Annotated in this window: 54 protein-coding genes (1 of these 54 running past the window's edge); 32 read left to right on the top strand and 22 right to left on the bottom strand. The window is 39.3% G+C overall.

All coding sequences use genetic code 11. The annotated features are described in order from the left end of the window. Together B3H30_RS18065 and lat are read left to right on the top strand one after the other, a co-directional pair. A protein-coding gene (locus tag B3H30_RS18065; protein ID WP_070562035.1) for an aldehyde dehydrogenase family protein crosses the window boundary here: on the top strand, window positions 1–225 show its final stretch. It extends 1,305 nt beyond the left edge of the window; only the last 225 of its 1,530 coding nucleotides appear in the window; the start codon falls outside the window, past its left edge; the stop codon is at window positions 223–225. A gap of 19 nt (window positions 226–244) precedes the next feature. Then, entirely contained in the window at window positions 245–1,534 is a 1,290-nt protein-coding gene (gene lat / locus B3H30_RS18060; RefSeq protein WP_070562033.1) for an L-lysine 6-transaminase, read from the top strand. Between the two features lie 59 nt (window positions 1,535–1,593). Here the strand turns inward: lat and B3H30_RS18055 are convergent, their stop codons facing one another. The 3 genes from B3H30_RS18055 to B3H30_RS18045 form a co-directional block, all read right to left on the bottom strand. After that, entirely contained in the window at window positions 1,594–2,361 is a 768-nt protein-coding gene (locus tag B3H30_RS18055) for a suppressor of fused domain protein (RefSeq protein ID WP_070562050.1), read from the bottom strand. A 77-nt stretch (window positions 2,362–2,438) separates the two neighbouring features. Further along, on the bottom strand, window positions 2,439–2,888 hold the full coding sequence (locus B3H30_RS18050) for an energy transducer TonB (RefSeq protein WP_083295803.1): 450 nt from the start codon (window positions 2,886–2,888) through the stop codon (window positions 2,439–2,441). Window positions 2,889–2,957: 69 nt separating this feature from the next. Further along, a complete protein-coding gene (locus tag B3H30_RS18045; protein ID WP_286727373.1) occupies window positions 2,958–3,941 on the bottom strand; it encodes a hypothetical protein in 984 nt (327 codons plus the stop codon). 224 nt (window positions 3,942–4,165) lie between these two features. Here B3H30_RS18045 and B3H30_RS18040 point away from each other — a divergent pair, with 224 nt between their 5' ends. Both B3H30_RS18040 and B3H30_RS18035 read left to right on the top strand, forming a co-directional pair. Continuing rightward, window positions 4,166–4,672, top strand: a complete 507-nt coding sequence (locus B3H30_RS18040; protein WP_070562025.1) for a GbsR/MarR family transcriptional regulator — start codon at window positions 4,166–4,168, stop codon at window positions 4,670–4,672. Window positions 4,673–4,676: 4 nt separating this feature from the next. After that, a complete protein-coding gene (locus B3H30_RS18035) occupies window positions 4,677–5,594 on the top strand; it encodes a TIGR01777 family oxidoreductase (RefSeq protein ID WP_254667651.1) in 918 nt (305 codons plus the stop codon). Between the two features lie 10 nt (window positions 5,595–5,604). On the opposite strand, the gene B3H30_RS18030 is transcribed toward B3H30_RS18035, so the two are convergent. Together B3H30_RS18030 and B3H30_RS18025 are read right to left on the bottom strand one after the other, a co-directional pair. After that, window positions 5,605–7,668 carry a DNA topoisomerase gene (locus B3H30_RS18030; RefSeq protein ID WP_422663719.1) on the bottom strand — a complete coding sequence of 688 codons (2,064 nt, stop codon included), beginning with the start codon at window positions 7,666–7,668 and terminating at the stop codon, window positions 5,605–5,607. Window positions 7,669–7,833: 165 nt separating this feature from the next. Then, the gene (locus B3H30_RS18025) at window positions 7,834–9,192 is read right to left on the bottom strand and encodes a deoxyguanosinetriphosphate triphosphohydrolase (protein ID WP_070562021.1); all 1,359 of its coding nucleotides are present in this window, start codon (window positions 9,190–9,192) and stop codon (window positions 7,834–7,836) included. A 250-nt stretch (window positions 9,193–9,442) separates the two neighbouring features. Between B3H30_RS18025 and B3H30_RS18020 the strand changes: the two genes are divergently transcribed. Then, on the top strand, window positions 9,443–10,501 hold the full coding sequence (locus B3H30_RS18020; RefSeq protein WP_286775312.1) for an aldose epimerase family protein: 1,059 nt from the start codon (window positions 9,443–9,445) through the stop codon (window positions 10,499–10,501). 84 nt (window positions 10,502–10,585) lie between these two features. On the opposite strand, the gene argH is transcribed toward B3H30_RS18020, so the two are convergent. Further along, a complete protein-coding gene (argH, locus tag B3H30_RS18015; RefSeq protein ID WP_070562017.1) occupies window positions 10,586–11,917 on the bottom strand; it encodes an argininosuccinate lyase in 1,332 nt (443 codons plus the stop codon). Window positions 11,918–12,500: 583 nt separating this feature from the next. On the opposite strand from argH, the gene rbfA reads away from it, so the two are divergent. The 4 genes from rbfA to B3H30_RS17995 are packed head-to-tail and all read left to right on the top strand — an operon-like array spanning window position 12,501 to window position 15,283. Further along, entirely contained in the window at window positions 12,501–12,872 is a 372-nt protein-coding gene (rbfA, locus tag B3H30_RS18010) for a 30S ribosome-binding factor RbfA (protein WP_070562015.1), read from the top strand. A 29-nt stretch (window positions 12,873–12,901) separates the two neighbouring features. After that, window positions 12,902–13,549 carry a leucyl/phenylalanyl-tRNA--protein transferase gene (gene aat / locus B3H30_RS18005; protein WP_286727370.1) on the top strand — a complete coding sequence of 216 codons (648 nt, stop codon included), beginning with the start codon at window positions 12,902–12,904 and terminating at the stop codon, window positions 13,547–13,549. After that, window positions 13,542–14,630, top strand: coding sequence for an aminotransferase class V-fold PLP-dependent enzyme (locus B3H30_RS18000; RefSeq protein WP_286775311.1), 1,089 nt, complete (start codon window positions 13,542–13,544; stop codon window positions 14,628–14,630). The genes aat and B3H30_RS18000 overlap by 8 nt, the downstream gene beginning before the upstream one ends. 2 nt (window positions 14,631–14,632) lie before the next feature. Further along, window positions 14,633–15,283 carry a hypothetical protein gene (locus B3H30_RS17995; RefSeq protein ID WP_070562009.1) on the top strand — a complete coding sequence of 217 codons (651 nt, stop codon included), beginning with the start codon at window positions 14,633–14,635 and terminating at the stop codon, window positions 15,281–15,283. A gap of 50 nt (window positions 15,284–15,333) precedes the next feature. Here B3H30_RS17995 and B3H30_RS17990 read toward each other — a convergent pair whose 3' ends face one another. Further along, window positions 15,334–15,732, bottom strand: a complete 399-nt coding sequence (locus tag B3H30_RS17990) for a hypothetical protein (RefSeq protein ID WP_070562007.1) — start codon at window positions 15,730–15,732, stop codon at window positions 15,334–15,336. 221 nt (window positions 15,733–15,953) lie between these two features. Between B3H30_RS17990 and B3H30_RS17985 the strand changes: the two genes are divergently transcribed. The 6 genes from B3H30_RS17985 to hemL all read left to right on the top strand — a co-directional run bounded on the left by B3H30_RS17985 (window position 15,954) and on the right by hemL (window position 23,184). Continuing rightward, complete coding sequence (locus B3H30_RS17985) at window positions 15,954–16,793, top strand: hypothetical protein (RefSeq protein WP_286767314.1); 840 nt, start codon at window positions 15,954–15,956, stop codon at window positions 16,791–16,793. 219 nt (window positions 16,794–17,012) lie between these two features. Beyond that, window positions 17,013–18,254, top strand: coding sequence for a glutamyl-tRNA reductase (gene hemA, locus B3H30_RS17980; RefSeq protein ID WP_070562003.1), 1,242 nt, complete (start codon window positions 17,013–17,015; stop codon window positions 18,252–18,254). A gap of 352 nt (window positions 18,255–18,606) precedes the next feature. Beyond that, window positions 18,607–20,193 carry a hydroxymethylbilane synthase gene (hemC, locus tag B3H30_RS17975; RefSeq protein ID WP_070562001.1) on the top strand — a complete coding sequence of 529 codons (1,587 nt, stop codon included), beginning with the start codon at window positions 18,607–18,609 and terminating at the stop codon, window positions 20,191–20,193. Between the two features lie 90 nt (window positions 20,194–20,283). Continuing rightward, on the top strand, window positions 20,284–21,252 hold the full coding sequence (gene hemB, locus B3H30_RS17970) for a porphobilinogen synthase (protein ID WP_286775310.1): 969 nt from the start codon (window positions 20,284–20,286) through the stop codon (window positions 21,250–21,252). Window positions 21,253–21,393: 141 nt separating this feature from the next. Beyond that, window positions 21,394–21,786, top strand: a complete 393-nt coding sequence (locus B3H30_RS17965) for a hypothetical protein (RefSeq protein WP_139144909.1) — start codon at window positions 21,394–21,396, stop codon at window positions 21,784–21,786. An 87-nt stretch (window positions 21,787–21,873) separates the two neighbouring features. Then, window positions 21,874–23,184: a glutamate-1-semialdehyde 2,1-aminomutase gene (gene hemL, locus B3H30_RS17960; protein WP_046674928.1), complete on the top strand. Its 1,311-nt coding sequence runs from the start codon at window positions 21,874–21,876 to the stop codon at window positions 23,182–23,184. 91 nt (window positions 23,185–23,275) lie between these two features. Here the strand turns inward: hemL and B3H30_RS17955 are convergent, their stop codons facing one another. Genes B3H30_RS17955 through B3H30_RS17940 form a run of 4 tightly spaced genes read right to left on the bottom strand, consistent with a single transcriptional unit; the run spans window position 23,276 to window position 25,602 of the window. Continuing rightward, window positions 23,276–23,821, bottom strand: coding sequence for a DUF4252 domain-containing protein (locus tag B3H30_RS17955; protein WP_083295802.1), 546 nt, complete (start codon window positions 23,819–23,821; stop codon window positions 23,276–23,278). A 6-nt stretch (window positions 23,822–23,827) separates the two neighbouring features. After that, a complete protein-coding gene (locus B3H30_RS17950; protein WP_046674926.1) occupies window positions 23,828–24,349 on the bottom strand; it encodes a DUF4252 domain-containing protein in 522 nt (173 codons plus the stop codon). A 6-nt stretch (window positions 24,350–24,355) separates the two neighbouring features. Beyond that, window positions 24,356–25,045 carry a hypothetical protein gene (locus tag B3H30_RS17945; RefSeq protein WP_286710086.1) on the bottom strand — a complete coding sequence of 230 codons (690 nt, stop codon included), beginning with the start codon at window positions 25,043–25,045 and terminating at the stop codon, window positions 24,356–24,358. A gap of 41 nt (window positions 25,046–25,086) precedes the next feature. Next, on the bottom strand, window positions 25,087–25,602 hold the full coding sequence (locus B3H30_RS17940) for an RNA polymerase sigma factor (RefSeq protein ID WP_286710087.1): 516 nt from the start codon (window positions 25,600–25,602) through the stop codon (window positions 25,087–25,089). A 273-nt stretch (window positions 25,603–25,875) separates the two neighbouring features. Between B3H30_RS17940 and B3H30_RS17935 the strand changes: the two genes are divergently transcribed. Then, a complete protein-coding gene (locus tag B3H30_RS17935; protein ID WP_286710088.1) occupies window positions 25,876–26,712 on the top strand; it encodes a hypothetical protein in 837 nt (278 codons plus the stop codon). A 105-nt stretch (window positions 26,713–26,817) separates the two neighbouring features. On the opposite strand, the gene B3H30_RS17930 is transcribed toward B3H30_RS17935, so the two are convergent. Further along, window positions 26,818–28,110, bottom strand: coding sequence for a DUF3472 domain-containing protein (locus B3H30_RS17930; RefSeq protein ID WP_070561991.1), 1,293 nt, complete (start codon window positions 28,108–28,110; stop codon window positions 26,818–26,820). A 428-nt stretch (window positions 28,111–28,538) separates the two neighbouring features. Between B3H30_RS17930 and B3H30_RS17925 the strand changes: the two genes are divergently transcribed. From B3H30_RS17925 to B3H30_RS17910, 4 genes are all read left to right on the top strand, one after another. Beyond that, window positions 28,539–29,693 (top strand): sensor histidine kinase, encoded by a 1,155-nt coding sequence (locus B3H30_RS17925; protein ID WP_070561990.1) that lies wholly within the window; start codon window positions 28,539–28,541, stop codon window positions 29,691–29,693. Between the two features lie 62 nt (window positions 29,694–29,755). Continuing rightward, window positions 29,756–30,445, top strand: coding sequence for a LytR/AlgR family response regulator transcription factor (locus tag B3H30_RS17920; protein ID WP_070561988.1), 690 nt, complete (start codon window positions 29,756–29,758; stop codon window positions 30,443–30,445). 75 nt (window positions 30,446–30,520) lie between these two features. After that, entirely contained in the window at window positions 30,521–31,243 is a 723-nt protein-coding gene (locus tag B3H30_RS17915) for an intradiol ring-cleavage dioxygenase (protein ID WP_070561986.1), read from the top strand. Between the two features lie 10 nt (window positions 31,244–31,253). Further along, complete coding sequence (locus B3H30_RS17910; RefSeq protein ID WP_139144908.1) at window positions 31,254–31,940, top strand: hypothetical protein; 687 nt, start codon at window positions 31,254–31,256, stop codon at window positions 31,938–31,940. A gap of 272 nt (window positions 31,941–32,212) precedes the next feature. Here the strand turns inward: B3H30_RS17910 and argC are convergent, their stop codons facing one another. The 3 genes from argC to B3H30_RS17895 form a co-directional block, all read right to left on the bottom strand. After that, window positions 32,213–33,226 carry an N-acetyl-gamma-glutamyl-phosphate reductase gene (gene argC / locus B3H30_RS17905; protein ID WP_139144907.1) on the bottom strand — a complete coding sequence of 338 codons (1,014 nt, stop codon included), beginning with the start codon at window positions 33,224–33,226 and terminating at the stop codon, window positions 32,213–32,215. Window positions 33,227–33,328: 102 nt separating this feature from the next. Next, window positions 33,329–34,513: an argininosuccinate synthase gene (gene argG / locus B3H30_RS17900; RefSeq protein ID WP_070561980.1), complete on the bottom strand. Its 1,185-nt coding sequence runs from the start codon at window positions 34,511–34,513 to the stop codon at window positions 33,329–33,331. Between the two features lie 161 nt (window positions 34,514–34,674). After that, window positions 34,675–35,391 carry a GNAT family N-acetyltransferase gene (locus B3H30_RS17895; RefSeq protein WP_070561978.1) on the bottom strand — a complete coding sequence of 239 codons (717 nt, stop codon included), beginning with the start codon at window positions 35,389–35,391 and terminating at the stop codon, window positions 34,675–34,677. Window positions 35,392–35,966: 575 nt separating this feature from the next. Between B3H30_RS17895 and B3H30_RS17890 the strand changes: the two genes are divergently transcribed. Next, window positions 35,967–36,230 (top strand): hypothetical protein, encoded by a 264-nt coding sequence (locus B3H30_RS17890; RefSeq protein ID WP_046674987.1) that lies wholly within the window; start codon window positions 35,967–35,969, stop codon window positions 36,228–36,230. A 43-nt stretch (window positions 36,231–36,273) separates the two neighbouring features. On the opposite strand, the gene B3H30_RS17885 is transcribed toward B3H30_RS17890, so the two are convergent. Continuing rightward, window positions 36,274–38,316: a S9 family peptidase gene (locus B3H30_RS17885; RefSeq protein ID WP_254667650.1), complete on the bottom strand. Its 2,043-nt coding sequence runs from the start codon at window positions 38,314–38,316 to the stop codon at window positions 36,274–36,276. A gap of 368 nt (window positions 38,317–38,684) precedes the next feature. Here B3H30_RS17885 and B3H30_RS17880 point away from each other — a divergent pair, with 368 nt between their 5' ends. The 6 genes from B3H30_RS17880 to B3H30_RS17855 all read left to right on the top strand — a co-directional run bounded on the left by B3H30_RS17880 (window position 38,685) and on the right by B3H30_RS17855 (window position 44,680). Then, window positions 38,685–40,310: a S8 family serine peptidase gene (locus B3H30_RS17880; protein ID WP_070561974.1), complete on the top strand. Its 1,626-nt coding sequence runs from the start codon at window positions 38,685–38,687 to the stop codon at window positions 40,308–40,310. Window positions 40,311–40,390: 80 nt separating this feature from the next. After that, window positions 40,391–40,582 (top strand): hypothetical protein, encoded by a 192-nt coding sequence (locus tag B3H30_RS17875; protein WP_139144906.1) that lies wholly within the window; start codon window positions 40,391–40,393, stop codon window positions 40,580–40,582. Between the two features lie 167 nt (window positions 40,583–40,749). Then, on the top strand, window positions 40,750–41,427 hold the full coding sequence (gene nth, locus B3H30_RS17870) for an endonuclease III (RefSeq protein WP_070562044.1): 678 nt from the start codon (window positions 40,750–40,752) through the stop codon (window positions 41,425–41,427). A gap of 67 nt (window positions 41,428–41,494) precedes the next feature. Beyond that, window positions 41,495–42,520, top strand: a complete 1,026-nt coding sequence (gene recA, locus B3H30_RS17865; protein WP_070561972.1) for a recombinase RecA — start codon at window positions 41,495–41,497, stop codon at window positions 42,518–42,520. Between the two features lie 191 nt (window positions 42,521–42,711). After that, a complete protein-coding gene (locus tag B3H30_RS17860) occupies window positions 42,712–43,479 on the top strand; it encodes an endonuclease/exonuclease/phosphatase family protein (protein ID WP_070561970.1) in 768 nt (255 codons plus the stop codon). Between the two features lie 19 nt (window positions 43,480–43,498). Then, window positions 43,499–44,680 (top strand): metallophosphoesterase family protein, encoded by a 1,182-nt coding sequence (locus tag B3H30_RS17855; protein ID WP_070561968.1) that lies wholly within the window; start codon window positions 43,499–43,501, stop codon window positions 44,678–44,680. 57 nt (window positions 44,681–44,737) lie between these two features. Here B3H30_RS17855 and pruA read toward each other — a convergent pair whose 3' ends face one another. The 6 genes from pruA to B3H30_RS17825 all read right to left on the bottom strand — a co-directional run bounded on the left by pruA (window position 44,738) and on the right by B3H30_RS17825 (window position 49,076). Continuing rightward, window positions 44,738–46,375 carry an L-glutamate gamma-semialdehyde dehydrogenase gene (pruA, locus tag B3H30_RS17850; RefSeq protein ID WP_286834748.1) on the bottom strand — a complete coding sequence of 546 codons (1,638 nt, stop codon included), beginning with the start codon at window positions 46,373–46,375 and terminating at the stop codon, window positions 44,738–44,740. A 168-nt stretch (window positions 46,376–46,543) separates the two neighbouring features. After that, window positions 46,544–47,191: a peptide-methionine (S)-S-oxide reductase MsrA gene (msrA, locus tag B3H30_RS17845; protein ID WP_070561964.1), complete on the bottom strand. Its 648-nt coding sequence runs from the start codon at window positions 47,189–47,191 to the stop codon at window positions 46,544–46,546. Window positions 47,192–47,341: 150 nt separating this feature from the next. After that, window positions 47,342–47,950: a superoxide dismutase gene (locus B3H30_RS17840; RefSeq protein ID WP_070561962.1), complete on the bottom strand. Its 609-nt coding sequence runs from the start codon at window positions 47,948–47,950 to the stop codon at window positions 47,342–47,344. A gap of 101 nt (window positions 47,951–48,051) precedes the next feature. Further along, window positions 48,052–48,519, bottom strand: a complete 468-nt coding sequence (locus B3H30_RS17835; protein ID WP_286754821.1) for a nucleoside deaminase — start codon at window positions 48,517–48,519, stop codon at window positions 48,052–48,054. 9 nt (window positions 48,520–48,528) lie between these two features. After that, window positions 48,529–48,870 (bottom strand): tRNA-binding protein, encoded by a 342-nt coding sequence (locus B3H30_RS17830; RefSeq protein WP_112373905.1) that lies wholly within the window; start codon window positions 48,868–48,870, stop codon window positions 48,529–48,531. Then, complete coding sequence (locus B3H30_RS17825) at window positions 48,867–49,076, bottom strand: hypothetical protein (RefSeq protein ID WP_112373906.1); 210 nt, start codon at window positions 49,074–49,076, stop codon at window positions 48,867–48,869. The genes B3H30_RS17830 and B3H30_RS17825 overlap by 4 nt, the downstream gene beginning before the upstream one ends. Window positions 49,077–49,163: 87 nt before the next feature. Between B3H30_RS17825 and B3H30_RS17820 the strand changes: the two genes are divergently transcribed. The 5 genes from B3H30_RS17820 (at window position 49,164) to B3H30_RS17800 (ending at window position 57,399) form a co-directional block, all read left to right on the top strand. Further along, window positions 49,164–49,760 (top strand): porin family protein, encoded by a 597-nt coding sequence (locus B3H30_RS17820; protein WP_046674910.1) that lies wholly within the window; start codon window positions 49,164–49,166, stop codon window positions 49,758–49,760. Window positions 49,761–49,931: 171 nt separating this feature from the next. Further along, window positions 49,932–50,702, top strand: coding sequence for a succinate dehydrogenase cytochrome b subunit (locus B3H30_RS17815; RefSeq protein ID WP_070561952.1), 771 nt, complete (start codon window positions 49,932–49,934; stop codon window positions 50,700–50,702). A 57-nt stretch (window positions 50,703–50,759) separates the two neighbouring features. Continuing rightward, window positions 50,760–52,694 carry a fumarate reductase/succinate dehydrogenase flavoprotein subunit gene (locus B3H30_RS17810; RefSeq protein WP_070561950.1) on the top strand — a complete coding sequence of 645 codons (1,935 nt, stop codon included), beginning with the start codon at window positions 50,760–50,762 and terminating at the stop codon, window positions 52,692–52,694. 14 nt (window positions 52,695–52,708) lie between these two features. After that, window positions 52,709–53,482, top strand: coding sequence for a succinate dehydrogenase/fumarate reductase iron-sulfur subunit (locus B3H30_RS17805; RefSeq protein WP_175441957.1), 774 nt, complete (start codon window positions 52,709–52,711; stop codon window positions 53,480–53,482). 170 nt (window positions 53,483–53,652) lie between these two features. Then, window positions 53,653–57,399, top strand: coding sequence for a HAMP domain-containing sensor histidine kinase (locus B3H30_RS17800; protein ID WP_083295801.1), 3,747 nt, complete (start codon window positions 53,653–53,655; stop codon window positions 57,397–57,399). Window positions 57,400–57,671: the final 272 nt, after the last annotated feature.

The following is a 57,671-nucleotide window of genomic DNA, read 5'->3' as shown; positions in this document are numbered from 1 at the left end:
GCCGAGCTATTTCTCAGTCCTGCTGGCTCTGATTGTGGTATTGCCAACGTCAATATCGGCACATCGGGCGCCGAAATCGGAGGTGCTTTTGGGGGCGAAAAGGAGACTGGCGGAGGCCGGGAGTCTGGATCAGATGCCTGGAAAGCTTATATGCGCCGCCAGACAAATACCATCAATTATACAACTGACCTTCCCTTGGCACAAGGTATCAAATTTGATTTATAAACCATTTACACACAAAACTATGAGCAGCGTACATGAAAGATTAAGCAAACATATATTAGCCGATGGATTCCCTTTGGTTATGGATATGGAGAAATCCCATGGTTCTTATGTCGTGGATGAAAATGGGGATGAATACCTCGATATGTTCAGTATGTTTGCCTCCATGGCCGTGGGTTACAATCATCCACATTTGGTCAAACAACGTGACTTCCTGGGTAAAATGGCCGTCAATAAGCCAGCCATGTCAGATATTTACCCCAAAGAGTTTGCTGATTTTGTCGACACTTTTGATCGCGTAGCCATACCGAAAGAACTCCCCTATGCCTTTTTCATCTCGGGGGGAACACTCGCCGTGGAAAATGCATTAAAAGCTGCCTTCGACTGGAAGACAAGGCTTAATTTTTCACAGGGAATACAAAAGGAAGCCAGCCAGGTCATTCACTTTAGACAGGCTTTTCATGGTAGATCGGGCTATACCTTGTCATTAACGAATACACAAGACCCCAGAAAATACCTTTATTTTCCAAAGTTCAACTGGCCACGCATTACCAATCCTAAATTGAGCTATCCTTTAACAAACGAACATATCGGCCAGACGATTGCTTTGGAGGAAAAAGCTGTCTCAGAAATACGTCAGGCGATCACGGCTAACCCCAACGATATTGCCTGCATTATTATTGAACCGATACAGGGTGAAGGTGGCGACAACCATTTTCGAAAAGAATTTTTCGTACAGCTTCGTCAAATATGTGATGAAAATCAGATCCTCTTAATTTTTGACGAGGTACAGACGGGATTGGGTATTACGGGAAAAATGTGGGCTTACCAACATTATAACGTCATTCCCGATATCATTGCCTTCGGCAAAAAAGCACAAGTCTGCGGTATACTGGCGAGCAAGGAAAAATTTGATCAGGTGGAACATCATGTCTTTCAAGAATCCAGTCGTATCAATTCGACATTTGGTGGCGATTTTATGGATATGCTCCGCTTTAAATTAATTCTTGAAGTCATAGAGCAAGAAAACCTGATTCAAAATGCGGCAGAAAAAGGGCGCTATCTACAAGATAAGCTCCAGGAACTGCTAGCGAAAAAACCGCAGCTGTCCAATTTACGGGGTGAGGGTTTATTCGTTGCAGTGGATTTCGAATCGGAAGCTGCACGGAATGAATTTATCAAGAAAGCCTACGCCAATAAACTGATTATGTTAGGCTGTGGAGAGAAAAGTATCCGTTTTAGACCGCACCTCAATGTGAGCTATGCGGATATCGATAAAACGATAGCAATTATAGAAAAAAGTATTTCCTAAAAAGATATGCAATGCTAAAAGCTCTAAAATAGCCCATCGCATTGCATATTTTTTATAAACTATCTATCTTTACAGACATTGGGACGGTCGATATCGACCAGCTCGGAAATTCCATATTCATCAAACAAGTCTAAGAGTGCATCTGTGCCCTCTTCCAGTTTGTAATCCATCTCTTCTTTATACACGGGAATCATTGCATAAAAATTGATCAGATTACCATCTTTGGTCTTTAACTCCAAAAATTCCTCATCAAAACTTAACATAGGCGGAAGCAGCAACATACAACCGAAACCTGTATTTGCAATATCTTCGGCTTCCATGCCATTGGGAATGGTATGCCCATAGCCCAGCCAGGTTTTGTACTCATGTGGAAACCGCGCTAATCTTTTCAAAAAGTAGACCGGCCAATAATTATTGTCATCCTGAAATTCCTCTTCTCCGATCTTCCAATCAGCGGGCAGCACAACCATTAGCTCTGCGCGCTCATAAGACTCTTTGTTTTCCACTTCATCTGGAACATGCATAGCCAGGTCACTCATGCCCGAAGTAACCAAGATATGGTATGGATAATTTGCACTTGGTTTAATCCAATGAACATCGATATGAACAAGCTCAGAGATTATCTCATGGAACACCATATCGGGTTCGGCAATATATTTGGTCAAATGCTCCTCGATTTCATCCAGATAAACACATTGTACCTCCGGAAATAAGTTTTTTGGATCCTTATCATCAGATTGATCTTCATAACGGTAGACCGTAGAACCTCCGGCAGTAATTTCTGTATCTTTTTTATCAGGCGAAGATTCCTCCGCTCCGCTACTCATAATCTTTTTGACTTTATCCCAAAATGACATATTATCTTATAAATGGTGAAAATTTAAGCTATTCTTTTCTTATCAATTTATTCGATCACAGCAACGACAGGTTGCCTGAATCTTGTTTTAACCGGTTTTCCCTTGACCTGACCAGGCATCCATTGTGGCGACCGGCGCATAGCAGACAACACAGCCTTTGCAAACTCGGGGCTTATCTTATCGGGATTCTCGATTTCAATATTGCAGATCGCCCCATCCTCGCAAACAATAAATTTCAGAATTGCCGTTTGCCGAGATCCGTATTTTGCATAGGCCACACTGTCCATTGCCCGGACTGTTCCGGACAGATCCAGATTATTTTGTATAAATTTGGACCAGGCCACCACCCCGCCCTTGAAATAGGGAAAATCATCAACATGCTGTGCGATACTGTCTGCAGGGATATCCCGCTTAGCAATCACTTGTGCACTTGCGGAAGTACACCATACCATAAAAAGTAAAACTGAAAAAAGAGTCTTGAATCCTGTTAAATACATACCCTATCCTATCCATAACCGTACCATTTAACGCTTATTAAGATAATTTATTACTTTAATTCTTTTGGACTAATTGAGCGGCCTAGCAATATCAGTAACAAACTCTCCTGCTTCGTCAACAAGAAAACTAATCGGATGCTCTGGATTTTTAATAATCTCGAACAAGGTCAAACCCCAAGGTTTCCAAAAATTTTCCAAAACTTGGCCATAGGTCTTGTTTTGCCAATGATCAAAGATAGGTTTCATCGACATATCTGCTAATGGCATCGGTTCAACATAGACTTTTTGCGGGGTATTTAAATAGGTATAATCTGGTAAACGATTAAATAAGTAGGCTGAATAAAAATAGCGTGCACACAATTCTTCAAACTGAATGGGATGCAATGTTTTGCCCGCAATAACCTTGAGGATATCTTCGTGATAAATATTGTTTGTGGCATTATCTTGAAGACAGGCGATTACAGCAAAGTCCTTCATGCGGATAGAAAAGATCAAGGTATTGATTTCATCACGATACATAAATGTATCGGGTGCATTCTTAACCGGTACAACAACCAATGAAAATGGGAAGGTATTTTCAAACTCCATCGGTACAACCAGCGACTGCAACATCGCATGGAGATTTGTAAAACGCTGTGCAAGCGCCTGAGAAAAGTTCATATCTTCGCCAGAAGCTTTTTGCTGCCGAATTCCCGCAAGAATTTCATTAAAGACCACCCCATAGATGATTTTTGTCATCCATTGAAACAATAATAAGGGATCCAACTGTTTGACGGCTTCATAACCTTGTTCAAACGACTGTTCTACCACACGTTCCATTTGTTCGATCGCTTCAGCTGCAGTTATGGAACAGGGGAGCTTCAACGATTTATAAGTCACCAGATTCTCATCCAGCATTTTAAAAGGTTTATCTTCCAATTGAAAAGATTTCATCATCCATACAGGAAACACCTGAATGGATTCTTCTTCCGATTGGAGTTTATTTCCTGTTAAAAAACAAATATCTGAATCAAACTGAAATTGTTTGAATGGATTATACAAAGTTGCCGCCATAATGCAGGCAAAGTTAAAACAAATCGAAAAGTCCGCAAGAAAAGCAAATTCTTATTACGATATGGTGACTTGTCTATTTAAACTTATTTTATTTTCAGAAATTTTTGAAAGTTCAAAAACTTTAAATAACTTTAATATAGGCAATCATAAAAAAAGGACGAGAAAGCCGATCGGTTCAATAGTCCGATAAAAACAAATTGAGGTATTGGCAAAATAAAAGCACGATGGAATTACAAGAAGCAAAACAGCAATTTATAGACACCTGGGGGGCATTAGGTTCTGAATGGGGAATCAACAAGTCCGTTGCGCAAGTTCATGCCTTACTCCTCTCGGCAAGCAATCCCATGTCTACAGACGAGATTATGGAAAAGTTGGTGATCTCGCGCGGCAATGCCAATATGAGTATCCGACAATTGATCGATTATGGCATCGTCTACAAAAAGCATATTGCCGGCGACAGAAAAGAATATTTTGTTGCCGAGAAAGAAGTCTTAAAATGGGCCATGAAAATTGCGGTAATGCGTAAGCAAAAAGAACTTGACCCCGTTATGGATATTCTAAAGGATATCAGCCGAAATACAGAGAAGGATCAGACGGCAGAAGGTGAGGAATTCCATAAAACGGTCAAGGACATCCAAAATCTGACGGATCAACTCGAAACTATTGCCAACAAGATTTTCAATACTAGCGGTGGAGATTTATTAATTAAATTGATCAAATTAATGATGTAGCATCATGAACTGGACTGTAAACACACTTGCCATGCGTAAAATAGTCATCGCTGGAGGAACAGGTTTTGTTGGACAATATCTTTCCGAGAGATTTCAAACATTGGGTTACCAGGTTATCGTCATTGGCCGTCGGCCGGGCAATATCCTTTGGACCGATCGATCCGGCATTTCCGATGCACTGGAAAATGCGGAGATGCTAATCAATCTAGCCGGAAAGTCTGTCAACTGTCGATATAACGAAAAAAATAAGGCCGAAATATTTTCTTCAAGAACAAAGACCACAACGATTCTTGGTGAGCTGATCGCAGGCTGTACCAATCCACCAAAATTGTGGCTCAACTCCAGTACAGCAACCATTTATAGGCACGCCGAAGATCGTCCGATGACCGAAAGTTCGGGGGAGATCGGAACAGGTTTTTCTGTTGATGTTGCCAAATTATGGGAAAAGACTTTTTTCGACTTCAAATTGGAAAAGACAAGACAGGTGGCACTTCGGATGGCGATTGTTTTGGGTGCGGATGGAGGTGTTATCCTGCCTTTTAAAAATCTTGTCCGGGCTGGACTAGGGGGCATACAAGGAAATGGCCAGCAATATTTTAGCTGGATCCATATTGAAGATCTTTTTCAAATTATTTTGTTCTTAAAAGATCATGCGGATATGGATGGTGTCGTCAATTGTGCGGCCCCCCACCCCGTTACGAATAAAACTTTTATGGTGACTTTTCGACAAGTAATGAACTGTAAAATTGGTCTACCATCTCCCAAATGGCTGCTGGAAATAGGTGCTGCTTTTATTGGCACGGAGACAGAGCTGCTTTTAAAAAGCCGTTGGGTATTACCTGAAAAGCTGGAGAATAGTGGATTTACGTTCAGGTTTCCATCGATTTCAAGTGCTTTACAGGATATTCTGCAGCGGGAATAAAATTTTAAGGTTAACGTGGNNCCACGTTAACCTTAAAATTTTCAAATACAAGCGCCGCAGTGACAATAGCACCCTCATTATTTTTTACCCCTTTAAACTCGGAGGTTTTTCCTTTCTCCAACAGGTTCTTCATCTCTTTTTCGTCGAGAAAGATACCATTCAATGTCCGCCAGATCTTAAAATCACATCCACGGGCATAATGGTCGCATTGGGCTACTTTATCGTAGAGCAAAATCAATCCCTGCTCACATTTCGGACATTTTATCTTTCCTTTTTGTTGAGGTTTAACTTCCTCTTGCGCGAGAGAAATCCGCAGCGTCAACAGTTCTTTTGTAATTTTGGCCGTATAATCCTTAATATGTTTCATAAAAACATCATAGGACACTTTATTGGCTCGCATTTCCTCCAGCTTCTGCTCCCATTTACCGGTCAAGGTTACCTTGGCAATGGAACGATCTTTTACAAGATTGTATACCGCAAGTCCTTTTTCCGTTGGGATCAGTTTTTTCTTGTCGCGCTTAATATAATCCCGCTGGAAAAGTGTTTCGATAGTTGCGGCTCGTGTAGCAGGTGTACCAAGTCCACAGTCCTTCATAGCCTGCCGCATTTCATCGTCTTCAATTTCCTTTCCCGAAGTTTCCATGGCCTTCAATAAGGAGGCTTCGGTATGTATGGGTCTTGCTTTGGTAAAACGTTCGGCAAGTTCGAGGGTCAGAATCTGCAATAATTCCTCAGCTAACAGCTTCGGTAACTGCGCATTTTCATTATCCTGATCGTCATTGTTTTTATCTTCATCGGGCGCTTCGATCTGCTCCGCGGAAAGACGCCAGCCGTATTGCTTGATTACAGTACCTTTGGCGATAAGTTCAACCCCCTGCGCATCAATTGTCACGGTGGTAATATCTTTTATACATACTTCCGAGAAACTTTCCACCATGCGCTTGGCGATCATATTGTAAACATTCTGTTGCTCTTTGAGCATGGGACCCGGCTTTTCATCCGTCACCAATAGGGCGTGGTGATCGGTTACCTTTTTGTCATCGACAGAACGTTTGTTCAATTTTGCACCGATCAGATTTTTTGCGATCGACGAGATGGATTCATCTGCGGTATCCGACAAATGTTGAAAAAGTGCGCCAATTTCTTCAAAAACATCCTCACCGATGTAACGGGAACCCGTACGCGGATAAGTGATGACCTTCTTTTCGTAAAGTGTTTGCGCAATACTCAGTGTCTGATCGGCCGAATAACCATACTTCTTATTTGCATCCTGTTGCAGCGATGTCAAATCAAATAGCAAGGGCGGTTGCTCTTTTGTTTCTTTGGCTTCCACCTTTGCCACGCGGGCATTGGAACCAACGGTCAATCGCGCAATGGTTTGCTCGGCGACATCCTTTTTATCGATCTTATTGGAGGTTGCCTTAAAACTGATATTATCTTTTTCAAAACCGGCCTGAATTTTATAGAATGCCTGGGGTTTAAAGTCTTTATTTTCCAGATAGCGCGAACAGATCATGGCCAAGGTTGGCGTCTGAACGCGGCCCAAAGAAAGTAATCCTTTATTCCCGGCCGCCAAGGTGATGGCCTGCGTCGCATTGATACCGATTAGCCAGTCCGATTCCGAACGTGAACGGGCAGACATGTACAGGCTATCGTATTCCGTACCTGCTTTCAAATTGGCAAAACCTTCTTTAATGGCTTTATCCGTTTGGCTCGATATCCAAAGGCGTTTAAAAGGTACTTTAGAACCTAAAAAATAGTATATATTACGAAAGATCAATTCACCCTCCCGTCCCGCATCGGTAGCCACAATGATTTCTTCGGCCTGTTCCAACAGGGATTTTATGGTGTTGAGTTGCTTAACTGCTCCGGTATCATCCATCTGCTTGCCATCACGCTTCACTTTCTTCGATTCTAGCTTAAATGTGGATGGAATGATCGGCAAATTTGAAATTGTCCACGAATTGTATCCGTAAGCCTGTGGCGTACAGAGTTGAACCAAATGGCCAAAAGCATACGTAAAAGCATAGCCATTGCCGGCGATATAACCGTCTTTGACTTCCTTCGCCCCCATCACTCGAGCCAGATCACGCGCCACGGAGGGCTTTTCAGCAATTACAACCTTCATTTTAGATATGAGATGTTAGATTTTCGATCCGAGACTTTAGGATAATACCCTCAGGTATTACAGCGAGTCTCAATTTAATATTGATATTTTACCCCTTTACCTGAAACGTCCCTATTCTATGGATGGTATTGTTATTCCCTTGATTTTACGGTACAGCTCTATGGCATAAACGTCAGTCATACCTGAAACAAAATCCAATACACAACGGATTTTGGAATACGAATCTTGTTTATCCGTATAAAATTGTTCAGGAATTAATGCAACGAGCTTTTTATCGTAATTGTTCTTGTTCTTCTTTAGGTATGCCGGAACAAACTCTTTTAATAGGGCATCCATCACCCGGTAACCAGCAATCTCAATTTGCACAACCGTGGGCGCATTATAGATTTTTGCAATGGAAATCTTCGAGATTTTTTTCATTTGTGTAACAATGTCCTCATCTAAAGCATCCATTAACGCTGATCCGAAAGTTCCTGACAGAAATTTGTCCTGCTGACGTACAAAGACATCAACACATCCTTTAATCAAGGTATTGATCGCTTTAGCACGCAACAATGCTACACGGCTTGGGGTATCCAGCAATCCATCGAGCCTGTCGCGAAGATTTTCTTTGCCACAGAGCGGCAATAGTAATTCTTCCACTTCTTGATAGGACAATATCTTAAGATGATGTGCATCTTCCAAGTCAATAATATTGTAACAAATATCATCCGCAGCCTCCACGAGATAAACCAAAGGATGTCTTAGGTAGCCCTTTGAATTGGAAGGATCTTTTAATAATCCCAATTCATTAGCAACCTTCTCAAATGCTTTTTGTTCTTCCGTAAAAAAGCCATATTTCTTGCGATGATGGCTTTTCTTGAGGTGGCCATCAATTGCCAGACAGGGGTATTTTACAATGGAAGCCAGGGAAGTATAGGTCAATGCAAAACCTTTGGGATCCTTTCCTTGAAAGGCATGTGTCAGAATCCGTAGCGCATTGGCATTTCCTTCAAAGTGGGTCAGATCGGCCCATTCTTCGGCTGTTACCTGCTCTTGGTATTTACGTCCATCGCCATCTGTGAAATATGTGGAAATAGCGGATTCACCAGAGTGACCAAAGGCCGGGTTGCCAAGGTCATGTGACAAACATGCCGCAGAGATAATATTTCCTACTTCTTGCAAAAAAGGGTAATCATTATCCAGGTTTGGATTTTCCTCTTTCAACTGTGCATAAAACATACGTCCCAAAGAGCGTCCTACACTGGCAACTTCTAAACTATGTGTCAACCTATTGTGCACGAATACAGCGCCAGGAAGTGGAAAAACCTGCGTTTTATTCTGTAATCTCCGAAATGGGGATGAAAAGATCAAACGATCATAATCCCGTTGAAATTCCGATCGGGCCACCAGGTAACTATCTACGCTCCGATCTTCGTAACCCCAGCGCTTTGCAGAGAGCAAATCTTTCCAATTCATTTTTTCAGACATAGCGCAAACTTAGATAAATTTGCCTTTAAATACAATTATAATCATAGGAGACCGGCTCAGAAATTCCCCGAATGACTGTGCACATATCCCTATATTTTACTGCTGTTATTTACCTGTTCAGGAGTCATTTTTGCAACAGTATCCTGGATTGCATTTTAAAATGACAAATTTTACAAACAGCTGTTGTCAAAGTCATTTTTATACTGGTTATATTCTGTATCTTTAACCTAAATACCAATAGGGATTCATCATGACGAAATATCAAACACTTATTCCAAAACATTTTGAAGGTACAATTGACGGCAAAAACACGCATTTGCTCTTATTAAAAAACGAAGGGGGCATGCAAGTACTCTTAACGGACTACGGTGCGCGTATTGTCAGCATTTTGGTACCTGATAACAAGGGAAATTTGGTGGATGTTGCACTGGGCTTCGATTCCATTCAGGCCTACCTGGATTCTGATGAGAAATACCATGGCTGCACAGCGGGGCGTTTCGCCAATCGCATTGCTGAAGGCAAATTTGAAATAAACGGAAAACACTATACGCTTCCGCAAAACAATGGCAATAATTGTCTTCATGGTGGTATTTCGGGCTTTCATGATAAGGTTTGGGACAGAAGGGTCACTTATCAATCGCACGTCGAATTTTATTATGTTTCCCAAGATGGTGAAGAAGGATTTCCAGGGAATCTAAAAGTTATGGTTTCTTATACCCTAACCAGAAATAACGAGATTATTATCAAATATCATGCGCAATCGGATGCCGATACGCACGTCAACCTGACCAATCATACGTACTTCAATCTGGATGGGGAAGGCAGTGGCGACGTATTGCAGCAGATCCTTCAGATCAATTCAGATAAAGTCTTATTTGTAGACGACAACCAGATACCGAATGCAATAGTACCTGCGGAGGGCACCGCCTTCGACTTCCGCATACCCAAACCTATTGTGCAAGATATTACTGCAAATAACGAACAATTGATCGCTGCCAAAGGATATGATCATTGTTATGTCAACAACCAGCCTATTTCGCAGCCTTGTGCAACAGTCTATTCTAAAAACACGGGCATTCAGCTGGATGTCTTTACAACGGAGCCGGGCGTACAACTCTATACAGCAAACTGGATGACCGGAAATGATTTTGGCAAAAGAGGTTACAAGTATCTTCCTTATGCCGGATTCTGTCTGGAAACTCAGCATTTTCCGGATACACCCAATCAAGCGGAATTTCCTTCAACTTTGTTAAAAGCAGGCGAATCATTCGACTCCGAGACACATTTTAAGTTCTCCATAAAAAAATAAGAGCATAAAACGGCCGATAAGCACATGCTTACCGGCCGTTTTATGTTGATGTGCTATTTCCTCTGTAGGGCTACAGCATATTTTTTATTTTAAAAGGTCATCCAATGCTGATTCGACTTTTTCAAAACCAAAAGTTGCTTTGACCTCACCGAACATCCGTTGAATCTGATCATTGCAGAGATTTCCAATACTTCCTTCATGGGTATGATTTACCTCTTTTGATGGCTTGAAGCGCCCTTCATCAATATCAATCCCGATAGTCCTGTAAGCCTCGCGGAAAGGAACTCCTTTCAGAACTTCATTGTTCACGACTTCAACAGAGAACAAATAATCGTATTTTGGATCGTCCAGGATATTGTCTTTAACAGAAATGTTTTCCAACATGAAAGTTGCGATTTCAAGACATTCATTGAGCGATTTAAACGCCGGGAATAAATTTTCCTTTAACAACTGAAGATCTCTATGGTAACCCGATGGCAGGTTGGTCGTCATCAGCGCAATTTCATTTGGCAAGGCCTGTATCTTATTACAACGTGAACGGATCAACTCAAAGACATCGGGATTTTTCTTGTGTGGCATGATGCTCGATCCCGTAGTCAAATGTGCCGGAAAAGAGATAAAGCCAAAATTTTGGTTGATATATAGACATACATCCATTGCAAACTTGGCCAACGTCGCCGCGATGGAACTCATGCCCTGTGCCAAGATACGTTCGGTTTTACCTCTACCCATCTGAGCATAAACCACATTGTAATTGAGGTCTTCAAATCCTAACAATTGCGTCGTCATCGTTCTATTCAATGGAAAGGATGATCCATACCCTGCAGCAGATCCTAAAGGATTCTTATTACAAACCTTCCATGCTGCACGCATCATCTCCAGATCATCCACAAGACTTTCGGCGTAAGCACCAAACCATAATCCAAACGATGAAGGCATGGCAATCTGCAAGTGCGTGTATCCAGGGATCAGAATATGCTTATACCGCTCGCTGAGTTGGATCAATTCATTAAAAAGAGCCTCCGTATTCTGGATGATATGCTGAATCTCTGAGCGGAAGTATAATTTTAGATCGACCAAAACCTGGTCGTTACGGGATCTGCCGGAGTGAATTTTTTTACCAGCCTCTCCAATACGCTGTGTAAGCAACATTTCAACCTGCGAATGCACATCTTCTACCGAGTCTTCAATACGAAAGTCACCGGCTAAAATTTCTTTATAGATATTTTTCAGTTCTTTTTGTACAAGCGCTAGATCCTCATCGGTCATCAGGTTTATGCTATTCAACATGCGTGTATGGGCCAATGAACCCAAAACATCCGCAGCAGCAAGTTGCAGGTCCATTACGCGGTCATTGCCCACTGTAAACGATTCTACAAAAGAATCGACATCTATATTTTTTTGCCAGATTTTCATTCGTATAATTTCTTTTTGATCCTGTTATTTTCAAAAGCCTTTGGTCGGTTTAGTGTTGATTGAAGCTTCTGATAATTCTATCACATACAATTTTTACAAAAATACCAATTGCAAATGGTTATATCAATGCAAAGATTGCATACATTTTGCTCAGAAAATTGGATTAAAAACAAAAAATCAGGTGGAAAAAAAAGACTGTTACAAAAAAAATAAAATGTTAAAAGTTTGTTAAATCGCGATAAACACACATTATAAGTAACCACTCACTTTATTTTTAAAAGTTATTTTGTCAGTTTTTTAAGTATTCCTATGTTTGTAGTGTAAGGGAGATGAAAAAATAGAAGATGGTAAGGTTAGTAAATACTTACCGCTTTAAATACACCGAAATTTCAAACCAAATATGATAGACCCCAAAGTCTTAAAACTTGAAAGAAATTACCTAACCAATTGTGAATCGAAATTTAAAGGCACGTCAAACCAAGATGTGCCTTTTTTCTTATGTCGAGTCAAGTTTCTCTTTTAATTGAAATTTTGGCTATTTTTGTTTAACATAATTGAGAATATTCAACATAAAACGTATACGATGGGAACAGAAAGCAAGAGACAGCAACGTTTTGCTGGGGTGATTCAACAGGATTTAGCAGCATTATTTCAACGCGAAGGTAATTCATGGGCTCCTGGAGCGTTTATCACGGTTACACGGGTTCGTGTTACACCTGATTTGGCAATTGCCCGTGTTTACATAAGCTTTTTGAACACAAAAACGGCACAGGAAAATATGAAGTCCATTCGTTCCAAAACATCTGAAATACGCTACAAACTGGGAGCAAAAATTAAGAACCAGGTAAAGATTGTTCCTCAATTGGAGTTCTTCCTCGATGATACCAACGAATATGTTGAACACATGGACAAACTATTTGACGAGATCGGCAAAGAACCGCGTCAGCCAGAATAATGCTATCTATCGCAGCCTGTTAAACAACCATGGTATTTGAACTGGATACGAACAGACTGGAGTTTCCACACCCAAGTTATGCAGAAGAAGATGGTTTACTCGCCGTAGGTGGAGATCTTTCGCCAGATCGTTTGCTACTGGCCTATAGTAACGGAATTTTCCCCTGGTTCAGTGATGACAGCCCTATACTTTGGTATGCCCCAGACCCCAGATTTGTGATCGATCCCTCCAAGGTCAAGATCAGCAAAAGCATGGCGAGTGTACTCCGGAAAAAAACATTTTCCTTATCGATAGACCGCAGCTTTAAAGAAGTCATTCAGCTTTGCGCGACTATCAATAGAAAAGATCAGGCTGGAACCTGGATAACCCAGGGCATGATCCAAGCATATAGTAAACTTGCGGAGCTAGGTTATGCACATTCGGTGGAAGTATGGCAAGGTGGTATACTCGTTGGCGGGCTTTATGGCGTGTTAATCAATGGTGTCTTTTGTGGAGAAAGCATGTTTTCAAAAGTCCCCAACGCTTCGAAAGCGGCCCTGATTTATCTCGCCCAAGAAATTGAACTACGTTTAATTGATTGCCAATTTCACACGGATCATTTGGAAAGCATGGGCGGTGAATACCTTTCCTTGACAGATTATTTAGCAATACTAACAAAAGACCAAAGACATGAGTAGTCCCTATCGTAAACATTTTGACATCGCTTCAGCCGTAACTTACCTCACGACACCAGGATCCGGCTTACTTTCACGTGAAACAAAGGCTTGGCGCTCCAAAAGAGACCAAGATTTCTTTGACGCGAACAGTGCCTTACGCGAACAGCAAGGTGCAACTTTAGATGCCTGTCGGGATACGCTCGGTAAATTCTTTAATTGCCCTTCCCAAAATGTGTTCTTATCAAGTTGTTTTTCCTTTGCCTTCAATGCGCTATTGGCAGGTTTACCGAAACAATCGAAAGTGCTGCTATTGGACAATGATTATCCTTCGGTTAATTTTCCTACAATTATAAGCGGTTTTGAACATCAATTTGTCAGGATGGACGAACAGCTGGAAACGAATTTATTGGACACAATAGCAACATTTAAACCAGATGTCCTTATTCTTTCCATTGTTCAATATATTTCGGGATTAAAAATAGACCTATCTTTCATACAGGAACTGAAGCATCAGCATCCCGACTTGTTGATTGTAGGCGACGGCACCCAGTTCTTGGGAACAGATCTTTTTGATTTTACGCTTTCGGGCTTTGACGCCGTATTATCCAGTGGATACAAATGGCTTATGGCTGGCTTCGGCAATGGTTTTGTTCTCTTAAGTGACAGACTCAAAGCGATACTTTATGCGGATATCCAAAAAAATTACAGCTTCCTCAACAACCAATGGATGAATAAATCTGTGGTACAACTTTGTTTTGAACCAGGGCATCTGGACACCCTGTCGCACGGAACGCTACAGCAGTCCCTTCTTCAATTGGAGGAATGGGGATTTTCCGAAACAGTGGCCTATACCCAAAAGTTAATTGCAGATGCCCGCGCTGAACTTGCCGACCGGAAACTGTTATTGGACAGCATCATCAATAGACGTCCACAGAGCAATATTTTCAATATTCAGATCAACCCCGAAAATTATCAGACTCTCCTGGATGAGGGCATAAAATGCTTTCCCCGAGGATCGGGGATCCGTGTTGGATTTCATTTATACAATGATCACTCGGATCTTGAGAAGCTATTATATATTATCGACACAAAAGTAAAGTAAACATGAAATTTAGAATAGGCGACTTAGTACGGTTTGTCGATGAGCCCATTGAGGGGCATATCACATCCATGCAGCCCAACGATATTGTAGGCGTTACAGATGACACTGGTTTTGAGATTCCGGTGCCAATGGATAAAATCACTCTTGTCTTCGGTAATATGCGTCGAGCAGATGATGAACTTGACCAGCATGCGACACCACTGACACCACATCGATTTATCGAAAAAGGAATACTTTTGGCAATTTCGGGAGACCACAAAGATGGACTTGCCAAATTACATATCATCAATGAAACGAGTTTTGAGCTCCTAGTGTCCGTAGCTGAAGCTACAGCGAATAAAGTAAAAGGTATTTTCAGCAATAAAATACCGCCACACGATTCGATGCAGTTTTATACAGGCAACTTTGCAAATGTTGGGAAATGGCCTACCTTCCGTTTTCAGATCATACGGCATAGTGCTAGTTTGCAGGAACTGACATCACCAATCAACAGAGAACAGCGTGTACGTCCTGTAGATCTAACTAATCCAAAAGTCCTGAACGAAATTTTGGATGAAAAAATATGGTCCTACGAACTGGATAAGATTGAAGAGGATTTAGGACTGGACAAGTTGAAAAATCATTTCATACCACATCGTCCAAATAAAAAATAAGCTAGATGAATTTCATCTAGCTTATTTTTTATATACCAAACGGCTTTATTTTATTCAGCTGTCGCAGAAACCTTCTTGGTGCTCAACAATAATAGTACGATGCCAACCAAATAGACAATCCAGCCCCAGCGCATGTGCAGGGATTTAGAAAGCAATTTATCGGCAAATCCCCAGCCGAAATAATTATTGATCTTAAACCAGACCGCTGTTATACTCAACAGATACCAACAGGCGGCCACTCGGGTCATCCACTGATAAGCTCGAACCGCACGGACAAAAAACAAGAGGGCAGTCACCCCGAGTATAAGTAATGTAATAAAGAACAAGTAGGCATCTACCTGATATAAGTTCCAATTTCCCTTAATAGGCACTTTTAAGAATGGTGTCATGCTGGACAAAAAAGAAATGACTAGTCCAACAATGGCAAAGTATTTTTTGATAATAATCATGGTTCAAATTCCTTTAAAACTGCTACGAATATAAGTTGAATATTGACACATATATAACTTGTATTTCACTTTTTGAAAAATTATTCTATTTTTAAGCGCAATTAACGCTTAGAACAAATAAAAAACAAGACTAATCCAAAGATCATCAATCATTTAAATCTGGTTTTCACTTGTTTAAAAGAGATGAATATAATTTTTAGCATTTAAGCCGAATAATAAACATGAAAAGAGAAGTTGAAGAAATCGCAGCAGAACAACCTGCACAGCCTAATAAAAAGAAAAAGATCTATATCATTATTGGCGTCGTGCTATTGGTTGTCCTAGCGGGTGGCGGATATTACAACTATAGCCATCGACAAGCTATCGACGGCCTGCAGGTGGATAGTACCGCGACAGCTGTTGTAGGGTTTGACAATGCAGATCCCAAAGATCTGGAAGATGCTGATGGTTGGAGTTCACTGGAAGACTATCAACACTGGAACAATGCAATCTTCACGATTCCCGAATACGATAATATCCCGTTACGCTATAGAAGGGGTATTACAAAGATATTCATGGGTAATAACTACCTTGAACCTGTAGATGATAAACCTATATACAAGTTTACACGCATAAAAGATCGTGCTAAATCTGTTTTCTGTTATGGTAACTTTACCGATCGCAACGATTCAGACAGTTGGAATAAAGAAATGGCTTTTTTGGTAGAAAAGAACGACTACCAGAGCAGTGCCATCTGGATCATTTCAGCAAAAGGCGATATTTTATTCTGGAAGGAATATTCAAGCGAACTGCCACTCATCAACAGCTTCAAAAAGGGACAAAAAATTTTTATGGATGAGATGAAGTTAGTACCTGCTCCTGCTGATGGAATTATTGTCAAGAATAAAAATTCCAAGTACGCATTAATTTACAATAAAAGCAGCAAGACCTTCGACAGCTATTACCAATACAGTGATAGTGAAATTCAGGAAGCTACCACTTCTGAAGAGGAGCCTTATGTGGAAGAATTGCAAGATGTCACCATCGACTCTGCAACTACAAATACAGGTATTAAAGAGTAGTTTATCGTATTTTATCGCTTAAAATTTTCGTCACGACAGATCGTGACGAAAATCATTCGATATTGATACGCAAAACAAACACCTGAATTACAGACATATAACCATCAAAATCAGCTATTTAAAATCTTTCTAAATTAATCCCTTTGACAGATTTTTGACACAAGCACAAAGCTTTTAAGCTACATTTGTACCGTTAAATATAAGCGAGGGATTAGAGCTTTGAAAAATCTTAAAGTATTAGCGTTTACTCATAAACATGTCGAACTAAAAGATCTAGGTAATCTAGTGATCTGCAATGAGGATTTAGAAAGTCGCCTCATCAATCTAAAGCATAGCCTAGACATTCCAGAGATCTTTTATATTGGTACTTGTAACCGAGTAGAGTTTGTATTTTATGGTGCTCACGAATTGACCCATGAATTCATTGCTGATTTTATGGGAAAATTGAACTTCTGTGTTCCTCAGGAGAGACTACAATGTTATTTAGGACAGGTCAACAAATACGAGGGTATGGATGCTTTAAACCACCTGCTTCGGATGTCATGTTCACTTGAAAGTCTTGTTGTTGGTGAAAAAGAAATTTTGGCACAGGTACGTCGGGCCTATGATCGTTGTAGAGAAGCTGGTTTTACTGGAGATTTTCTACGTCTGATGATGGATCGTCTCGTAAAAACGGCTAAAGAAGTATACACCTATACTAAAATTTCCAGAAACCCAATTTCCGTTGTCTCGCTTGCCTATCGCAAATTGCGCGAACTAAAACTGGTTGAAAACCCTAGAATCGTCATTATCGGTTCTGGAGAAACCAATCAGAACTTAGCGAAATATTTCCAAAAGAACCAAAAAGCTAAGTTCGTTATTTTCAACCGCACAATAGAGAACGCAAAGGCCTTAGCCGAAGAATTAAATGCTGAAGCTTATCCCCTAGCTGATATTGATCAGTACAAAGAAGGCTTTGATATTTTAATTACTTGCACAGGTGCTCCGACCTCCATTATTGACAACACACTTTATCAATCCTTATTAAACGGAGAAACGGATAAGAAAATAATCATTGACTTAGCCGTTCCGAATGATATTGATGCTGAAGTTCTCCAAAACAATCCGATTCATTATATCGAAGTAAGCAGCTTACAAGCTATTGCGGAGAAAAACATCCAAGAGCGTTATAACGAATTGGAGAGTGCCGAAAAGATTATACAGGACAATATCCAAGAATTTTTACCTTTAATCAAACAGCGACGTGTAGAGGTTGCTATGCGTGAGGTTCCTGAAAAGATTAAAGAAATTAAATCATTTGCGCTAAATGAGGTTTTTGCTCAAGAGGTTCAAGCCCTAACCCCTGAAGCGAGAGAAGTATTGGAAAAAGTCATCAACTACATGGAAAAGAAATACATCAAGGTTCCAATGGTTATGGCGAAAGAAATTTTGGTTAAAACTCCAGAAACGGAAAAAAACTAATACTAAGCTTCCTCTTCGAACAGCGTTATATTCTATTACTTTTTGTTGCTTCCCTAGGTTTTGTACCAATGCCTATTAGCGGAATGAATCTGTGCCCGTCACCCGGAGCTATCCTTTGACTGTTTCTTTAAATTTCGGTTTGTCAATTATTTCCTGACATATAATGACAGTAACGTGTCAACATATTCCTTCTATTTATTTATTTTTGCTCTGATTAATGGTATTAAACACATTTTTCCGAAATTGTTTATTTCCGGGGCTCAATTGAATTAAAACACATGCTGTGCTAGTTGAATACGTCGCTACTGGGGGAACATTTTGTGATTGTTTTAATAGGTAAAGTAAAATTAACGTGAATAGAAAACTAATTATTGGTACCCGGGGAAGTGTTCTTGCCATGTGGCAGGCAAATTTTGTAAAAGATCGATTGGCAGAAATCGGAATTGAAGCAGAATTAAAAGTCATTAAAACACAAGGGGATATCATTCAACACCTTCGTTTGGATAAATTAGAAGGCAAAGGATTTTTCACCAAAGAGCTTGAAGAGGAGCTTTTAAGCGGGACCATTGATTTAGCTGTACACTCACACAAAGATTTACCTACGGTCAACCCTCCGGGATTGATCATTGCAGCGGTTTCTGAGCGTGAAGATCCCGCTGAATTATTGATTATCCACAAAGATTGTGTGGATATCAAAAAACGTCTTTCATTAAAACACAATGCGACTGTTGGGACATCATCCAACCGTAGAAAAGCGCAGATCTCGGCGCTACGTCCGGATCTAGAATTTGACGATCTCCGTGGTAATTTACAGACAAGAATCCAGAAGCTACGTGATGAGCAATACGATGCTATCGTACTTGCAAAGGCAGGTATTAGCCGTATTGAAATGGATATTACAGATTTTCATGTGGAAGAGATTCCTCCTGTTGAAATTATCCCGGCACCGGCGCAAGGAGTACTTGCTATTCAGATCCGTGAAGTTGACAAGGAACTTTTTGACGCTTTACAGCCCTTAAACAATGAAGAAGTAGCAAAAACAATCTCCGTAGAACGTTTGGTATTAAATAAATTTGACGCGGGATGTCATGCGCCATTAGGCTGTTATTGCCGTAAAAGCGGTGATGAATACGAAGCTTGGGCCTCTATTGCTGACACAAGCGAAGATTTTCCTGACCGTGTTTACCTTAGAGATACCGATGCGACGCGGTTAGCGGAGCGTATTTTCAGCAAATATGCAAAGGATAGAAAATTGCCACAATCTGTATTTATTTCCCGGGAGGTAGACGAAAATTCCTATTTCGCAAGAGCAATGGCCAAGCACAATATTACTATTGAGGGCCGCTCTTTGATCAAAATATTCCCCATCATCAACAAATTGGATCCTTTTATCCTAAAACACGTGGATTGGATTATATTTTCAAGCAAGAATGGTATTGAGCACTTTTTCAATTTAGAGCCACGTTTGAGCAAAAAGACCAAGATTGGTGTCATTGGCCGTGGCTCGGAAGAGATTTTGCGCAAATATGACCGCGTTGCTGATTTCTCTGGCGACAGTGAGGGCATCAATATGGAGGAAATTGCGAAGAAATTTGCTGAATTGGCCAATGGTGGTACCGTGCTTATACCACGTGCGAAGGAATCTTTGGAGACGATCCAAAAAGCATTAAGCCCGGAGACAAAAATTATCAATATACCGGTATATGAAACGGTCTTAGAAGAAAATGTAGATCCATCCAATGCGGAGGTATTGGTCTTTACCAGTCCGAGCAATGTGGAAGCATATTTTGCAGACAACCTACTGGAACCAGGCCAAAAAGTAATCTGTATTGGCCGCTCTACCGGTGCAAAGTTTGATGAGATGAATGTCCCTTATGCACTTCCTTATTCTCCAGATGAAATAGGTCTTTCTGAAGCCGTTTTTGGATTGGAGTATTAGAATCGTATAAAGTAGTTTGTATTTCAACGTCGGTAAACGATTCCACTGACTTTGAAATAAACAACATAGATCATAAATAATCTTAATATAATGTTACAACGTCCGAGAAGAAATCGTAAATCTGCCGTGATTCGCGACATGATTCAAGAGACACGTTTAGACGCGTCAAATTTGATTTTCCCACTTTTTATCGTCGATGGGCAAAATCAAAAAACTGAGGTTAAATCGATGCCAGGCATCTATCGCTATTCAATAGACAATCTATTGAAGGAAGTGGAAAGTTGCCTGAAGTTGGGCTTACGTTCATTTGATCTTTTCCCTAACATTGAAGAGTCATTAAAAGACAAATATGCTACAGAAAGCTACCGTGATGGAAGTTTATACTTACGTGCAATTGCTGCGGTAAAGAAAAATTTTCCGGAGGCTTGTATCGTAACGGATGTTGCCATGGACCCTTACAGCAGTGACGGGCACGATGGAATTGTCGAAAACGGTGAGATCCTAAACGATGAGACATTAGAGGTATTGGGCAAAATGGCCTTGGCACATGCACAATCAGGTGCAGATATCATTGCACCATCAGATATGATGGATGGCCGCATCGGTTACATCCGTGAGCTATTGGACCATAATAGTTTTACTAACGTTTCTTTGATGTCGTATACGGCAAAATATGCTTCGGCCTATTATGGTCCTTTTAGAGATGCCTTAGGCTCGGCACCCAAGCATGGCGATAAAAAGACCTACCAGATGAATCCTGCCAATGCAAAAGAGGCGCTTATTGAAGCACAGCTCGACGCACAGGAAGGAGCGGATTTTCTGATGGTGAAACCAGGACTTCCCTACTTAGATATCGTTAAACTTCTTGCAGACAACTTCGATCTACCAATTGCAGTATATAATGTCAGTGGAGAATATGCGATGTTAAAGGCGGCAATTCAAAACGGCTGGTTAGACGAACGTGTCATCCTAGAAACGTTATTGAGCTTCAGACGTGCTGGCGCTACAGCAATCTTATCCTACCACTCCAAAGAAGTATTGGAGAAAGGTTTTATTTAACAACTTTCAGATTATCTTCGATAATCGGAATTTAACTAACAAAAGCTCGGGAATTCATTTTCGAGCTTCTGTTTTTTTAAAATATTATTTAAACCTTTTTACGACATTGCGGTCAAACAGAAAATTATAATGCGCCTTATTATGTTAAAAAGTATCATAATCAGCAGTTTCCTTTTATTGGCTCCCTCCATACATGAAACTACCTTTTACTTCTTTTTGGAAGGCAATTGGATTGCGGACAACGCTAAGCTGAAATCAATCACATTTAATAAGAATGGTGACGCCTTATTTACCTTTTCAAATTCAAACCCTCAGGGTCCCCAGACCTCAATTCATCAGAAAGTAGATAGCATTGCTATATTAAATCGCAGAAAATTTAGTGGCTACTTTTTTAGTCCAAATCTTTTTGGAAAATATAGTGATAACAAGACGGCTTTTGAGATTGAAATTAAGTCAGCAAATGAGATTATCCTGTTTGTCAATAAACAGGAAATAAAATTGCTAAAAAAAGAAGCTGTTACTCAATTTAAATAGCTAATATCAGGCTATTATGGATTCCTTACGTTTCTATGAGACTTATCTTCTTAAAAAAAGATAACTTCGCATTCAAATACATAGACTATGCAAGCACCTGATATTTCAAGAGCAAAATCTGCTGAGCTATTTGAAAAAGCAAAACAATATTTCCCTGGAGGCGTAAACTCTCCTGTTAGGGCTTTCAAATCCGTATATGGTACCCCATTATTTATTGAGCGTGGCGATAAAGCACACCTGTGGGATGCTGACGGAAATGAATTCATCGATTTTTGTTGTTCATGGGGCCCCTTAATTTTAGGGCACAATAATGATCAAGTTCGTGAAGCTGTAGCGGCACAACTCGGGAAAGGCTTAAGTTTTGGCGCTCCCACTGCGTTGGAGAACCAACTGGCTGAGTTGATTATCGAAAACAATAGGTTTATTGAGAAAATTCGCTTTGTCAGTTCCGGAACTGAGGCCGTAATGTCTGCAATCCGTTTGGCTAGAGGCTACACGAAACGTGATAAGATCATCAAATTTGATGGCTGTTATCATGGCCACTCCGATTCTCTTTTGGTTAAAGCGGGTTCTGGTTTGGTCACTTTTGGTGAGACATCATCGGCTGGTGTACCTAAAGCATTTGCAGACGAAACCATTGTTATCGAATTAAACGATAAGCAAGCTTTAGAAGCTGCTTTTGCAGAATTTAAAGATCAGATTGCCGCAGTTATTATTGAGGGTATACCTGCAAACAATGGCTTATTGTTGCAATCTAAGGAATATGTTCACTTCTTACGTAATATCACCAAAGAACATGGTGCAATGTTGATTATGGATGAAGTGATCACGGGATTCCGTATTGGTTTTGAAGGTGCTTCGGCTTACTATGACGTACAACCAGATATTATTACCTACGGCAAAATTATTGGTGGCGGAATGCCTGTTGGTGCCTATGGAGCCTCAAAAGAATTGATGGCCTGTATATCTCCTGATGGTGCAGTTTACCAAGCCGGAACTTTATCCGGAAATCCAGTTGCTATGGCTGCCGGCATTGCCGCATTAGGTATCTTGGCACAAAAGGATTTCTACACAAATTTAAATGCCAAAACAGAAGCTTTCGTCAATGATATGCGTACTTATATTGCGGAGAAAGGATATAAAGTTCAACTTTTCCATGTGGCTTCTATTTTTTGGTTTGCCTTCACAGAACAGCACGAAATTAAAAAAGCGAGTGAAATCGATCCTAAATCGATGGAATCTTATAAAATTATGCACCGCGAATTGTTAAATCGTGGCGTATATTTTGGTCCTTCAGGCTATGAAGTAGGCTTTGTTTCTGATGCACATACAGCAGCGGATCTTGACCAGGCAAAAAAACATATTTTCGATGCTTTAGACATTGTCTTTAGTGCATAAAATCAAACTACTATAAAAAAGCCCTCCAGTATATTACTAGAGGGCTTTTTTTATAGGTTAGTGGAAGTATAGGCTCGAATCAACGTGCTTATTAGAGTTTGTTTGCCAGCTTCTTATCTTTAGATTTCATCTTATTTAGTCCGGCAATAAGTTCATCCAATGAAAACTTACCTTTGATATCCATAAAAACACTTTCATCTTCGTTATCATGAACGAGTAGAGAAACCCGCTGAATAACATTATTCTTATCAATACGCGCATTCAGCGAAATCTCCTGTCCATCCGTGTTAATAACCAGTAATTCCTCAAATTTGTTCTTCTTCAAAAACTTATGGTAATCGTCCAAAATCCGTGCATTCTTCGTTTTGTCATTATTTGAAAGTGTCAGCATTCTGAACTTCTTTAATTTCTTTACAATTTCAGCCATTGCACGAGACTCTTCATCATTATCGTCCTTTAAGGCTTTTTTCATAAAGGGTTTTGTTAACCACATCGGTAAATTAATGGCAACAATCTCAGCGTCGTCCGATACATTAGACCGGCTGACGAAATCCATATTGGAGGCTTTTTTTATCATGCATGACTGCATGGAGAAAAGAACGCCAACTAGGCACAACAAGGTTAGTAATCTTTTCATAATCTTCTACTTTTTGTTGTTATCACCTTTATTCTTACTCACTTTATTGTTCCCTTCGTTGACCAAGCTAGTCACGTCTTTCAACGGTATAGCCCCGTCAAGGATCATAAATAGATTTTGCCCATCTCCGTTGATCGTTAGTAACAGATTGTTTAAGATGTCGGCATTTGCAGACATATTTTCGACCATGAACCGGATATCCTGACCTTCATTATTGAGCGACATGAGTTCTTCATACTTTAAATTTGAAACTGCCCCTTGAATAATACCTGTTAAGGCTTTATCCTCCCCATCTTCAACAATCAGCATCCGCAACGATTTAACATTCTTAAGTAGTGGTGTAATTGTCTGCATATCCTCATCGTCTATTTTCAAATTACCCAATAGCTTGAACATCGGCGCCCCGATTTTTAGTGTTGTCACACCTTTCTTTCCTTGATATTGTTCAAAAAGTTTATCCAATTTTGAAATTTGTGCATTTGCCATACTTGCTACAAGTAGAAGGCAAGCTATTAAAAAACCTTTCATTTTATTTTAGTTAATCGTTATTGACATTTGTTTTATATTCATTGCTTTATCTACACCATTTTCCAGATTATTTGCCAGTAAGCCTAAAGATTTTAGGGTCAGTTCAACAGCTTCCTGTTCGTTCGCGACAGGTTTCCCATTCAAAACCACATAATCTGCCTGATAGGGTTCACTTTCGACTGATTGCAGACTTTCAGCAACTATTTTCTTCTTTTCAGTCCATGCCTTCGCTCGTTTTTTAACTTTAGAATGTTTGAGCGTTTCTGCGATCTGTAACGTCTTACCGCTTTCCACCGAAGGGGTCCCATCATTAGCATTGGAAACTACCGTTTCTTCATTTTGTTGTTCGATCAGCTTCTTGTCCGCGGATTTTAGCTCTTTCATTTCCTTTTCGGCAAGTACAGGTACTCGCGTTGTTGGTTCCTGATTTAGGAATAGTGCAATTCCAATAGCCATTAACAACATGGCTGCTGCTGCATATTTTATCCAGCTATTATTCCACCAGATAATACGTTTCTTATCATCATTGATCTCACTTTGGAAGTCCTCAAAGGACCAATCCATTGTCCTATTCTTTTCCTGATTCAATGATTGAAAAAAAGCATCATCCGAGCTTTTCAATGCTCTTTCTTCCTCTAATGACGACTGGCCATTAAAGTACTTCTCTTCCAATTCTTTTAATTTCTTATCTTTCATCACTGTTCATCTTATTTTCAAAGACGATGAAACAATCGTGTTTATTTCTTATCAGAATAAATCCTCATGGTTTCATAATCGAATAATTTTGTCAATTGTTCTTTTACCTTCTGTCTAGCACGCATCAGATTAACTCTTACCGCAGACTCGCCCATCTCCAATACTTCACCGATTTCATCGATGTCATAATCCTCAACATCGCGCAGATGCATAACAAGCCGTTGTTTTTCGGGAAGGGAATTGATCATTTCAAGGATAATTTCTTTCGTATTCCCAACAGTATGTTCCGTCATGGTAACAACCTGATGCTGCTCAACAAAGTCTGCCCTGACCTTATCTTTTTTTAGACGATTGAGCGCTTCATTTTTAACACTCTGCATGCAGAAGGCTTCCATATTTTTATATTGAAGCAGCTGATCTTTTAATTGCCACAACCGCATCATCACATTTTGTACCGCATCAAAAGCCTCATCATCATCAACCAAGATCCGTTTCGCAAAGCGAAATAGCTTATCCTTATGGATGAAAACGGTATTTTTAAATTGCTCTTGGTTCATGTTATCGTCAATATTGAGACTTACGCTATTTTAATCTTCTAATCGGCTTTTGCCCCATCTCCGTATCACCTGTGCCTTTTATATTATCAAGACATTTCAGCTTATCGATTTATTACATCTAATATGACTATTTTTTTAAAAATATTTAATTCACTGTGTATTAAACTTCAATGAGTAGCCCAAACGGCCTATTTTTAACCTTATTACAAACAAAATAGGAACATAGACTGTTACTTAAGATGCTGAATGATTAAAAAATTAAACAAAAAAATTATGAAGTATTACAGAATTATCGGTATTACTGCTGCAGTAGCGCTCATGGTAGGCGCTATCGGGTGTAACAACTCATCTACGAAAAGTACAGGTGGAGCTGACTCAAGCAGCAGTATGGACACAAATACTGCACAGAAAATGGACTCAATCACCGTTAGTCCTATTGCAGACTCGAAAGAATTTCCTGGAGCTGATCTGCAGATCGCCTCGATCACTGCAGAAAAGGTAGGAACAGACTCCGCAAAAGTAACTGTAAAATATGCGATTAAGAATTTCAAATTAACGGAGATGACCGATGATGCCCATGCTGCCCATATGGCAAATTCGCATGATGGGCAACATATTCATTTTATTTTAGACAATAAACCTTACACGGCTCTCTACAAGCCCGAGAACTCTGTAACAGTACCGTTAAATTCGGAACATTACCTGCTCTCATTTTTATCAAGATCCTATCATGAATCCATAAAAACCACTGAAGCTTCTAAATTGGTAAAATTTAAGATTGATGCAACGGGTAAATTGACGACGGATGCAACACCAAAGGAATCATCACTTTTCTATTCTCGACCTAAAGGTGAGTATAAAGGAGATGAAACAAAAAATCTCCTGTTAGATTTTTACGTAATCAATACCAAACTTGCTCCAGATGGCAACAAGGTAATTGCAGATATCAATGGCCAGACATTTACATTGGACAAATGGGGCCCATATGAGATAAAAGGCCTGCCAATGGGCAACAATAAAGTAAAATTGACTCTAGTAGATAAGGATGGTAATGCTGTTACCGGAGATAATGTTTCGGTAGAACGTGATATCAAACTGTCTGAAAAATAAATCCAGAGCTGTACAAAACAAAAAAGAGTCGCATTGAAATGCGACTCTTTTTTGTTTAGGATAAACTTTGAGCAACAATAAGGCATCGTCTTTATTCCTTTTTGATTAAGGTAGTTTGTCAAAATCAATTTCTGGTGCATTATTTTTATTCCGGAATTCAAACTTACTTCCTTGCTTAACAACGTCACTAAAGAAACCACCATTTCTAAGAAAGTATCCGTTTTTGTTGATGCCGCCGATTGCATCAATGCGCTGATTTGCACGATAGGTATTATCCACACTGAAAGAAGCCGCTTGTACAGCTTTCCATTGCCCATCATAGACCCATTGATTGCCAAACTCAACCTTTCTACCCAGGTAGCCTTGATTCGGACTAAAGTTCTCCAAGAAACTATGGAATCGTTTCAGGTAGGTATTTGTCTGCGGACGTTTGAAGCTTGCGATCACATTCCATGCATTCTCTTCAGGTACAAAAAACCAGGCGGTATAGTCGGTATTTCCTCTTCCATCGGGCACACCTTTCAAGAGAAACTTATAGGTTATACCTGCTTTCCAAAAGTACTTGCGGTAACTCTGCCCGCCTGACCCTTCATTTCCAAACTCGCCCGAATGCACATCCTTTCCTTTTTTTAGTAGATGGATTTTTTGCTCATCTGGAATACTTTTCGGATCATCTGTATGGAATGGACTCCATACGGAAAATAAGATACGTCGCTCGGTTTCTGAATTAACCTGTATACCAAAGTAGCCTTCGCCAAAACCATTCGCCATAAAATAGGAACCAACTTTATCTTCGCCTTGAGGGACGGTAACTTCATTATAATAGTAACTCACGTTGCCCTCCGTAGGAACGGTATAATTAAGATGACAGGAAGGTCCTCTTCGGGACCAGTAGTAATAGTCGGGGTTATCAGAATAGATAAGTCCTTCTGACGCGGCTTCACCGCTAACAAGTAGTTCTGTCACATTAGCAAAATTACTGCCCGATTTACTGACTCCTTTTAGGTCGACCCGAACATAACCGGGAGCCTTTATTTCAATGGACAGCGGAGCTGTTTCGGCAAGTTCATTTCCTTCAACATCTACAACGGCTTTTTTCCCTAGTGCGTCAATTTCTATTTTAGATTTCCCAGCATCATTTTTCGCTTTCAGCTTTAATGTCAATTTCCCTGCTTTCTGAGCCCGAAAATAAACCGATGCCACTTCCTGATTGCTTGACCATTTTACGAGGCCATTACGACCGGAAATTTCCGCATCACCGGCTTGCCCTGCGGTGATGAAAGCGTTCCCGGCTAGAGGAACGGCATACGTCTTCCCTGCTGTCTGTGCGATACCGCTTATCGAAAGACAGGATAAAGCTCCCAGAAAGAGATACTGGATAAAGTGTTTTCTTTTCATACTTTATTTTTTTTATCAATTTATATATCAACCTTAAGCTAGTTATACTACCTGCGGTTATTCATATTCGTCATAAACTCGAGATGCTATTACATTCTAATACTTCGCGAAACCGACTACTTTATTAGTTCCGAAATTCAATTTATCAGCTACCTTTATGCTGCACTTTACTATTGAATAAAGATGGTATCGGTTTGTGAAACTGGATTATTTGATGAAGATAAGGCTTAGATTTACAGAAAAAGAAAGGAAATGTATATCAATCGATTGTGTAAAAAAACGGCAATAATTGACCACCATTCCTTTCCATTTAAATGAACTATTATAAAATGAGATGTATATTTTAACATTTTAAAAATACGATCTAATCTTTTTGTGTATTTTTAGGATCAGAGTCCCCTTTTATAAAAGCTAAAATAGCAAGCTCCATGGACAAATCTGCTTATAGCACATCAAAACGTATCTTAGGACAAAAACAAATCTCCATATTGATCCATGGACTCGCCTGGCTTATTTTCTTATCCTTTCCAGTACTATTTTTTAACAACGGTCAATTGGAAATTAAGGAAATACTTTTTGCACCGGCATTTTGGATTTTCACAGGCTGTTTTTTAATCCTATTTTATGTCAATGCCTATGTACTGATTCCATACAGCATAAAGCATCGAAAATTTATCAGTTACGGAATCTCCATTATTTTGACAGGTTTGTTACTAGCTTGCTATCTTCAGCCCTTTGACCGGCTGATGCGTATTGGACGTCAACAATTACCGACCCCTGGGGACAGAGAATTTTCACCTAGGCATCATCCTGATTTTCCACCGCCACCATCTGCTAGGCATTTCCCATACCGAGGTCCAGGGCAATCCCCGGGACAACGGCCACAACCTATCGATATCGCTTCTGTGTATATTTTCCTGTTAACTATTAGCCTTGCCGCGCTCTATAGAATCGTAACCTATTGGATGGAAACGCAGCAAAAAATGCAATTGGTCGAACAAGACCGTATGAAGGCCGAACTTTCCTTTTTAAAAGCGCAAGTCCACCCCCACTTCTTGTTTAATACCTTAAATAATATTTACGCATTGGCACTGACCAATGATGATGCCGTCGCAAGTAGTATTCATCGTCTTTCGCAATTAATGCGTTATTACATGGATGAACGGCACAGTGATACGATTGACATCAAGATCGAAATCCAGGCTATACAAGATTTTATCAATCTCCAAAAGCTACGCATTGGCCCGAATTGTTCGATCAGTGAACACTATACGGGGCTCGAACACCCTAAAACGATACACGCATTTGTGCTGCTTCCTTTTGTTGAAAATGCGTTCAAATATGGATTAAGCACCATAGAGCCCTGCCAATTAAGTTTTGAGGTCATTCTAACGCCAACATCCTGCACATTAAATGTAAAGAATAGCATTGCTACACAGTCAACCGAACAACACCGCACAGGAACAGGCCTTAAAAATGTTCAACGTCTATTGGAACATTTTTATGCCGACAGGCACCGCCTGACGATCCAACAGGAGGATCATTCTTTTTTTGTTCAGCTTATCCTCTATATTTCTCCATAAATTGTTTTTATATTAGGCTATACGATTATGTATACATAAAGCAGTCTATCTTAATTTAATCGATGTTAACTTGCATAGCTCTTGACGATGAACCATTGGCTCTTCGTGTTATTTCTACGTTCACAGCAAAGCATCCCGCTATACAGCTTGCTGGAACCTTCAATAACCCCCATGAAGCGAAGTTGTATCTCGCCAATAACAGTGTTGATTTGATTTTTTTGGATATTGATATGCTCGAAATCAACGGTATTGATTTTGCAAAAAACTTAAATCCAAGACCCTTATTGATTTTCACTACGGCACATAAAGAATATGCGATAGATGGATTTGAACTTGATTCAGTAGACTATCTTCTCAAACCATTTGACTTCACTCGTTTTGAACGGGCTATCGATAAGGCAATGACACGTTCAGCTTCACAGAGCCATCGCCCTTTCTTAATCGTTAATGTGGAATATCAACGCATCAAAATCTACCTTGATGAAATTGAGTGTTTGGAAAGCATGCAAGATTATATCAAAATTCATCTCATACAAGGAAAAACAATATTGACTTTGTCGACGATGAAAGCCATGTTGGATCGTTTACCGCCAAATCAGTTTATCCGCATTCATCGCAGTTTTGTTATCGCGGTCAAACACATCATTACGTTTTCACAACGTAAAATACAATTACCCAACTTCACATTGAAAGTCGGCGATGGGTACTATAATGAAGTGATCAAATGTTTACGTGATTCGTCGATGCAATAAGCCTCTTTATCGACACTTAACATTATTTTACATCTCCGTCCACTACCTTGCTTCCATTCATAAAAAAGAAGAGATATGGAACGCAAAAATTTTATAAAAACCTTATCATTGCTGGCATTTACAGGTCCAATGGTCTGGGCAGCCTGCAAGAAAGACGATACCGCATCAACCACGGACGAGGGCACTGACGTCAATGTCGATTCAAGCTGTAGTGTGACACCATCTGAAACCGAAGGGCCCTTTCCGACAAAAACACCTTCAAGTTATGTCCGCTCAGATATACGCAAAGGTGATGGTATTGGGGCTAATATGCTCGGTTTAATTACTATTGTCAATACAAATAATAACTGTGCGGCACTAGAAGGTGCCTTAGTGGATATATGGCATTGTGATGTGGAAGGTAATTACTCGCAATATGGTGGAACACAAATGCAATCCAGCAACTATCAGTCTGTCAATTGGTATCGTGGTAGACAAGTTACCAATGCCAATGGACTTGTTTCTTTCCAAACCATCTTTCCGGGCTGGTATCAAGGCCGAGCAACACATATTCACGTCCATGTATATGATGCTACCGGTAAATCGCTATTAGTGACACAAATCGCTTTTCAAGATAGCCTGTGTCTTGAAGTCAATAATACAGGTTCATCTTATGGTTACAAAAAAGGTGTTTCAGGATATACCTATAATGCCAATGACAACGTATTCAGCGATGGTGTTACCAAAGAAATGTCTACGGTCACAGGATCCTTATCTGAAGGTTTCCAAATGAAAATGACGATTCATGTTAATGCTTAACAGCCTGATCATGCAGGATATTAGAATCTATATCGCGGAACAGCGAGGGGAAACATCTACCGGAACACATTTAGTCAGGAGCACCCTCAATTATGGCTCCTTTGCTGCTCCTCACCGGGAAGCTATTGGTCGACTTCAACAGGTCAATAACTGGGAAGTTGCGCCTCAAGGCACTTTGGATCTCCCGACCAATAAAGGTACGGTCTCGCTTTTGATTCCTTTGATTGGGGATCTACTTGTAACAATGAATGGCCAAACCTACACGGTACCCGTTGGGACAATCTTAATATGCAATCCTGGAAATAGTACGGCAATTCATATAAGGGCATCGTCCGAAACTGAAGGCCCAGTGACCTTTCAAGAATTTGGACTTAATTCGACAATACACACTCCTACACTACCTCATATCGTGGATCTTCCATTTACATCTTCATTTGAGAAAAACAAGATGTATCCTGTAGGCACCGATTTAGCTACTGATTTTCAGTTCTACTTCGGTGCATTTGCTGGAAAACATGATTTTGAATTACAAACTGGCCCAGACCACAAAAACGTATTTGCATTTACGTTAGATGGTAATTTTGAAATTGAAGAACGCATCCTTTATCCATTTGATGGTCTTTATCTACCATATTCAAACAATTTGGACATCGAATTTTTATCAGCAACTGGCCTTTTGGTAGTTTTGAGTTTCTAAAAATAATATCCATCATCAAAGTCCAACCTATCAATTCACTCTGATTCAATAGGCTGTCGACATAAGAGTCCGTTTTTTTGAAAAACGACATATCATTGTTCATAACTGGATAATGTACGTTTCGAAAGACCGATTCATAAAAAAGTGAAGGGGCTACCCTTCACTTTTCCACACGATATTAATAAAATGTTGAAAACCTTATTTCGCTTTCAGGACGAACTCCCAAGTTATTCACAACTTGTTAATATTGCTGTTTAATATCCTAAAAAGGGTTAAAAACCAACGCTTTTCAAGTTTAATCCTGTACGCTCGTCTAAACCGAACATTAAGTTCATATTTTGTACAGCTTGACCGGATGCTCCTTTAAGCAAATTATCAGTCGCATTTAAAATAAGGAGCTTATTTCCGTGCTTTTCGAGGTGGATAATACTTTTATTTGTATTGACAACCTGCTTAAGGTCGATATTTTTTTTGCTGATATGCGTAAAAGGGTGAGCGGCATAATAGCTCTCATACAATGCGTAGGCCTGCTCTTCAGACAAATCGGTGTCTACATAAATAGCCGAGAAAATTCCCCGGGCAAAATCTCCACGTTGTGGAACAAAATTAATTTTTGCTGCAGCACGTTCCAACAACGATCCTGCTGACACCGGTAAAAATCCCGCTTGCAGCTGATCCAAAGATTCTGAAATTTCCTGTAAATGCTGGTGTTCAAAAGATTTGTAAGCAGAAAGATTATTGTTACGCCAGGAAAAATGCGTGGTTGCACCCGGTTTTTGCCCCGCTCCTGTTGATCCAGTCGTTGCATTAACATGGATTTGATCCGGTAATAAGCCTTTACTCGCTAATGGCAATAAAGCCAATTGTATGTTTGTAGCAAAGCATCCTGGGTTTGCAATATACTGCGCTGTTTTGATTGCTTCTTTGTTTAGTTCTGGAAGCCCATACACAAATTGGTGCCCTTGGAAAGCTGTATTCGCACGAAGACGATAATCTTGTGAAAGATCAATAATCTTCACGGATGCATCGATCGGATTTGCATCTAAAAATTTGCGTGCATCTCCATGGCCCACACATAAAAACAAGACATCAATCGCGGAGTGATAGTCGGAAGAGAAGGTCAATTCAGTATCGCCAAATAAATCATTGTGAACTTCATATAACTTATTTCCTGCATTGGAAGCACTATTAGCAAATACGATTTCCACCTCAGGATGATAAATCAATACACGTAATAATTCACCACCAGTATATCCTGCCGAACCAATTATTCCTACTCTTATCATTTTTTTGAATTTAGAATTTAGGGATGTGTTGTCCCCCATTATGCCCTGTATTTTTTCTTATCAATTTTACGTTAAGAAAAAATACAGGGCACAAAACACGGTTTATTTTTTATTCACTTTGTGCCAAATGATGGTTTGATTTCCAAAAATTTTGGAGAAACCTTTCACATCGTCACCTGTATAGCCCTTATTCATCTCACCATAGCTACCGAATTTATTGGACATCAAATCGTGTTCAGACTCGACACCAATGACGACAAAACGGTATGGGTGAAGTTCAACAATCACTCGGCCAGTCACTGTTTCTTGTGAAGATTGCAAGAATGCTTCAATATCACGCATAACGGGATCGTGCATTTGGCCTTCGTGCATATAATTTCCATAGAAAGCAGCGATTTGGTCTTTCCAAGACAATTGCCATTTGGTCAAGGTATGTTTTTCTAAGGCATGGTGTGCCTTAATTAAAATGACAGAAGCAGCAGCTTCAAAACCCACACGACCTTTGATACCAATGATGGTATCACCCACGTGGATATCACGGCCAATACCGTATGGTTGAGCGATTGCCTGTAATTCTTGAATCACTTTAACAGAAGCCATTTTCTCACCATTTAAGGCCACAGGCTCTCCTTTTTCAAAATCGATTGTAATTTGTTGTGGCTCTGAAGAAGTCACTGGAGTAGGCCATGCCGATTCAGGCAAATATTGGTTGGATGTCAATGTTTCTGCTCCACCAACAGAAGTACCCCAAAGTCCTTTATTGATGGAGTATTTTGCTTTTTCAGCAGAATACTCTACACCATGCTTATTCAAATACTCAATTTCGGCTTCACGCGACAATTGCAGATCACGGATTGGGGTGATAATTTCCACTCCTGGAATCAGGGTCTGGAAAATCATATCGAAACGTACTTGGTCGTTTCCTGCACCGGTAGATCCATGAGCAACACATTCAGCACCAATTTTCTTTGCGTAGTTTGCAATTGCGGTTGCTTGGCATACACGCTCAGCAGATACTGACAATGGATAAGTCGCATTTTTTAACACATTGCCAAAAATCAAAAATTTAATAGTTTCGCGGTAATAGTCTGCCGTTTCGTCTATAGCTGTATGTGATTTCACACCTAAAGCATAAGCACGTTCTTCAATATTTTTTAATTCTTCATCCGAAAAACCACCTGTATTTACAACTACGGAATGAACTTCTAAACCTAAATCTTGTGTAAGATAAATACAACAGAATGAAGTATCTAATCCGCCACTAAATGCTAAAACTACTTTTTTCATTAGAATGTTATTTTATGAGTGTTTGTTTTCAACGGCTGACTTAAGCTCGTTTCACTCGGTTTTTTATTATTATGTTGAGAGAACCTTGAACTGATCTTGTTATTATGAACGTCTTCAGTTACCTGTTACATCAATTTTCAATATAATCGATCAGCTTTAGCTTAATATCCTTTTGCTACTTTGTTATGCTTCGGAAAATTGACGGCAATAAATTTATTGGCCGATTTCCAAAACTTCGCCTGTATACGCTTTAGCAGAGACTGTTTTTGTGTAATTCTTTCCAAGCGTTCTTTCGCTTCATGCTTGCGCTGGATCTTCTCTCGCAATTCACGTTCTTTCTCTTCGGGGTCCCAAAGCATGGCTGTACACATACAGTTTTTACGGTCTTTGCTCATCAGAATTTCATAATTCACGCAACTTTGACAACCCTTCCAAAATTCATCATCGGAGGTCAATTCGGAATATGGAACCGGTTCATAGCCTAGTTCTGAGTTGATTTTCATCACGGCAAACCCGGTTGTCAAACCAAAGATCTTCGCTTTAGGGTATTTCTCACGGGAAAGTTCGAAGACTCTTTTTTTGATCGCTTTTGCCAAACCGACTTTTCTGAATTCGGGATTGACAATCAAACCTGAGTTCGCAACATAATCACCATGCCCCCAAGTTTCTATATAACAAAAACCTGCCCATCGGCCATCTCTATGTAAAGCAATCACTGCTTTACCTTCATTCATCTTGTTGGCAACGTATTCTGGTTTACGACGCGCAATACCAGTACCACGAGCCTTTGCAGACTCGAACATTTCGTCGCAAATAACCTCTGCATAATGTGCATGCTCAGGTTTAGCCGGGATAATTAAAAAATCTGATATAGTCATTGACTTACGACCCTAATAATAAAACAACAACTACTGTCGTGTTTTGTTACTAAATAAATTAAAATAATGGATTCAAAACCATCGGACAATCATGGTCTTGCTTGGAAAGATTCACTACCTCAAATCAAGCCCGAGGTAGTATAGGTCGTCGGAGGCGTAAAACAGGTATTTCTACAAAAATGAAAGCACAGAAGACCTTCCTCATAAACTTCTCAAAAGCTTGAGTATAAGAATAATCGTTCTTTTTGTTCTGTTTCATTTTTTAATGCGCTGTCAATTGTTTCTGACGATGCAAATGTATAAAAATATTTTTTTCTTTTCCACAATATTCTAATTGATTTTTTGCAAAAATCAAAAATTTACAATCTACCATCAAAACCGCGTTGTAAGCTTCATTTTCAAGCAATTAATCCGCAATAAGCCGGCAATAGACCGCGCACATTAGCGATATTAATTTGACAACAAAACGTATAAAGGTTTAAGGCTTTATCAATTGAAATTGTTGTTTTTCCTATCGGTTCGTTATTTTTAGTCAAAAACAATACTTTTGTAGGGATCATTTAATGGAGAATAGTATGTCACCGAGTTTAATTTTCTATCTTATTTTTGCTGTCCCTTACATTATCTTTATGTATTGGCTCGTCAAACAGGACAAACATAAATATGCCTGGGGAATAGCAATCATTACTATTGTTGCCCTATTAGCGATTTACGTATCGCAGAAAGCCAGTAAAGTGGCCATGGACAATTATCAACAGCATCAGATCGACTCGAGAGAGATCGAGCGGGAAGAGCGTTTACAAAAACAACAGGATAGCATTAATCATGCTCAACAATAAAAAAGCGGCGAATGCCGCTTTTTTATTGTTCGTTTGTATAATTTCAAATAAGACCTTCTAATTTAAAGAGAAAAGCATATTCCAATGCAATTTCCTTTAAGTAGTCAAATCGACCAGATGCCCCACCGTGGCCATAATCCATATCTGTCTTTAAAAGTAAAACCGTACCTCCGGTTTTAGTTGCCCTAAGTTTAGCCACCCATTTTGCTGGTTCAAAATACTGCACCTGACTGTCGTGAAGCCCAGTTGTGACCAATAAATTGGGGTATTCTTTTGCTTCAATGTTTTCATATGGAGAATAGGCCTTCATATAACTATAAGCTTCCTTTTCATTGGGATTGCCCCATTCATCATATTCATTTGTAGTCAACGGTATAGTATCGTCCAACATGGTATTCACTACATCCACAAACGGTACCTGAGCTATTATGCCATGATATAGCTCGGGCGCAATATTAGCGACTACGCCCATCAGCAAACCTCCTGCACTTCCCCCCTGTGCATAAAGATGTTCGGGTGTACAATAATGTCGATCAATCAGGTATTTACCACAATCCACAAAATCATAAAAGGTATTCATCTTATGCATCATTTTCCCATCTTCATACCACTGCCGCCCCATTTCCTCTCCACCTCTGATATGTGCCAAAGCGTAGATAAATCCACGATCCAACAAACTCAGTCGATTGCTCGAAAAAGTGGGGTCCATCGATGCCCCGTAAGATCCATAGGCATATTGCAACAATGGAGCTGAACCATCAAGTTTGGTTCCTTTTTTATAAACAATAGAGATCGGCACCTGAATACCATCTCTTGCCGTTGCAAAAACACGCTCGCTGATATATGCAGCTTGGTCATATCCACCCAAAATCTCCTGTTGCTTTAACAATACTTTCTCCTGCTTAGCCATGTCATATTCATAGACTGAGCTTGGTGTCACTAAAGAAGTATAGCCATATCGCAACTTATCGCTGTTGTATTCAACATTAATAGCCGGATATACCGTGTAGGTAACTTCTCCAAAATCCAAATAGTGCTGTTGCTGACTATTTAAATTATAAATTGCCAATTGAGTCAATCCGTTTTTTCGTTCAGCAATAGCTAGAAAACCCTTAAACTCTTTAATATCGCTGACCAATACATCCGGTCGATGATCGATGAATGTCTGCCAGTTACCGCGCTCTGTACGATCTAAGGGACATTGCATGATTTGAAAATTGATGGCCTCATCATTGGTCAGAATTAAAAAGCGATCGTCCAATGCAATGACCGAATAGAGAACATTGTGTATCCTTGGCTGAAAAACGCGAAATTCCGACTGCGGTAAATCAGCATTCAATATCCAAATTTCTGAAGACAATGTCCCTTCAGAATTGATGATGATATATTTTCCATTTTTGGATTTCCCGACAGCAATATAATTTGTATTATCTTTCTCTTCATACACGGCCACATCCGCTTTTGTATCGCTGCCCAATGTATGTCGCATAATCCTCTCGCTAAGTAAAGTTATAGGATTTTTAGCCGTATAAAACAACGTCAGGTTATCATTTCCCCATATCGCTGCCCCCTCTGTATTCTTTATCTGGTCGTGATAAATTTCTCCGGTCTCAATATTTTTGATAAATATGGTATATTCCCTCCGGGATACGGTATCCACACTAAAGGCAAGCAAACGATTATCCGGACTAACCGAAAATCCCTTTGCCGTATAATATGCATGCCCTTGGGCAAGCTGATCTACATCCAATAGCACTTCTTCTTCGCCCTCAAGCGTACCCTTTTTCCGACAGAATTTAAAATACTGTTTCCCCTCTTCCGTACGGCTATAATAGTAGTAGCCATTTTTGAAATAAGGTACCGACTCGTCTTTTTCCTTAATACGGGACTTCAATTCGTGAAAAAGATCCTCCTGTAGGTCTACTGTATCCTGAAGCATCAAACTGGTGTAATCGTTTTCCTTTTCCAGATAGTCAATAACTTCTTGAGCTTTTTCTCCTTTTTTAAAGTAATCAATCATCCAATAATAATCATCTCGCACAGCATCATCATGTATGTTTCTTACATGAGGGTAAACTGCTGCCATTGGGGCCATTACATTAGGCCAAACTATTTTTTTATTTTGTTGCATTCGCTTTCTTATTCGCTATTTAATATAAACGCTTTCTCATTCTGCTGTCCGGACCATCCCATAAAACAGGAGCCTCCTAGAAAGATTTGAATTTAAGATATTTCGTCAACAGTTTAATAAGAGATATGGATTATAAATACTTTTAATAAAAATTAACAGTTCAGAAGAAGCATTAGCATTATCTTTGCTATTCTGCTATAGTTAGGAATAAATGAGCAGGCACGCTCTTGAAAAAAAATTAAAACACACAGGAGAGAATAACCAGGTGGAATGCGTTCATGGCAATCATTGAAAGCAGACACTTCATTAAGAATTATTTACATATGAATTTAAAAAAATCACTATATCTAATTGCTTTAGGCTCATTGCCACTTATCTCTTTCGGACAATCGGATACCATTCCAGCAAATTGGTTTAATTTGGACTATAAAACGGATGGGGTGATGGGAATCAGTACCGAAAAAACGTATAAAACTTTATTGAAAGGGAGAAAATCCACTCCAGTCATCGTTAGCGTATTGGATGGAGGTGTGGATGTTTATCACGAGGACCTCAAAGATGTCGTGTGGATCAATGTGAAGGATAGTCTTGCAAATGGTATAGATAATGATGGCAATGGCTATATCAATGATAAATATGGCTGGAACTTTATTGGAAACGCCAATGGAGAAGATGTTCAGTTTGACAACCTTGAACTGACAAGACAGCTTAGGATACTGGACGAAAAGTTTGCAAACATCACAGCGGCAACAGAACTCAATGAAGCTGGTCGAAAAGCTTTCGCTAGTTATCAAAAAATGCTTGCCAAATATAAAAACAAGCTAGAAGAAGCTAAAATGGGTCAATTTTCGTACGATGCGCTCAAACGCAACATAGACGCTGTGGTACGTGAAATAGGTAAAAAGCCCGAGGATATCACACAGGAGGACATAGACAATTTCAAAGCGACCACAAATACGCAACGCATCGCACTGGGCTATGCAAAGGATGAAATCCACAACGGCGGCTTTGCCAAATTTTTTGATGATATCACCGAAGGTGCAAAATATTTCAACAATCAAGTTGATTATCATTTAAACAAAGCATACGATTCTCGACCTATTGTTGGCGATAATTATGAAGATGCTTCAGAGCGCCATTATGGCAACGCGGACGTAAAGGGACCAGATGCATTACATGGCAGCCATGTCGCAGGAATTATCGGTGCAAAACGCAATAATAATATCGGTATCAATGGAGTAGCGGATAACGTTAAAATACTCACGGTTAGACTCGTCCCTGATGGTGATGAGCGTGACAAAGACGTCGCAAATGCTATTCGCTACGCTGCAGACAACGGAGCCAAAGTACTGAACATGAGCTTTGGGAAAAGTTATGCCCATAATAAGCAGGCCGTAGACGATGCCATCAGATATGCTGAATCCAAAGATGTATTGATGGTTCATGCCGCAGGAAATGACAGTGAAGATAACGATATAGAACCTAATTTTCCAATGAAGTATTATACGGATGGAAAAGGTGATACCACCGGAGTTGCCAATGCATGGATCACCGTAGGCGCAACCGGTCTTCATTTGGACAATGAACTATTAGCCGATTTTTCCAATTATGGCAAAAAAACGGTCGACGTTTTTGCTCCTGGCGTCCACATCAACTCAACGGTACCAGATTCCAAGTATAAAGAAGAACAGGGCACGAGTATGGCTGCGCCCGTTGTCGCTGGTCTGGCGGCAATGATTCGATCTTATTATCCCAATTTGAGCGCGGTGGAAACCAAACAGATTATTATGGAATCGGTGGAAAAGCCGAACCAACTGGTACAGATAAAGGTTGGTGAAGATGCCACCAAAACGGTTCGATTAGCGGACATCTCGGTCACCGGAGGAATCGTCAATGCTTATAACGCCATTATAAAAGCAGAAGAATATACCAACAAAAAGAAAAAATAAATATTTTCTCGTTTTTTATACCAAAACTATCTTTTGTCCGTTTAATTATTTAACTTACAGAGACAAAACAACAGATGCTTATGGTAGAAAACTTTACCCAATCAGAAAACGAAGTTCAAAATTTGCTAACCCAAAACGAGAAGGTAATGACAGACGAGGACATAGAAAATGAATTGAAACTTCAATTACCAAAAATGTTGCTTCATCCAAGCAAAAGAAGTGTAGAGAATATCCTGGCATATTCGAAACAACTGGAAAAAAGAAAGGCCTAATCTGGGAGATTAGGCCTTATTTTTTAACCTTAATATCGTCTTGATTTATCTATGATCCAAAACAGTTGAGACTTCCCTTCCGTTTTGCACATTAAAATCAGAGTATTCACCATGTAGTAGGTTTCAAAATTTCTTTTTTGATGGAAATTTTGGCTAGTTTTGAACCGATGTTAAAACAAGAACGATACAAGGCTTTCGTAGATTATTTCTCCAAAAATAGTCCTGACGCACAGACAGAACTCAACTATAGTAATCCGTTTGAATTACTGGTCGCTGTTATTTTATCTGCACAATGTACAGATAAAAGGATCAACCAAGTCACGCCCAAATTGTTTGAACGCTACCCTGATGCACACAGTTTGGCAGCTTCTAGTGTAGACGAGGTGTTTAGCTATATACGATCCGTAAGCTATCCAAATAACAAGGCCAAACACCTTGTTGGAATGGCTCAACTACTGATTGAAAAGTTCAACAACATTGTACCCGAAAAAATTGAGGATCTTGTGAAACTTCCTGGTGTAGGTCGAAAAACTGCTAATGTCATTTCATCTGTTGTTTATCATAATCCGGCGATGGCCGTAGATACCCATGTTTTTCGTGTTGCAAATCGTCTTGGGCTAACCTATCGTGCGACAACGCCATTGGCTGTAGAAAAACAGTTGGTAAAAAATCTACCCAAAGATACAATTGCCATTGCTCATCATTGGCTTATCTTACACGGACGTTACATATGTCTGGCCCGAAAACCAATGTGTGAGAAATGCCCTATTACTTATATGTGCAAATACTTTGAAAAAAATCACCATATAAAAAGTGTTTCAGCTATATCAGAAACAAAAAGCTAATTTTTTTAGTGAAAATATTTGGTTTATGATTTTTAATTTTTAATTTTGAGAAATATATACTAAAAATATGAGCAACACAGATAAACTAAAGGCTTTACAGCTGACGTTAGATAAATTGGAGAAGAACTTTGGAAAAGGTTCAATTATGAAGTTAGGGGATACTGCTGTTGAGCCGATCGAAGCTATTTCTACAGGATCTCTAGGCTTGGATATCGCCTTAGGCATTGGCGGTGTACCAAAAGGCCGTATCATTGAAATATACGGACCTGAATCTTCGGGTAAAACTACCTTAGCAACTCACATTGTTGCAGAGGCACAAAAAAAAGGCGGTATTGCAGCAATCATTGATGCTGAACATGCTTTTGATAAATATTACGCTCAAAAATTAGGCGTAGATGTAGAAAATTTATTGATTTCTCAACCGGATAATGGTGAGCAAGGTTTAGAAATTGCTGATAACCTAATCCGTTCTGGTGCAATCGACGTTATTGTCATTGACTCCGTTGCGGCTTTGGTACCAAAAGGCGAGATCGAAGGCGAAATGGGCGATTCTAAAATGGGGCTTCAAGCTCGTTTGATGTCTCAGGCTTTACGTAAGTTAACAGGTACAATTTCAAAAACAAACTGTTGTTGTATTTTCATCAACCAATTGCGTGAAAAAATTGGTGTCATGTTTGGTAACCCAGAAACAACAACTGGTGGTAATGCCTTAAAATTTTACGCTTCTGTACGTTTAGATATCCGTCGTACATCACAAATCAAAGATTCTGATGAAGTATCGGGTAACCGCGTAAAAGTGAAGATTGTAAAAAATAAAGTAGCCCCTCCGTTCCGCATAGCGGAATTTGATATCATCTTTGGTGAAGGTATCTCTAAAGTAGGTGAAATCATTGATCTAGGTGTTGAATATGGTATTATTAAAAAAGCAGGCTCCTGGTTTAGCTATGGTGAGACCAAATTAGGACAAGGTCGAGACGCTGTTAAAGCCTTATTATTCGACAATCCAGATTTAATGGACGAACTTGAAGCTAAAATCCGCGCTGAAGTGACAGGAGAAGATCCAATGCTTAACACCGAGGAAAACGAAGACTAGTTCCTGTAAAAATTAGTATAATGTAGGTAGCCATCCTGTTTAGGATGGCTATTTTTTTGCGAAAGTTCAAGTGCTTAGATGATTATTTTGTTACATGTCCAAAGTTTTCAATTTGTACTCATAGATTTTATTAATTTTAGAAAGGCGAATTAAAAACGCCTGACATCCAAATGCTAAACTTAATATAAACAATGAATCGTAAACTAATTCTATTCCTTCTAATACTGCTAAGCTCAGTATTCCATCTACATGCACAAACAATACGCGTACTCTCGTTCAATATCCATCATGGAAACCCACCCACTGAAAAAGAATCTATTATCAATCTTGACACGGTTGCCAAGATTATTAAAAATTCCAAAGCTGACATTGTAGGTCTTCAGGAAATCGATGTTAATCTCGGTAGATCATATTTTGAAAATCAAGCCAAGAAATTAGCCGAATTAACAGGCATGCACTATATATTTTCCAAAGGAATAGACTTGGATAAAGGTGAATATGGCACCGCCATATTGTCAAAAAATCCGATTGAACGTGTAGAAAAACAGCTTCTACCCTCACCTGTGGAAAGCGAAACACGTAGTTTATCTGTAATCGAAGTCACTATTCACAAAAAGAAACTCTTATTTGCGAATACACACCTTGACCTGAAAGACAAAAACAAAATCGAACAGGCAAAATTCATCACCAATCGCTTCAAAAACGAAAAGTTACCCACCATCCTTGTCGGTGATTTGAACTCCGAGCCCAATGATCCAGCGATTATTGAACTTAGCAAAATATTCACAAAAAGCAGTATTGCCAATGGATTTACGTTTCCTCAAGATAAACCCACTACTGAAATTGATTATATCATGATCAATAAAACAGTTGCCGCAAGGTTTTCTAACCATCGAATTTTGGACGAGAAATACGCTAGTGATCATCGTCCATTATATGTCGAGATAAATATTAAATAACCACTTGTGACCTTTAAATATGAATTTTAACAGAAGAAGATTTTTAGAAGTCCTGGCGCTGGCTGGGATTACATTACCGAATATAAGCGTCGCGCAAGAAAAAGAAGCAAATGAGGCAGAAGGCGAGTTCAGTTTTCTCGTACCTGCCTATCTACAGAATCAAACGGAAACAGGCGTCAGTATTTTTACAATTTTGAGCAAAGAGGCTTTTGCTTGGCTCGAGATTCTCGATAACGCAGGAAATGTCCATAAAAAAATCTACCAATCCGAAGATGGGATGATCAACGCCAATACTGACTTTTTTCATTTTACAATTGAGGACGCGCCGCGCTCATTTCGCTATCGCATCAAGGCGAAGGAAGTCCAAAAATTCGATCCTTATAAAATTGTATATGGCCAAGAAATAGAAACACCTATTTTTGAGGCTAAATTAGCCAAGAGCGATCAAGAGCAGATTCGCTGTCTTGTATATAACGATGTACATGAGGAAAAGAGCAGTTATCATGACCTTATCCCAAATCAGGATATCGCGCCTTACGATTTCTTTGTGATGAATGGAGACTCATTTCATTATGTCACCAATCAGCAAGATATCACAGAGAAATTGCTAAAGCCAATTGAATTTTTTGCGACAAGCAAACCATTCATCATGAATCGAGGAAACCATGAGACAAGGGGATCTTTCGCTCGTAATTTCAAACGATATTTTGGTTATCCGGACAACAAGTATTACCAAGCCTTTAAAAGAGGGCCTATTTTTTGGATCATGCTAGACAGTGGCGAAGACAAGCCTGACAATCATGAGGTATACGCCGGAACAGTCGATTACGATAACTACAGAAAAGAACAGGCTCAATGGCTGGAACAGGTCCTCCAATCCAAAGAAAGAAAGCGTGCTCAACATACTGTTGTCATTAGCCATATTCCAATTTTTCATTCGGACGACTGGCATGGCACCCTGGATAACAGAGCATGTTTCCATCCCCTGTTTCAGAAATATAAAATTGATGCCATGATCTCGGGCCACACCCATCAATATGGATACTATCCAGCAGATAAAGACCACAATTACCCTGTCTTTATAGGTGGTGGTCCAAAAGCGGGGAAAAGAACCATCATCGATGTGGCCGGGAACAACAAGTCATTGAATATTCGGATGACTAGAGACGACGGAACAGAATTGGGATTATTTAAAAAATAGAAAAGGCGCTTTATAAGCGCCTTTTTCTATTTTAACAAAGCTGTTATGCTAGCTTCTTTATTCTCCCTTTTCCAAGAAAGGATATCTATAATCTGTATCTGGATTAAACGTCTCTTTAATTGTACGAGGAGATACCCAACGAAGCAAATTGATCATTGATCCTGCTTTGTCGTTTGTACCCGAACCTCTAGCACCACCAAACGGTTGTTGACCTACGACAGCACCTGTACACTTATCATTCACATAGAAGTTACCCGCAGCATGTCTCAATTTATCTGTTGCTAAATTAATGGCATAACGATCTTGCGCAATGATTGATCCTGTCAAGGCATAAATAGATGTTGTATCAACAATAGCTAACGTTTCTTCAAACTTAGCATCCTCGTAAACATATACCGTCAGCACAGGTCCGAACAATTCCTCAACCATGGTTTCGTAATCTGGTTTTGAAGCCTCAATGATTGTTGGATGGATGAAATATCCTTTAGATTTATCGTATGTACCACCAACTACAATTTCTGCTTCATTAGATTCTTTAGCTCTGTCGATATACTTCGCTAATTTATCAAACGACTTCTCATCAATGACAGCATTGAAAAAGTTCGTGAATTCCTCTGTTCCGCCGATTGTAAAAGATTTTACGTCATTCGTCATAGATTCCTTCAATGCTGGCCACAATGATTTAGGAATATATGCACGTGAGGCAGCAGAACATTTCTGGCCTTGGTATTCAAAAGCACCACGAACTAAAGCTGTATTCGCAACCTTCAAATCAGCCGAAGGGTGTACAACGATAAAATCCTTACCACCAGTCTCACCAACAATACGTGGATATGTTTTATAACGGTGGATATTGTTACCGATCGTTTTCCAAATGTCTTGGAATACTCCTGTTGAGCCAGTGAAATGGATACCTGCGAAATCTGGGTGTTGGAAAATCACATCACCTGCATCAGGACCTGAAACATACACCAAGTTGATTACACCATCCGGAAGACCAGCTTCACGGAAAATTTTCATCAATACATTTGCTGAATAGATTTGGGTATTGGATGGTTTCCATACAACAACATTACCCATCATTGCAACACACGACGGTAAATTACCCGCAATAGCTGTAAAATTAAATGGAGTCAATGCAAATACAAAACCTTCAAGAGGACGTTGTTCTACACGGTTCCAAACACCTTTACCTGATATAGGAGGTTGTTGCTTATAGATTTCACTCATGTACTGTACATTGAAACGCAAGAAATCCACAATCTCACATGCCGAATCAATTTCTGCCTGATAGGGGTTCTTCGATTGCCCCAACATTGTAGCAGCATTCAACTCATAACGGTATTTTCCCGAAATTAATTCAGCAGCTTTTAAAAAGATTGCAGCACGATCCTCCCAAGTAAGATTTTCCCAATCCTTTTTTGCCGCCAAAGCAGCATTGATTGCATCTGTTACGTGAGATTTATCGCCTTGATTGTATTGACCTAAAATATGTTGGTGGTCATGTGGAGGAGCTAGGTTTACTTTTTTAGAAGTAGTGATTTCTTTACCACCAATATACATTGGGATATCGATTTGTTTCGAACGTGCCTCATCAATTGCTGCTTTCAACAATTTACGTTCTTTCGTTCCGACAGCGTAAGTATACACCGGTTCATTGGTAGGAACAGGAACTGTAAAAAATCCTTTAGACATATTACAATTATTAATTATTCATCCAAAAAATGCTATCAATGAATCATGAAGCTATCAAGTTTGTTCGTTCCATTATTTGCATAAGAAACCATGGTTTCAACTTGTTAGCATGATACTAAATAGCGTTAATAGAAGTAAAATTACCTCAAATTTTATGAATACCCAAAGTTACTGTCCCTCTTTGAGCACCTTGGAAAAGATACGTTTAAATTTTTCCAATTTCGGTTTAATCACCAATTGGCAGTATGGTTCTTTCCCATTTAATCTATAATAATCTTGATGATAGTCTTCTGCAGGATAAAAGACTGTTGCCGGAACTACTTCGGTTACAATAGGTTTATTGAAAACATGCTCTTTTTCTAACGCCGAAAGATAATACTGCGTCTTGTCAAGCTGCTCTTTATCGTGCACAAAAATAGCCGAGCGATATTGGGTGCCGATATCATTCCCCTGGCGATTGAGCTCTGTTGGATCATGTGCGACAAAGAAGGCCTCCAATAGTTTGTCGTAGCTGATCACTTTTGGATCAAAAATAATATTGGTTGCTTCCGCATGCCCTGTGCTCCCTGTACAAACCTGCGTATAACTTGGATTTGCTACCCATCCGCCAGTATATCCTGAAACAACATGTACAACCCCCTTTAACTCTTTGAATTGTGCCTCAGTACACCAAAAACAACCTGCCGCAAATGTCGCTGTATCCAAACTTGCCGTATTTTTTGCCGGTAACTTCGAGAAATCAGTTTTTTTTGCCTGCTGTCCCTGGCAGGAGCCTAAAATAAAAAGTGCTGCTAATAGCATTAAAATATTTTTCATCAGTAGCGGGTATGATCGTGGAGTTAACTATTATACTGTAGTGTTCTACTATGGTCTTATAAACAAATACAACTGAGGTTTTGTTTATAAAATAGAAAAGCGACAATAAATTAGTATTGTCGCTTTTCTATGGTTCTATCAAATGTTCAATTATTTTGCTGCAGCATAGTTTTGTGCTACGGCATCCCAATTGATAACATTAAAAATTTCTTCTAAATACGCCGGACGCTTATTTTGGAATTTCAAGTAATAAGCGTGCTCCCAAACATCGATACCTAAAATAGGATTTCCTTTTACTTCAGCAACATCCATCAAAGGATTGTCTTGGTTTGGTGTAGAAGTTACGGCTAATTTACCATCAGCACCAACGATTAACCACGCCCATCCTGAACCAAAACGAGTTGCACCAGCTGCTTGAAGTTGCTTTTTCAACTCATCAAATGAACCAAATGTTGCATTGATTGCTTCGGCTAATTCACCTGTTGGAGCTCCACCAGCATTTGGGCCTAAAACTTTCCAAAACAAAGAGTGATTGTAATGACCACCACCGTTGTTACGTACTGCTGCAGAATATTTACTTACATTTTTAATGATATCCAATAACGATAAGTTCTCAGCGTCTGTACCTGCGATTGCTTTATTTAAGTTATCCACATATGCCTGATGGTGTCTGTCATGGTGGATTTCCATTGTAGTTTTGTCAATATGTGGTTCCAATGCGTCGGCTGCGTATGGTAACGCTTCTAATTCAAATGCCATATCTATTTTAATTTAAATGTTTATTACTTCGTTTATACATACAAATATAACACAATATACACGGTTATGTTTTTATGTGTTACAATAAATCCATTATTTCCTTACCGTTTTTGACGAAAAAATGATTTTACCAAATCAGCACATTCTTCCTGCAAAATACCATGTGTAATGACTGTTTTGGGATGTAATATTTTATCGTGAAAATGAGAATAGCCACGCTTTTCATCTTTGGCGCCATAGACTATTTTACCAATATGTGTCCAATAGGCCGCTCCGGCACACATAATACAAGGTTCTATGGTAACGTATAATGTACATTCATCCAGGTATTTGCCTCCAAGGTAATTAGCAGCTGCTGTAAAAGCCTGCATCTCAGCATGAGCTGTCACATCATTCAATCGCTGCGTCAAATTATGACCTTTTCCTATAACACGTCCTCGATGAACAATAACTGCTCCAATAGGTACCTCCCCCTCTTCGTATGCAACCTTAGCTTCGTTCAATGCCATACGCATGAACGACTCGTCACTATCGATGAGTTGTGTTCCTTCAAAATCTATAAATGTCATGGTACAAACTTAACTAAGTTTAGATCCATTTGGTAATTTTTTGTCGACGGATGTCAAAATAATATCGCCATTTTCGTCGGCAAATCCGGTCACGAGACACTCCGAAAAGAAATTAGCGATCTGCTTTTTGGGAAAGTTCACAACTGCGACCACTTGCTTTCCAATCAACTCTTCTTTGTTATAGTGTACTGTAATCTGGGCACTACTTTGTAAAATACCAATTTCATCTCCAAAATCAAGTTTCAATTGATAGGCTGGCTTTTTAGCTTTCGGAAAGTCCTTTACTTCTAAAATAGTTCCTACCCGTAAATCCACTTTCTCAAAATCGGTCCAACTAATGGCATCACTCATAATCGGTTGCTACTAATATCCTGGATCTCTTTACCTATCGTAAATAAAACATAGGAAGGTTTACGGCCCAAACGAGAAGACAATCGATCAATCAGTTTATCCTCCTCTCCAGCTTTAAAAGCTAAATCTTCATCACTTAAGTGGTTGTACTTGCGACGGAGTTTTTCTTTGGCTACTTGCCACTGTTCTTCGTTAATTTTCAGCATAACTCAGATTTAGCTATAAAATTTGTATATCTTTACTGAACTGTAAAAGTTTGTTTAAAGATACAATATATACATAAATAAAAGATTATGAAAAAGATTTTACCAGCATTACTTTTGATTTGTGGTAGCGTAGCAACGGCACAGGCGCAGCTTTTGCCGGGTTTTGAGGTGGGTGTAAAAGGAGGTTTGAACTTCTCCAAACTTAAAAGCGATGGCAAATATTTCAATTCCGACACTAAAGCAGGCTACCAAGCTGGTCTTTATGGACGTGTTGGTGTTTTGGGATTCCATATTCAACCTGAGGTGTACTTAACAGGTAAAAACACAACAGTGAAAGCTGAAAATGGGGAATCTACAGATGTTAAATTTACAACAGTTGATGTTCCAGTATTATTGGGCAAACGTTTTGGCTTAGGGCCGATTGGCGCGAGAATTCAAACTGGCCCAATATTTTCGTTTAAAGTAGATGATAAGCAAGATAAAGTCATCGACCAATTGAATCCCAATAACTACAAAAAAAGTGGTACAGCTTGGGCATTTGGCGTAGGAGCTGACATTTCAAGTTTACGTGTCGATGTTAGATACGAAATGGGCTTAAACAAAGTCAATAACGAGAGTCAGGCAAATCCAAAAATCAATATGTGGAGTATCGGGTTAGGCTATAGATTATTCAGTATTCTATAGTTCGTCCAACCTTGTTTATATGCAATTGAAAAGTCCGTTTTTATTCAAAACGGACTTTTTAATTGTATAAACTTTAGAACCGTTCTAAATTATTGCTTTTTCTTGTCAAAATGGTATCATATTTAATAGCAAATAGTAGATTTGCCTAATTCAAATTAAATTACAAGGATAATGAGTAAATCAAAGCCAGTTTTCAGTTCTTCGATTGGGAAGAAGCTAATCATGAGCTTAACAGGAATCTTCCTATGTTTATTCCTAGTTGTTCACTTGGTTGGTAACTTGCAATTATTTAAAGATGATGCGGGTCTAGCGTTCAACAAGTACGCCTATTTTATGACTCACTTTACACCAATCAAAGTTGTTTCTTACTTATTGTATGCTTCGGTCATTGTTCACGTCATCTACGCTATTACATTGTCGATGAAAAACAAGGCCGCTCGTCCTATTGGTTATGCCAAATATGATGGTCAAGCAAACAGCAAGTGGAATTCACGCAACATGGGTATCTTAGGTACTGTCATTTTAGTATTCTTAGCTACGCACATGTCTAATTTTTGGTGGAAGTTTCACAATGATGAAGTGCCGTACATCGAATACCGTACTGATTTGGCAACTGGACAAACCACAGTGAGAGAACTTCAAGCTTCTGAATTCCACGACTACCAAGAAACGGTAGAAAACAATGTTCAAATCTTAAAAGCGAGAGATTTGTACAAGCAAGTTGACTTTGCATTCCAAAATATTGCATTGGTCGCATTGTATGTTATTGCGATGGCAGCATTGGCATTCCACTTAATTCATGGTTTCCAATCTGCATTCCAAACTTTAGGTTTTAACCACAGAAGATATATTGGAATCATCAGAGTAATAGGTGTTTGGGTATTTGGAGTTTTAATCCCAATTGGCTTTGTATTAATGCCATTGTTTTTCTTCTTTAAATAATTCAGAATCTTTTAAGATAGAGCAGCAGCTCTATTCATTAATATAAAATTAAGAGATATGTTAGATTCAAAAGTACCAGCGGGCCCATTAGCCCAAAAGTGGTCAAATCATAAATTTAATCTTAAGTTGGTTAACCCTGCTAACAAACGTAAATTTACCGTTATTGTTGTTGGTACAGGTCTTGCTGGTGCATCTGCAGCAGCGTCTTTAGCTGAATTAGGATATAATGTAATTACATTCTGTTATCAAGATTCACCTCGTCGTGCGCACTCTATTGCAGCACAAGGTGGTATCAATGCAGCAAAGAGCTACCAAAATGACGGTGACTCTGTTTTCCGTTTATTCTACGATACAATCAAAGGTGGTGACTACCGCTCACGTGAGGCAAACGTTTACCGTTTGGCTGAGGTATCTGTCAACATCATTGACCAATGTGTTGCTCAAGGTGTTCCTTTTGCGCGTGAATACGGAGGTCTATTAGACAACCGTTCTTTCGGTGGTGCGCAAGTTAGCCGTACGTTCTATGCACGTGGTCAAACGGGACAACAATTGTTGTTGGGCGCTTATTCAGCGTTAAACCGTCAAATCAAAAAAGGGAAAGTAAAATCGTATACGCGTCATGAGATGTTAGACTTAGTTATGATCGATGGTCATGCTAAAGGTATCGTCACTCGTGACTTGGTTTCAGGTAAAATCGAAACGCATGCTGCACATGCAGTATTGATGTGTACTGGTGGTTACGGTAACGTATTCTTCTTGTCGACAAATGCAATGGGATGTAACGTTACAGCAGCTTGGAGAGCGCACAAACGTGGTGCTTACTTTGCAAACCCTTGTTATACGCAAATTCACCCAACTTGTATCCCGGTAACAGGTGATCACCAATCTAAATTGACATTGATGTCAGAGTCTCTACGTAATGACGGCCGTGTATGGGTTCCTAAAACTCAAGAAATGGCTGAAAGATTGCGTAAAGGTGAGATCAAAGCCAATGACATCAAAGAAGACGACAGAGATTATTTCTTGGAGCGTAAATATCCTTCATTCGGTAACTTGGTACCACGTGACGTGGCATCTCGTAATGCAAAAGAAGCTGTTGATGATGGTCGTGGTGTTGGTAAAACTGGTTTTGCGGTATTCTTGGATTTTAAAGAAGCTATCGGTCGTCTAGGCGAAGATGCTGTACGTGCTAAATATGGTAACTTATTTGACATGTACTACCAAATCACGGACGAGAACCCTTACAAACAACCAATGCGTATCTATCCAGCTGTTCACTATACAATGGGTGGCGTATGGGTTGATTACAACTTGATGACTACAATCCCAGGTTTGTATGCATTGGGTGAGTGTAACTTCTCTGACCACGGCGCAAACCGCTTAGGTGCTTCGGCATTGATGCAAGGTCTTGCCGATGGTTATTTCGTAATTCCTTACACTGTGGGTGATTACTTAGCTAAATTAGGTTCATTCGCACCAGTAGATCACAACCATCCGGCATTCGAATCTACACGTAAGGAAGTTGAAGACAAAATCAACAAATTGTTGTCTTTAAACGGTACTGAAACGGTTGATGATATCCACAAAAAACTAGGTCTCATCATGTGGGAATACTGTGGTATGGCTCGTACTGCTGAAGGCTTACAAAAAGCACAAGGTTTGATCCAAGAGTTGAAAAAAGAATTCTGGACAAACGTTAGAGTCCTTGGAGAGAATGAAGAATTAAATCTTTCTTTAGAAAAAGCTGGTCGCGTAGCTGACTTCTTAGAATTAGGTGAGTTAATGGTAGTCGATGCATTGCAACGCGCGGAGTCTTGTGGTGGTCACTTCCGTTTAGAAAGCCAAACTGAAGAAGGTGAAGCAAAACGTAACGATGATGAATTCGCCTATGTATCTGCTTGGGAATACAAAGGAGACAATGTACCTGAGGAATTACACAAGGAAGACTTGGTATTCGAGAACGTTCAGTTAACACAAAGAAGTTATAAATAAGAAGGAAAATTATCATGGCACAACATATGAATTTAACGCTGAAAGTTTGGCGTCAAAAAAATGATAAAGATAAAGGTCAATTTGTAACTTATCAGGCAAACGATATCGCTGATGATATGTCTTTCTTAGAGATGCTTGATATTGTCAATGAAGAATTGACTCGTAAAGGAGAAGATCCTATATATTTCGATCACGACTGTCGTGAAGGTATCTGCGGGATGTGTTCATTAGTCATCAACGGTCGCCCTCACGGTCCTAAAGAAGGTACAACAACATGTCAATTGCATATGCGTAGCTTCCACGATGGACAGACTATCGTGATTGAACCTTGGAGAGCTGCTGCATTCCCTGTATTGAAAGACCTTGCAACAGACCGTACGGCTTTTGACCGCATTCAACAAGCTGGTGGATATGTAAATGTTAATACAGGTGGTGTTCCTGATGCCAATGTTATTCCGATTCCTAAACGTATCGCTGACGAAGCATTTGAATCGGCTACATGTATCGGTTGTGGTGCTTGTGTTGCAGCATGTAAAAATGCTTCTGCAATGTTATTTGTGTCTGCAAAAGTATCTCAATTTGCCTTATTACCTCAAGGCCAAACTGAGCGTTACGAACGTGCACAGGCAATGGTAGATCAAATGGATGCTGAAGGTTTCGGTAACTGTACCAATACAGGTGCTTGCGAAGCAGAATGTCCTGTAGGAATCAAATTAACAAACATTGCTCGCTTAAACCGTGAGTACTTGACTGCTAAAATCTTCAGACAAGAAGAACCGCACGCTTAATAAGCAATTAAAATCCTTCGTGTTTTCGATAGCGTTAACAAAGCTTAAGAAACCGATTGAAGATTCTTTCTAGCCAATTAAAATAGGCTATTCAGAAAATAATATAAAAGTCCTTGCCCTAAGAAAGCAAGGACTTTTTTTTATATTTACAATAATGTAAATTGACGAACGTGAATTCTGGTATAAAAATTCGATTACTCCTACTTATCTTGACTTTATGCTTTATAGGAACAGCTATCACCATTAAAGAATCTGTTACCAATAAGGAAATACTGGACATTGATACAAAATCACTCAATGATTATATCGCTCAACAAGAGAAAAAAGTCGACCGAATTTTTAATGATTCACTCCTGCTCAAAACATTTAAAAACTACGATCAGTACCCAATAGCAGTTTATCAGGCATTTGAAAAGTTCAAAACCAATGAGAAGGTTTATTTATTTCTCTTTAAGGACCATGAACCGAAGATGTGGAGCACGCATTTATTTGTGCCAATTACAGATCAGGGATTTCCGGAAAAATCCAATTTTATTCAGGATGATAACCGTTCTTACGTTGTTCGAAAAAAAACAATTGGCAATATCAGTATACTCGCCTATATTATTGTAAAAGGCTATACAAATAACAACAACCCCTATTTAAATAGCTCATTGCGGAGGAACTTCTTCGACTCTCGAAATATCGACATTGCCTCCTATACAGACACTGTCACCATTAAAAATATCTATAGCAATGAAGGGTCTTATCTATTCTCTGTTAAGCTAAAAGACGGAGAGCATGAAAATGCCTATACGATTTTGCAATTCTTCTGTTGGCTACTTGCCTGGATCGCATTACTGATCTTCTTCAATAGTCTCTGCCTACATATGGCCAAGACAGGAAGGGCCTGGTGGTCTGCATTACTGCTATTATCGGTATTTAGCCTCGTCAAATTTGCCGATCTTAAATGGAATCTGCTGTCCGAAAACGCGACATTTTCAATTTTCGATTCGCGCAATTACGCTTACAATCGCTTCTTCCCCAATATATGGTCCGTGATGTCCACCACCATATTGGTGTTATGGTTGATTCTATTTATCTATTCAATTCGCAAAGAGCTCAATTTCGACAAGATAAAGAACATCCGACTCTTCAGAATTCCTATCGCAATCGGATTTATTCTAAGTATATACCTGTCGTTCGGTCTATTGTATGACATCGCTGGTACCCTGATTACGCACTCCAACAACATCTATTTTGATTTCACAAAACTTGTCGATTTACATTTCCTAAGTTGGGTAGATTTAGGCATTGTTGGCATGGGTATTTTGGCCTTGAGCATCTACATTGATCTTGTCCTATTTTTTCTTAAAAAATTAGAGTTAAAACCGACGCAGCTACTCAATATTCAACTGGCATGTGTCATTTTTGTCATCCTGATCATTTCCTTTTATATTGAGAAAAATAGCCTGGTCAATTTGTTACTTGCACTGATCATCCTGATTAAATCATTTGGCGAGAAGTATTTCGACCGACATATATTAACAAATTATATCGCCGTACTGATACTTTGGGCAATCATAAGTGCAATCACGCACGCTCGTTTCTATCAGGAACGGAACTTAATTGACATGAAGATCTTATTGAGTAACCTACAATCAGAAGATGATGTCAATGCTGTTTCATTGTTCTCCGATATTGAAAGTAGCCTAGCAAACGATCAAGAATTAAAACACCTATTTAATATCAGTCTCCCCTATACCAATACTGAGGGGATCAACGATTTCATCAAGAAAAAGTACTTTAGTGGCTATCTTTCCAAATATGAGTTCAAAGCATATTATTATGATCAGAATAATATTCCGCTCAATCCAGCCAGTCAGAATAAGATCAATGAATATCGAGAAAAAGTAATCAACAAGTCGATAAAAGTCACGCAGAACTTTTACCGTTCCAGTGCGGAATTAGGTACGCATGAATACTTCTCCATCATCCCTGTCACCATTGACCAAAATAGAATTGTCAATGTTATCGTCAATCTTTCCAATAAAGATTTTAGCTATACGGTTCCCTATCCCGAAATCCTTACCGATATGCGGATTAACAATTCGCAATATTATAATAAAGGAGATTATTCGATAGCCCTCTATAAAGGCGGCTCCTTAATAACACAGTTTGGGAAATATACTTACGAGAACAATTTGAGGGGGCTGAAAGGTGTTCCAGGGGAATATATTCAAGTACTCGACCGAGATGCATACCTACATATGGCTTATGTTGCCAATAAATTCTCTACATACGTTATCAGTAAACAAAAACCTTCTTTTTGGGATTATCTAGCGACGACTTCATTTCTGTTCTTGGTATTTTTTATGATTTTCATGCTTTTCCATTTCATAAAATCACTCTATATCTTTCTTAAAAATACCAAGCTAACTTTCCGTAATTTAAAGTATCAGTTCTACAAAATAGTAAATAAAATACAGTACTCTACACGTATTCAGACTTCCATCATCTCATCGGTAATTCTGGCTATTCTTATTTCAGCGGTAATTTCATATATAAGTATCAACAAGCAGCTTTATAATAACAATAAAGCAAGTAAAGAGCGCTTTATTATCGAGCTGGGTAAACGGATGGAAAATATGTTGACCTACACAGATGAAACATCCACCGAAACGCAGCTGATTAGTATTCTCAAGACATTATCCGAAACAATTTCCAAAGACTTCAATCTTTATTCCAAATCAGGCAGGTTACTTTACAGTTCGCAGCGTAGAATCTACGATCTGGAGCTTTTCTCTACTTTCATTAATCCGGCTGCACTGAAAAATCTTTCCATCTTAAAAAAATCGGAGACAATTGAAGATGAGCGTATTGGCACTTTCCAATTTGAGACCAGCTACGCCACCATCAGGGATAAAAACTATAATACACTGGCTTATATAGGTATACCAAACTTCTCACTTCAGAAGGAAGAAAATATCAATAAGAATCTTCTTTTAAATACCATAGTGAACATTTATTCGCTGATTATTATAGGCTTTGGATTTTATGCGACGTTTGTGGCCAACAGTGTCACCAATCCATTGAGCATCATCAGTAAGAAGATTTCACAACTACGCCTGGGGCAGCCCAACGAGCCTCTGTTTTGGCAACGAAATGATGAAATAGGTACATTGATCAAAGAATATAATCTTATGATCATAAAGCTGGAGGACTATGCTAATAAGATCAAAGATACCGAGCGAGAATCAACTTGGCGTGAGATGGCTCAACAGATTGCCCATGAAATCAAAAATCCGTTGACACCAATGAAATTAGGCATTCAGCAACTCCGTAGATCTTACAAAGACGAGGACCCTAAATTTCCGGATCGCTTCAATAAATTCTCCACTTCATTCATCGAACAAATCGATGCATTGACGCATATTGCCTCAGAATTTTCACATTTTGCAAAATTCCCAAATACGGTAATGGAAAACATCAATATTGTAGAGAAAGTAACAAAGTCCATTTCCTTGTACAACAATACACCAAATGTAAGTATTCGTCTCATTAACAATGCGGATCACAGAACCCTTATCGTTAAAGCAGATGGTAATGAGCTATTAAGAACCTTCAATAATTTGATAAAAAATGCGATTGAGGGCGGTTATGGACGAAAAAACATGAAGATCGAGATTTCCATTGAACGCTACTCAGACAAATTTGTCAAGATAGATATCAAAGACAACGGTTATGGGATTCCCAAAGAGATGCAGGATAAAATTTTCCAGATTAATTTCACGACAAAGAGTTCCGGAAACGGTTTAGGACTAGTTCTTGTCAAAAAGACAATTGAAGCCTGTAACGGGCAAATCTATTTTGAGACTGTAGAAGGCGAAGGTACAACGTTTCATATACTGCTTCCTTTGCAACAGATAGAATCTTAAATCAACTGTAATCAGACATCCAAGAAAGCGGATAGGATACTGCACCCAAAGCATCTAAATAATAAGATGAGCCGTTCCAAGTACATAAATAAGAGGCTACCACATTCAAGTAATGTAAATAAAACTAGGGCGTTCAGTTAGGCTCCTTATATCTCAAACATTGATTACATAAAACTGAACGATAAATGGGAATAGTCCTATTCTTACGACGTTCCAAGGATCAGCCTAACACAAACAGCGTACTATTAAACAAAAAAGAGGCTGTCTCAAAA

Source organism: Sphingobacterium sp. UBA7038 (genome assembly GCF_002494055.1).
GTDB classification, from domain to species: domain Bacteria; phylum Bacteroidota; class Bacteroidia; order Sphingobacteriales; family Sphingobacteriaceae; genus Sphingobacterium; species Sphingobacterium multivorum.
The sequence above is the reverse complement of the archived record's forward strand: the minus strand, read 5'-3'. Positions and strand labels throughout refer to the sequence as shown.

What these genes read in the sequence shown, in the direction of transcription:
- lat (WP_070562033.1), top strand. Translation starts at nt 245, where the DNA reads ATGAGCAGCGTACATGAAAGATTAAGCAAACATATATTAGCCGATGGA.
- B3H30_RS18055 (WP_070562050.1), bottom strand. Translation starts at nt 2,361, where the DNA reads ATGAGTAGCGGAGCGGAGGAATCTTCGCCTGATAAAAAAGATACAGAA.
- B3H30_RS18050 (WP_083295803.1), bottom strand. Translation starts at nt 2,888, where the DNA reads ATGTATTTAACAGGATTCAAGACTCTTTTTTCAGTTTTACTTTTTATG.
- B3H30_RS18045 (WP_286727373.1), bottom strand. Translation starts at nt 3,941, where the DNA reads ATGGCGGCAACTTTGTATAATCCATTCAAACAATTTCAGTTTGATTCA.
- B3H30_RS18040 (WP_070562025.1), top strand. Translation starts at nt 4,166, where the DNA reads ATGGAATTACAAGAAGCAAAACAGCAATTTATAGACACCTGGGGGGCA.
- B3H30_RS18035 (WP_254667651.1), top strand. Translation starts at nt 4,677, where the DNA reads ATGAACTGGACTGTAAACACACTTGCCATGCGTAAAATAGTCATCGCT.
- B3H30_RS18025 (WP_070562021.1), bottom strand. Translation starts at nt 9,192, where the DNA reads ATGTCTGAAAAAATGAATTGGAAAGATTTGCTCTCTGCAAAGCGCTGG.
- B3H30_RS18020 (WP_286775312.1), top strand. Translation starts at nt 9,443, where the DNA reads ATGACGAAATATCAAACACTTATTCCAAAACATTTTGAAGGTACAATT.
- argH (WP_070562017.1), bottom strand. Translation starts at nt 11,917, where the DNA reads ATGAAAATCTGGCAAAAAAATATAGATGTCGATTCTTTTGTAGAATCG.
- rbfA (WP_070562015.1), top strand. Translation starts at nt 12,501, where the DNA reads ATGGGAACAGAAAGCAAGAGACAGCAACGTTTTGCTGGGGTGATTCAA.
- aat (WP_286727370.1), top strand. Translation starts at nt 12,902, where the DNA reads ATGGTATTTGAACTGGATACGAACAGACTGGAGTTTCCACACCCAAGT.
- B3H30_RS18000 (WP_286775311.1), top strand. Translation starts at nt 13,542, where the DNA reads ATGAGTAGTCCCTATCGTAAACATTTTGACATCGCTTCAGCCGTAACT.
- B3H30_RS17995 (WP_070562009.1), top strand. Translation starts at nt 14,633, where the DNA reads ATGAAATTTAGAATAGGCGACTTAGTACGGTTTGTCGATGAGCCCATT.
- B3H30_RS17990 (WP_070562007.1), bottom strand. Translation starts at nt 15,732, where the DNA reads ATGATTATTATCAAAAAATACTTTGCCATTGTTGGACTAGTCATTTCT.
- B3H30_RS17985 (WP_286767314.1), top strand. Translation starts at nt 15,954, where the DNA reads ATGAAAAGAGAAGTTGAAGAAATCGCAGCAGAACAACCTGCACAGCCT.
- hemB (WP_286775310.1), top strand. Translation starts at nt 20,284, where the DNA reads ATGTTACAACGTCCGAGAAGAAATCGTAAATCTGCCGTGATTCGCGAC.
- B3H30_RS17965 (WP_139144909.1), top strand. Translation starts at nt 21,394, where the DNA reads ATGTTAAAAAGTATCATAATCAGCAGTTTCCTTTTATTGGCTCCCTCC.
- hemL (WP_046674928.1), top strand. Translation starts at nt 21,874, where the DNA reads ATGCAAGCACCTGATATTTCAAGAGCAAAATCTGCTGAGCTATTTGAA.
- B3H30_RS17955 (WP_083295802.1), bottom strand. Translation starts at nt 23,821, where the DNA reads ATGAAAAGATTACTAACCTTGTTGTGCCTAGTTGGCGTTCTTTTCTCC.
- B3H30_RS17950 (WP_046674926.1), bottom strand. Translation starts at nt 24,349, where the DNA reads ATGAAAGGTTTTTTAATAGCTTGCCTTCTACTTGTAGCAAGTATGGCA.
- B3H30_RS17945 (WP_286710086.1), bottom strand. Translation starts at nt 25,045, where the DNA reads ATGAAAGATAAGAAATTAAAAGAATTGGAAGAGAAGTACTTTAATGGC.
- B3H30_RS17940 (WP_286710087.1), bottom strand. Translation starts at nt 25,602, where the DNA reads ATGAACCAAGAGCAATTTAAAAATACCGTTTTCATCCATAAGGATAAG.
- B3H30_RS17935 (WP_286710088.1), top strand. Translation starts at nt 25,876, where the DNA reads ATGAAGTATTACAGAATTATCGGTATTACTGCTGCAGTAGCGCTCATG.
- B3H30_RS17930 (WP_070561991.1), bottom strand. Translation starts at nt 28,110, where the DNA reads ATGAAAAGAAAACACTTTATCCAGTATCTCTTTCTGGGAGCTTTATCC.
- B3H30_RS17925 (WP_070561990.1), top strand. Translation starts at nt 28,539, where the DNA reads ATGGACAAATCTGCTTATAGCACATCAAAACGTATCTTAGGACAAAAA.
- B3H30_RS17920 (WP_070561988.1), top strand. Translation starts at nt 29,756, where the DNA reads ATGTTAACTTGCATAGCTCTTGACGATGAACCATTGGCTCTTCGTGTT.
- B3H30_RS17915 (WP_070561986.1), top strand. Translation starts at nt 30,521, where the DNA reads ATGGAACGCAAAAATTTTATAAAAACCTTATCATTGCTGGCATTTACA.
- B3H30_RS17910 (WP_139144908.1), top strand. Translation starts at nt 31,254, where the DNA reads ATGCAGGATATTAGAATCTATATCGCGGAACAGCGAGGGGAAACATCT.
- argC (WP_139144907.1), bottom strand. Translation starts at nt 33,226, where the DNA reads ATGATAAGAGTAGGAATAATTGGTTCGGCAGGATATACTGGTGGTGAA.
- argG (WP_070561980.1), bottom strand. Translation starts at nt 34,513, where the DNA reads ATGAAAAAAGTAGTTTTAGCATTTAGTGGCGGATTAGATACTTCATTC.
- B3H30_RS17895 (WP_070561978.1), bottom strand. Translation starts at nt 35,391, where the DNA reads ATGACTATATCAGATTTTTTAATTATCCCGGCTAAACCTGAGCATGCA.
- B3H30_RS17890 (WP_046674987.1), top strand. Translation starts at nt 35,967, where the DNA reads ATGTCACCGAGTTTAATTTTCTATCTTATTTTTGCTGTCCCTTACATT.
- B3H30_RS17885 (WP_254667650.1), bottom strand. Translation starts at nt 38,316, where the DNA reads ATGGCAGCAGTTTACCCTCATGTAAGAAACATACATGATGATGCTGTG.
- B3H30_RS17880 (WP_070561974.1), top strand. Translation starts at nt 38,685, where the DNA reads ATGAATTTAAAAAAATCACTATATCTAATTGCTTTAGGCTCATTGCCA.
- B3H30_RS17875 (WP_139144906.1), top strand. Translation starts at nt 40,391, where the DNA reads ATGGTAGAAAACTTTACCCAATCAGAAAACGAAGTTCAAAATTTGCTA.
- nth (WP_070562044.1), top strand. Translation starts at nt 40,750, where the DNA reads ATGTTAAAACAAGAACGATACAAGGCTTTCGTAGATTATTTCTCCAAA.
- recA (WP_070561972.1), top strand. Translation starts at nt 41,495, where the DNA reads ATGAGCAACACAGATAAACTAAAGGCTTTACAGCTGACGTTAGATAAA.
- B3H30_RS17860 (WP_070561970.1), top strand. Translation starts at nt 42,712, where the DNA reads ATGAATCGTAAACTAATTCTATTCCTTCTAATACTGCTAAGCTCAGTA.
- B3H30_RS17855 (WP_070561968.1), top strand. Translation starts at nt 43,499, where the DNA reads ATGAATTTTAACAGAAGAAGATTTTTAGAAGTCCTGGCGCTGGCTGGG.
- pruA (WP_286834748.1), bottom strand. Translation starts at nt 46,375, where the DNA reads ATGTCTAAAGGATTTTTTACAGTTCCTGTTCCTACCAATGAACCGGTG.
- msrA (WP_070561964.1), bottom strand. Translation starts at nt 47,191, where the DNA reads ATGAAAAATATTTTAATGCTATTAGCAGCACTTTTTATTTTAGGCTCC.
- B3H30_RS17840 (WP_070561962.1), bottom strand. Translation starts at nt 47,950, where the DNA reads ATGGCATTTGAATTAGAAGCGTTACCATACGCAGCCGACGCATTGGAA.
- B3H30_RS17835 (WP_286754821.1), bottom strand. Translation starts at nt 48,519, where the DNA reads ATGACATTTATAGATTTTGAAGGAACACAACTCATCGATAGTGACGAG.
- B3H30_RS17830 (WP_112373905.1), bottom strand. Translation starts at nt 48,870, where the DNA reads ATGAGTGATGCCATTAGTTGGACCGATTTTGAGAAAGTGGATTTACGG.
- B3H30_RS17825 (WP_112373906.1), bottom strand. Translation starts at nt 49,076, where the DNA reads ATGCTGAAAATTAACGAAGAACAGTGGCAAGTAGCCAAAGAAAAACTC.
- B3H30_RS17820 (WP_046674910.1), top strand. Translation starts at nt 49,164, where the DNA reads ATGAAAAAGATTTTACCAGCATTACTTTTGATTTGTGGTAGCGTAGCA.
- B3H30_RS17815 (WP_070561952.1), top strand. Translation starts at nt 49,932, where the DNA reads ATGAGTAAATCAAAGCCAGTTTTCAGTTCTTCGATTGGGAAGAAGCTA.
- B3H30_RS17810 (WP_070561950.1), top strand. Translation starts at nt 50,760, where the DNA reads ATGTTAGATTCAAAAGTACCAGCGGGCCCATTAGCCCAAAAGTGGTCA.
- B3H30_RS17805 (WP_175441957.1), top strand. Translation starts at nt 52,709, where the DNA reads ATGGCACAACATATGAATTTAACGCTGAAAGTTTGGCGTCAAAAAAAT.